Origin of the sequence: Mesorhizobium sp. M00.F.Ca.ET.216.01.1.1 (assembly GCF_004010325.2) — a bacterium.
Classification (GTDB): domain Bacteria; phylum Pseudomonadota; class Alphaproteobacteria; order Rhizobiales; family Rhizobiaceae; genus Mesorhizobium.
Window position 1 is genome coordinate 1 of sequence record NZ_SADR02000024.1, and the last position, 56910, is coordinate 56910.

General features: G+C 63.4%; 48 protein-coding genes, 1 tRNA gene and 1 pseudogene (1 of these 50 only partly in view). 28 read left to right on the forward strand and 22 right to left on the reverse strand.

Annotated features, from left to right (window positions below; all coding sequences use genetic code 11):
* Nucleotides 1–238, forward strand: a 238-nt coding sequence (locus tag EN859_RS26420; RefSeq protein ID WP_135913551.1) for an ISAs1 family transposase, incomplete at its 5' end; no start/stop codon positions are given.
* A gap of 119 nt (nucleotides 239–357) precedes the next feature.
* On the forward strand, nucleotides 358–1074 hold the full coding sequence (locus EN859_RS26425) for an HAD family hydrolase (protein ID WP_127855764.1): 717 nt from the start codon (nucleotides 358–360) through the stop codon (nucleotides 1072–1074).
* Between the two features lie 50 nt (nucleotides 1075–1124).
* Here the strand turns inward: EN859_RS26425 and EN859_RS26430 are convergent, their stop codons facing one another.
* From EN859_RS26430 to aceA, 3 genes are all read right to left on the reverse strand, one after another.
* Nucleotides 1125–1514 (reverse strand): response regulator, encoded by a 390-nt coding sequence (locus tag EN859_RS26430; protein WP_245525708.1) that lies wholly within the window; start codon nucleotides 1512–1514, stop codon nucleotides 1125–1127.
* 294 nt (nucleotides 1515–1808) lie between these two features.
* On the reverse strand, nucleotides 1809–2051 hold the full coding sequence (locus tag EN859_RS26435) for a hypothetical protein (protein ID WP_127855762.1): 243 nt from the start codon (nucleotides 2049–2051) through the stop codon (nucleotides 1809–1811).
* A gap of 68 nt (nucleotides 2052–2119) precedes the next feature.
* A complete protein-coding gene (gene aceA, locus EN859_RS26440; RefSeq protein ID WP_127855761.1) occupies nucleotides 2120–3409 on the reverse strand; it encodes an isocitrate lyase in 1290 nt (429 codons plus the stop codon).
* 247 nt (nucleotides 3410–3656) lie between these two features.
* Between aceA and EN859_RS26445 the strand changes: the two genes are divergently transcribed.
* From EN859_RS26445 to EN859_RS26470, 6 genes and pseudogenes are all read left to right on the forward strand, one after another.
* Nucleotides 3657–5105 (forward strand): helix-turn-helix domain-containing protein, encoded by a 1449-nt coding sequence (locus tag EN859_RS26445; protein WP_127855760.1) that lies wholly within the window; start codon nucleotides 3657–3659, stop codon nucleotides 5103–5105.
* Nucleotides 5106–5296: 191 nt separating this feature from the next.
* Nucleotides 5297–6249, forward strand: a pseudogene (locus EN859_RS26450) (DMT family transporter).
* A gap of 374 nt (nucleotides 6250–6623) precedes the next feature.
* The gene (locus tag EN859_RS26455) at nucleotides 6624–7721 is read left to right on the forward strand and encodes a polyamine ABC transporter substrate-binding protein (protein ID WP_127855759.1); all 1098 of its coding nucleotides are present in this window, start codon (nucleotides 6624–6626) and stop codon (nucleotides 7719–7721) included.
* Between the two features lie 73 nt (nucleotides 7722–7794).
* Complete coding sequence (locus tag EN859_RS26460; RefSeq protein ID WP_127855758.1) at nucleotides 7795–8934, forward strand: ABC transporter ATP-binding protein; 1140 nt, start codon at nucleotides 7795–7797, stop codon at nucleotides 8932–8934.
* Between the two features lie 9 nt (nucleotides 8935–8943).
* A complete protein-coding gene (locus EN859_RS26465) occupies nucleotides 8944–9918 on the forward strand; it encodes an ABC transporter permease subunit (RefSeq protein WP_127855757.1) in 975 nt (324 codons plus the stop codon).
* The gene (locus EN859_RS26470) at nucleotides 9915–10733 is read left to right on the forward strand and encodes an ABC transporter permease subunit (protein ID WP_127855756.1); all 819 of its coding nucleotides are present in this window, start codon (nucleotides 9915–9917) and stop codon (nucleotides 10731–10733) included. The genes EN859_RS26465 and EN859_RS26470 overlap by 4 nt, the downstream gene beginning before the upstream one ends.
* A gap of 27 nt (nucleotides 10734–10760) precedes the next feature.
* On the opposite strand, the gene EN859_RS26475 is transcribed toward EN859_RS26470, so the two are convergent.
* Nucleotides 10761–12611 carry an AsmA family protein gene (locus EN859_RS26475; protein ID WP_127855755.1) on the reverse strand — a complete coding sequence of 617 codons (1851 nt, stop codon included), beginning with the start codon at nucleotides 12609–12611 and terminating at the stop codon, nucleotides 10761–10763.
* Nucleotides 12612–12794: 183 nt separating this feature from the next.
* On the opposite strand from EN859_RS26475, the gene EN859_RS26480 reads away from it, so the two are divergent.
* A complete protein-coding gene (locus EN859_RS26480; RefSeq protein ID WP_127855754.1) occupies nucleotides 12795–14765 on the forward strand; it encodes an acetoacetate--CoA ligase in 1971 nt (656 codons plus the stop codon).
* A 250-nt stretch (nucleotides 14766–15015) separates the two neighbouring features.
* Here EN859_RS26480 and EN859_RS26485 read toward each other — a convergent pair whose 3' ends face one another.
* Nucleotides 15016–18684 carry a PAS domain S-box protein gene (locus EN859_RS26485; RefSeq protein WP_127855753.1) on the reverse strand — a complete coding sequence of 1223 codons (3669 nt, stop codon included), beginning with the start codon at nucleotides 18682–18684 and terminating at the stop codon, nucleotides 15016–15018.
* 257 nt (nucleotides 18685–18941) lie between these two features.
* Here EN859_RS26485 and EN859_RS26490 point away from each other — a divergent pair, with 257 nt between their 5' ends.
* From EN859_RS26490 to EN859_RS26500, 3 genes are all read left to right on the forward strand, one after another.
* Nucleotides 18942–19400: a phasin gene (locus EN859_RS26490; RefSeq protein WP_127855752.1), complete on the forward strand. Its 459-nt coding sequence runs from the start codon at nucleotides 18942–18944 to the stop codon at nucleotides 19398–19400.
* Nucleotides 19401–19848: 448 nt separating this feature from the next.
* A tRNA-His gene (locus EN859_RS26495) sits at nucleotides 19849–19925 on the forward strand.
* A gap of 172 nt (nucleotides 19926–20097) precedes the next feature.
* Complete coding sequence (locus EN859_RS26500; protein WP_127855751.1) at nucleotides 20098–20352, forward strand: DUF768 domain-containing protein; 255 nt, start codon at nucleotides 20098–20100, stop codon at nucleotides 20350–20352.
* A gap of 81 nt (nucleotides 20353–20433) precedes the next feature.
* Here EN859_RS26500 and EN859_RS26505 read toward each other — a convergent pair whose 3' ends face one another.
* From EN859_RS26505 to EN859_RS26515, 3 genes are all read right to left on the reverse strand, one after another.
* Entirely contained in the window at nucleotides 20434–21552 is a 1119-nt protein-coding gene (locus tag EN859_RS26505) for a P1 family peptidase (RefSeq protein WP_127855750.1), read from the reverse strand.
* 7 nt (nucleotides 21553–21559) lie between these two features.
* Nucleotides 21560–23122: an exodeoxyribonuclease VII large subunit gene (gene xseA, locus EN859_RS26510; protein WP_127855749.1), complete on the reverse strand. Its 1563-nt coding sequence runs from the start codon at nucleotides 23120–23122 to the stop codon at nucleotides 21560–21562.
* Between the two features lie 87 nt (nucleotides 23123–23209).
* Nucleotides 23210–24166, reverse strand: coding sequence for a LysR substrate-binding domain-containing protein (locus EN859_RS26515; RefSeq protein ID WP_127855748.1), 957 nt, complete (start codon nucleotides 24164–24166; stop codon nucleotides 23210–23212).
* A 178-nt stretch (nucleotides 24167–24344) separates the two neighbouring features.
* On the opposite strand from EN859_RS26515, the gene EN859_RS26520 reads away from it, so the two are divergent.
* Entirely contained in the window at nucleotides 24345–24635 is a 291-nt protein-coding gene (locus EN859_RS26520) for a DUF1127 domain-containing protein (protein ID WP_127855747.1), read from the forward strand.
* A 182-nt stretch (nucleotides 24636–24817) separates the two neighbouring features.
* Here EN859_RS26520 and EN859_RS26525 read toward each other — a convergent pair whose 3' ends face one another.
* The 4 genes from EN859_RS26525 to EN859_RS26540 form a co-directional block, all read right to left on the reverse strand.
* On the reverse strand, nucleotides 24818–25702 hold the full coding sequence (locus tag EN859_RS26525) for a DUF937 domain-containing protein (protein ID WP_127855746.1): 885 nt from the start codon (nucleotides 25700–25702) through the stop codon (nucleotides 24818–24820).
* 112 nt (nucleotides 25703–25814) lie between these two features.
* Nucleotides 25815–27188, reverse strand: a complete 1374-nt coding sequence (locus EN859_RS26530; RefSeq protein ID WP_127855745.1) for a glutamate--cysteine ligase — start codon at nucleotides 27186–27188, stop codon at nucleotides 25815–25817.
* 153 nt (nucleotides 27189–27341) lie between these two features.
* Entirely contained in the window at nucleotides 27342–28076 is a 735-nt protein-coding gene (locus EN859_RS26535) for a 16S rRNA (uracil(1498)-N(3))-methyltransferase (protein WP_127855744.1), read from the reverse strand.
* 88 nt (nucleotides 28077–28164) lie between these two features.
* A complete protein-coding gene (locus tag EN859_RS26540) occupies nucleotides 28165–28827 on the reverse strand; it encodes a hypothetical protein (protein ID WP_127855743.1) in 663 nt (220 codons plus the stop codon).
* Nucleotides 28828–28902: 75 nt separating this feature from the next.
* Here EN859_RS26540 and EN859_RS26545 point away from each other — a divergent pair, with 75 nt between their 5' ends.
* Nucleotides 28903–29601, forward strand: coding sequence for a type 1 glutamine amidotransferase (locus EN859_RS26545; RefSeq protein WP_127855742.1), 699 nt, complete (start codon nucleotides 28903–28905; stop codon nucleotides 29599–29601).
* 406 nt (nucleotides 29602–30007) lie between these two features.
* On the forward strand, nucleotides 30008–30148 hold the full coding sequence (locus tag EN859_RS26550; RefSeq protein ID WP_189502247.1) for a hypothetical protein: 141 nt from the start codon (nucleotides 30008–30010) through the stop codon (nucleotides 30146–30148).
* Between the two features lie 5 nt (nucleotides 30149–30153).
* Here the strand turns inward: EN859_RS26550 and EN859_RS26555 are convergent, their stop codons facing one another.
* The 3 genes from EN859_RS26555 to EN859_RS26565 are packed head-to-tail and all read right to left on the reverse strand — an operon-like array spanning nucleotide 30154 to nucleotide 32953.
* The gene (locus tag EN859_RS26555; RefSeq protein ID WP_127855740.1) at nucleotides 30154–30924 is read right to left on the reverse strand and encodes a metallophosphoesterase; all 771 of its coding nucleotides are present in this window, start codon (nucleotides 30922–30924) and stop codon (nucleotides 30154–30156) included.
* Nucleotides 30925–30962: 38 nt separating this feature from the next.
* Nucleotides 30963–32099, reverse strand: a complete 1137-nt coding sequence (locus EN859_RS26560; protein WP_127855739.1) for an alpha-hydroxy acid oxidase — start codon at nucleotides 32097–32099, stop codon at nucleotides 30963–30965.
* Nucleotides 32100–32122: 23 nt separating this feature from the next.
* Nucleotides 32123–32953, reverse strand: coding sequence for an FCD domain-containing protein (locus EN859_RS26565; RefSeq protein ID WP_127855738.1), 831 nt, complete (start codon nucleotides 32951–32953; stop codon nucleotides 32123–32125).
* 265 nt (nucleotides 32954–33218) lie between these two features.
* On the opposite strand from EN859_RS26565, the gene EN859_RS26570 reads away from it, so the two are divergent.
* The 5 genes from EN859_RS26570 (at nucleotide 33219) to glcF (ending at nucleotide 39348) form a co-directional block, all read left to right on the forward strand.
* The gene (locus EN859_RS26570) at nucleotides 33219–34487 is read left to right on the forward strand and encodes a DUF3422 family protein (RefSeq protein WP_127855770.1); all 1269 of its coding nucleotides are present in this window, start codon (nucleotides 33219–33221) and stop codon (nucleotides 34485–34487) included.
* A gap of 210 nt (nucleotides 34488–34697) precedes the next feature.
* Nucleotides 34698–36194 (forward strand): FAD-linked oxidase C-terminal domain-containing protein, encoded by a 1497-nt coding sequence (locus tag EN859_RS26575; RefSeq protein WP_127855737.1) that lies wholly within the window; start codon nucleotides 34698–34700, stop codon nucleotides 36192–36194.
* A gap of 72 nt (nucleotides 36195–36266) precedes the next feature.
* Nucleotides 36267–37532 carry an FAD-binding protein gene (locus tag EN859_RS26580; protein WP_127855736.1) on the forward strand — a complete coding sequence of 422 codons (1266 nt, stop codon included), beginning with the start codon at nucleotides 36267–36269 and terminating at the stop codon, nucleotides 37530–37532.
* Nucleotides 37529–37930 carry a DUF4870 domain-containing protein gene (locus tag EN859_RS26585; RefSeq protein ID WP_127855735.1) on the forward strand — a complete coding sequence of 134 codons (402 nt, stop codon included), beginning with the start codon at nucleotides 37529–37531 and terminating at the stop codon, nucleotides 37928–37930. Before EN859_RS26580 ends, EN859_RS26585 begins: the two co-directional genes overlap by 4 nt.
* 89 nt (nucleotides 37931–38019) lie before the next feature.
* Nucleotides 38020–39348: a glycolate oxidase subunit GlcF gene (gene glcF, locus EN859_RS26590; protein ID WP_127855734.1), complete on the forward strand. Its 1329-nt coding sequence runs from the start codon at nucleotides 38020–38022 to the stop codon at nucleotides 39346–39348.
* 30 nt (nucleotides 39349–39378) lie between these two features.
* Here glcF and EN859_RS26595 read toward each other — a convergent pair whose 3' ends face one another.
* Both EN859_RS26595 and EN859_RS26600 read right to left on the reverse strand, forming a co-directional pair.
* Complete coding sequence (locus EN859_RS26595; RefSeq protein WP_127855733.1) at nucleotides 39379–40299, reverse strand: bifunctional 5,10-methylenetetrahydrofolate dehydrogenase/5,10-methenyltetrahydrofolate cyclohydrolase; 921 nt, start codon at nucleotides 40297–40299, stop codon at nucleotides 39379–39381.
* Between the two features lie 280 nt (nucleotides 40300–40579).
* Nucleotides 40580–41329 carry a L,D-transpeptidase gene (locus tag EN859_RS26600; protein WP_127855732.1) on the reverse strand — a complete coding sequence of 250 codons (750 nt, stop codon included), beginning with the start codon at nucleotides 41327–41329 and terminating at the stop codon, nucleotides 40580–40582.
* Between the two features lie 214 nt (nucleotides 41330–41543).
* Here EN859_RS26600 and EN859_RS26605 point away from each other — a divergent pair, with 214 nt between their 5' ends.
* A complete protein-coding gene (locus EN859_RS26605; RefSeq protein WP_127855731.1) occupies nucleotides 41544–42179 on the forward strand; it encodes a DNA-3-methyladenine glycosylase I in 636 nt (211 codons plus the stop codon).
* A gap of 15 nt (nucleotides 42180–42194) precedes the next feature.
* On the opposite strand, the gene EN859_RS26610 is transcribed toward EN859_RS26605, so the two are convergent.
* Complete coding sequence (locus tag EN859_RS26610) at nucleotides 42195–42446, reverse strand: hypothetical protein (protein WP_127855730.1); 252 nt, start codon at nucleotides 42444–42446, stop codon at nucleotides 42195–42197.
* 214 nt (nucleotides 42447–42660) lie between these two features.
* Here EN859_RS26610 and hisS point away from each other — a divergent pair, with 214 nt between their 5' ends.
* From hisS to EN859_RS26630, 4 genes are all read left to right on the forward strand, one after another.
* Complete coding sequence (gene hisS / locus EN859_RS26615) at nucleotides 42661–44229, forward strand: histidine--tRNA ligase (RefSeq protein WP_127855729.1); 1569 nt, start codon at nucleotides 42661–42663, stop codon at nucleotides 44227–44229.
* A 174-nt stretch (nucleotides 44230–44403) separates the two neighbouring features.
* On the forward strand, nucleotides 44404–45525 hold the full coding sequence (locus tag EN859_RS26620; protein WP_127855728.1) for an ATP phosphoribosyltransferase regulatory subunit: 1122 nt from the start codon (nucleotides 44404–44406) through the stop codon (nucleotides 45523–45525).
* Nucleotides 45522–46220 carry an ATP phosphoribosyltransferase gene (hisG, locus tag EN859_RS26625; protein WP_127855727.1) on the forward strand — a complete coding sequence of 233 codons (699 nt, stop codon included), beginning with the start codon at nucleotides 45522–45524 and terminating at the stop codon, nucleotides 46218–46220. Before EN859_RS26620 ends, hisG begins: the two co-directional genes overlap by 4 nt.
* A 75-nt stretch (nucleotides 46221–46295) precedes the next feature.
* Nucleotides 46296–48053 carry an AMP-binding protein gene (locus EN859_RS26630; RefSeq protein ID WP_127855726.1) on the forward strand — a complete coding sequence of 586 codons (1758 nt, stop codon included), beginning with the start codon at nucleotides 46296–46298 and terminating at the stop codon, nucleotides 48051–48053.
* Nucleotides 48054–48280: 227 nt separating this feature from the next.
* Here the strand turns inward: EN859_RS26630 and EN859_RS26635 are convergent, their stop codons facing one another.
* Complete coding sequence (locus EN859_RS26635) at nucleotides 48281–49018, reverse strand: class I SAM-dependent methyltransferase (RefSeq protein WP_127855725.1); 738 nt, start codon at nucleotides 49016–49018, stop codon at nucleotides 48281–48283.
* The gene (locus tag EN859_RS26640) at nucleotides 49015–49971 is read right to left on the reverse strand and encodes a 2-dehydropantoate 2-reductase (RefSeq protein ID WP_127855724.1); all 957 of its coding nucleotides are present in this window, start codon (nucleotides 49969–49971) and stop codon (nucleotides 49015–49017) included. The genes EN859_RS26635 and EN859_RS26640 overlap by 4 nt, the downstream gene beginning before the upstream one ends.
* 439 nt (nucleotides 49972–50410) lie before the next feature.
* On the opposite strand from EN859_RS26640, the gene EN859_RS26645 reads away from it, so the two are divergent.
* Nucleotides 50411–51343 (forward strand): PQQ-dependent sugar dehydrogenase, encoded by a 933-nt coding sequence (locus EN859_RS26645; RefSeq protein ID WP_127855723.1) that lies wholly within the window; start codon nucleotides 50411–50413, stop codon nucleotides 51341–51343.
* A gap of 91 nt (nucleotides 51344–51434) precedes the next feature.
* Here EN859_RS26645 and EN859_RS26650 read toward each other — a convergent pair whose 3' ends face one another.
* Entirely contained in the window at nucleotides 51435–52343 is a 909-nt protein-coding gene (locus tag EN859_RS26650) for a hydrogen peroxide-inducible genes activator (protein WP_127855722.1), read from the reverse strand.
* Nucleotides 52344–52473: 130 nt separating this feature from the next.
* Between EN859_RS26650 and katG the strand changes: the two genes are divergently transcribed.
* Nucleotides 52474–54669, forward strand: coding sequence for a catalase/peroxidase HPI (katG, locus tag EN859_RS26655; protein ID WP_127855721.1), 2196 nt, complete (start codon nucleotides 52474–52476; stop codon nucleotides 54667–54669).
* Nucleotides 54670–54740: 71 nt separating this feature from the next.
* Here katG and EN859_RS26660 read toward each other — a convergent pair whose 3' ends face one another.
* Complete coding sequence (locus EN859_RS26660) at nucleotides 54741–55418, reverse strand: MIP family channel protein (RefSeq protein ID WP_127855720.1); 678 nt, start codon at nucleotides 55416–55418, stop codon at nucleotides 54741–54743.
* A 346-nt stretch (nucleotides 55419–55764) separates the two neighbouring features.
* Between EN859_RS26660 and EN859_RS26665 the strand changes: the two genes are divergently transcribed.
* A protein-coding gene (locus EN859_RS26665) for an RsmB/NOP family class I SAM-dependent RNA methyltransferase (protein WP_127855719.1) crosses the window boundary here: on the forward strand, nucleotides 55765–56910 show its 5' portion. Its footprint extends 144 nt past the window's final position; 1146 of the gene's 1290 nt are visible here — the first part of the coding sequence; the start codon lies at nucleotides 55765–55767; the stop codon falls past the right edge of the window.

Genomic DNA, 56910 nt, shown 5'->3' on the forward strand with positions numbered 1-56910 from the left:
CATCCGAAGCCACTGGGCCATCGAGAACTCGCTGCACTGGGTCCTCGACGTCACCTTCAACGAGGACAAATGCCGAAGCCGCACCGGACACGGCCCCGCCAACATGGCCGTCGTCCGCCACTTCGCCTTGAACCTCGTGCGATCAATCGACGACAAGCGAAGCATCAAGCTGCGCCGAAAGCGCGCTGCAAGAAACAACAAATACCTCGAACAAATCCTCCAACCCTCAATCCGTTAACTCGGATTCAAAGCCGTGAAGGGGAGCCCGGTTTCGTTTGCCTCCCCGGTTGAAAATCGCTGCTGGCAGCTTAGGGTCGACCTCCCGCAAAACTCAGTTGCCTCGGTTGGGGACGTCGAATGCAGGACAGCCGCAAATTGACGACGATCGGTTTCGATGCCGATGACACGCTGTGGCAGAACGAGCAGTTCTTCCGCTTGACCGAGAAGCGCTTCGCCGCGCTGCTCGCCGACCACGGCGAGGAAGGACATATTTCGGCAAGATTGCTTGAGGCTGAGAGGCGCAACCTCGCCGTCTATGGCTTCGGCATCAAGGGATTTACCCTGTCGATGATCGAGACGGCGATCGAGATTACCGAAGGCCGAGTGTCGCCCGTGGTCATCGCCGAAATTCTTGCCGCCGGCCGCGAGATGCTCGGCCATCCGATCGAGCCGCTGCCGCACGCGCGCGAAACCGTGGAAAAGCTCGCCGCCGCTTATCGCCTGGTGCTGATCACCAAGGGCGACCTCTTCGATCAGGAACGCAAGCTGGCGGAGTCCGGCCTGGGCGACCTGTTCGACGCTGTCGAGATCGTCAGCGACAAGAGCGCTGCCACCTATGCCCGCATCTTCAGCCGCCATGGCGACGGGCCTGAGAAAAGCATGATGGTCGGCAACTCGCTGAAGTCCGACGTGGTACCGGCCATCGAGGCCGGCAGCTGGGGCATTCACGTTCCGCATGAACTGACCTGGGTGCTGGAACATGTCGAGCCGCCCATCGCCGAACCGCGTTTCTGCCGGATCTCCGATCTTGGCGAACTGCCAAGGCTGATCGAGAGAATCGCGAAAACCGGCTGATGGCGCGTTTCGCCGTTTGAACCGGCCCGATCTGGTCTCCGATTGGCTGCCTAGCCGCGACCAAGTCCAATCAGCCGGTCGATCACCGGTTGCAGCCTTTCGGTTGTGATCGGCTTGGCGACCACCGCGTCGACCACGCTGGACAGGCCGAGGCTCTCCGGCGTGCCGTTCTTGGTTGAAAGCAGGATCACCGAAGGCAGCGACCTGCCCGACGTTCGCCGCAGCGCGTCAATGCCGGACATCAGCGCGTCGCAATCCTTGTTGTCGGCTCCGCCGTCGAGGACTACCGCGCCCGGGATACGGCAGCGCAGCGCCCTTGCCGCCGTTTCAGGCGACTCCGAGATCGGCTTGAGCCCGGATTTCTCGACGATCTTCGACACCACAACCCGGTTGATCGGCGACTTTCCGACAACGAGCACGTGCGAGAAATCCGTCATCATCACGGCGTCCGCGTCGCGGCCCGCCAAATTCGGGTGTTTTGCAGTATCGGTGTCGCGATTCACTGGGCGCATGGGCGGGGCGGCTGCTCTTCTCTGTTTCAATGCAGGGTTGAAACTGGAGACAATTGGCGTGAGATCGCTGCCTGTGTCAAGCTAAAATGGAAGACATCGATAATATTGCAAGAAACGCTAAAAATTAAAGCAAGTTCTTTCTCCAGCCGCAGTGAACTGATCGCGGAAAAACGAAAGTCACCCGCACGGAAATCGCGCGGGTGACTTCGGTTTGGAGCTCGATCAGCCGTGGCTCTGCTGGGTGACGATCACCGGGATCAGCAGGTCGCCCCAATTCCCGTCGCCGCCATGGTGTCGTGCCGAGCGCACGAGCTCCACCGAGACGCCCGCTTCGACCGCCTTCATCACCGACTGGTTGAGCCTGTGCAGGTCGTTGGCCAGCATGCGGATGGTCGCCTGCTGGTCGACGCTCATCGTGGTGGCCTGTTCTTCGGCCCGTTCCTTGACGCGGCTTATCGATGCCATTGGTCTTCTCCTCGTGTCGTTATGCCCTTTTGGGGCGGTTCCTCTGTTGCTCGTATCTTAACATCCGGTCATTCCGCCGCCGGCTTGAACTGGGCGTGCTCGGTCGATTCATGCATCGCCGTGGTTGAAGACCGGCCGCCGGTAATCGCCATCGAAACGGCGTCGAAATAGCCTGTGCCAACCTCGCGCTGGTGCTTGGTCGCGGTGTAGCCGTGGGCTTCCGCCGCGAATTCAGCCTCCTGCAGTTCTGAATAAGCCGCCATCTGCCGCGCCTTGTAGCCGCGGGCGAGCTCGAACATGCCGAAATTGAGCTGGTGGAAACCGGCCAGCGTGATGAACTGGAACTTGTAGCCCATGGCACCAAGTTCCTTCTGGAACTTCGCGATCGTCGCGTCGTCGAGGTTCTTCTTCCAGTTGAACGATGGCGAGCAATTATAGGCGAGCAGCTTGCCCGGGTGATGCTTGTGCACGCCCTCGGCGAACTTCCTGGCTTGCGCCAGATCGGGTTTGGATGTCTCGCACCAGATCAGGTCGGCGTAGGGCGCATAGGCGACGGCCCTCGCGACGCAGGGCTCGATGCCGTTCCTGACCTGATAGAAGCCTTCCACGGTGCGGCCGGTGCCGTAGTCGACGAAGGGCTGGTCGCGCTCGTCGATGTCGGAGGTCAGCAGCTTTGCCGCTTCGGCATCGGTGCGCGCGACGACCAGCGTCGGCGTGCCCATCACATCCGCCGCCAGACGCGCGGCGTTGAGGTTGCGGATGTGTGCTGCGGTCGGGATCAGCACCTTGCCGCCGAGATGGCCGCACTTCTTTTCCGATGCCAACTGGTCCTCGTAGTGGACGCCGGCGGCTCCCGCCTCGATGAAGGCCTTCATGATCTCGAAGGCGTTGAGCGGTCCGCCGAAACCGGCTTCCGCATCGGCGACGATCGGCGCGAACCAGGTGTCGACCGACAGCCCGTTGCCTTCGGAGGTCTCGATCTGGTCGGCGCGCTGCAGCGTGCGGTTGATGCGCTTGACCAGTTCGGGCGCCGCATTGGCGGGATAGAGCGACTGATCCGGATACATGGCGGATGCGGTGTTGGCATCGGCGGCAACCTGCCATCCCGACAGATAAATCGCCTTCAGCCCGGCTCGGACCTGCTGCATGGCCTGGTTGCCCGACATGGCGCCGAGCGCGTTGACGAAATCCTCTTCGTGGATGAGCTTCCACAGCCGGTTCGCGCCCATTTCGGCGAGGCTGTACCGGATCTGGACCGAACCACGCAACCGCTTCACATCGTCCGGTGCATAGGGCCGCTCGATGCCGTCAAAACGGCCTTCCGGCGCCGATGGAACGAGATTGTAAAAATCAGTCATTGGTCACTCCAAATCGTTCGATGCTGGTTTCGAAAAGCCGCGTCGGGGGAGGTTTCGCGCCGCTTGTGTGTGACATCATTTACATCCCGTCGCGAAGGAAGCGAGAGAAACTGCGGGATCGGCTAGGAAATAAGGGAAAACCTGTGTTGTGTTTGACCGATAGCCGCTGTAAATTTGTCACGATTGTAAAAGCCCAACGCGCTGTCGTCGCGCAGGGATAATGTAAATTCTTGTCAAGGTAGCCGATTTGGCCGACCAGAAGATCTTCGCCGGACCACGCATCCGCCGCATTCGCAACGCCAAGGGCCTGACCCAGACGTCGATGGCGGAAGGGCTGGGCATCTCGCCGTCCTATCTCAACCTCATCGAGCGCAACCAGCGGCCGCTGACGGTCCAGCTGATCCTGAAGCTGGCATCCGTCTACAAGGTCGACCCGCACGAGCTGCAGGGCGAGGCAAGGGGGTCGGTCGCAGCCTTGAAGGAGGTGTTTGGCGACCCGCTGCTGGTTGGTGAATTGCCGGGCGACCAGGAGTTGATTGAGCTTGCCGAGGCGGCACCCAATGCTTCCGCAGCGGTGATAAAACTGTTCCGCGCCTATCGCGAGCAGGCAGAGCGGCTGTCCGATCTCAACGTGCTTCTGGCCCGCGAAGGCAAGGGCACGGCACTCTCCGGCGCCCGTTTGCCGATCGACGAAGTACACGAGATTTTCGAGCGCCGGCCGAACCATTTCGCGGCTCTCGAAGAGGAGGCCGAGGCATTTACCTCGGTGCTCGATCCCGGCGACGATCTGTTCGGCGCACTGAAGGCGTGGCTGAAGCGCGAATACGGCATCGTGGTCAAGGTGCTGCCCGTCGCCACCATGCCGAACTGGCGCCGCCGCTACGACCGCCACACGCAGCGCCTGTTCCTGTCCGAGCGGCTTTCGCCGTTCGACCATTTGCGCGAAGTGGCGATGGAGGCCTGCCTGATCCGCATGGCGGTCGCGGTGGCCGGCGAGATCCAGGCGCTGAAGCTGACCACGGACGAGGCTCGCCGGCTGGCCCGCTTCGAACTCGGCCGCTACGCCGCCCATGCGCTGATGATGCCCTATCAGGCCTTTCACGCGGCCGCCGTTCGCGCCCGCTACGACATCGACGTACTGCGCTCGCGCTTCGGCGTCTCCTTCGAGCAGGCGGCGAACCGGCTGACCATGCTGCAGCGGCCGGGCGCGCTGGGAGTGCCGTTCTTCATGCTCGAGGTCGACAATGCCGGCAACCGCTTCCGCAAGGCGGGCAGCCAAGGCTTCCCGCAAAGCCGCTTCGGCGGCGGCTGCCCGAAGCTTCCCGTCCATGCCGCCTTCGCCCAACCCGGCCAGATCCTTGTCGAGGCAGTGGAAATGCCCGATGGCGCCGAATTCCTCTGCATCGCCCGCACGCTAGAAGGGCCGCAAGGTTCATTTTCGGAGCGCCCGCGCCGCACGGCCTTGCTGCTGGGGTGCGACGTCGGCTTTCGTGACGAGATCGTCTATGGCGCAGCACTGCCGGCGCCGGCTGCAACCGGCAAGGCCGGACAGGCCGCGGCGCCGGCCACGCCGGTCGGCCCCGCCTGCCGGCTATGCGAGCGCATCGGCTGCCTCGCCCGCGCCGAGCCACCGGTGACACGCCCGCTCGGCCTCGACGAGATGGTGACGGGACTGAGCGCGTTCGACTTTCAGTGATGGGCAAAGACTGCAAACTACCCCTGGCAGCTCCACACGACCGTCTTTTCTCGTATGTGCACCAGTCAGTGCGCCAAACGGAACACGGTGCTGGACCACGCTCAACCTTCGTCTTTGCGTTACGCGAATGAGGCACGTTTCTGTCGTCCGCTGTGCATCGTGCTGCCCCGAAATCGCCGACAGTCGCACTCATGACCGATACCGCATCATCACCGATCGCCGTTTCGCAGATCGTTTCGCCGCGCGAGGAGCGTATCGGCTTCCTGCTGGTGTTCCTGTCGGCGCTGATGTGGAGCTTCGGCGGCACCATCGCCCGCTTCATCGACGCCGGTGACAGCTGGACGGTGGTGTTCTGGCGCTCGGTCTGGGCCGCGGCCTTCCTGCTCTGCTTCATGGTCTGGCGCGATGGTTGGCGCGGTACGCTAAAACTGTTCCGCGACATGGGCCTGCCCGGCCTTGCCGTGGCGTTCTGCTTCGCCACCGCATCGACTTGCTTTGTCGTCGCGCTGGCTACACCACCGTCGCCAACATCCTCCTGATGCAGGCCGGCGTGCCGCTGCTGGCGGCGCTGCTCGCCTGGGCGTTGTTTCGCGAACGGGTGGCCATGGCGACCTGGGCGGCGATTGCAGCCGTCATCGCCGGCGTTGCCATAATGGTGTCGGAATCGCTTGACGGCGCCGTATCTCCCATTGGCGACGGCCTGGCGCTGCTCATCGCCTTCATGTTCTCGATCGCCACCGTCATCGCCCGGCGCTTTGCTCATGTACGGATGACGCCGGCGACTTGCCTCGGCACGATGCTCGCTGCCGCATTCGCGGCGTCCCAGGCATCGGAATTCGCCGTTTCCGGCCATGACATGGGTTTTCTCTTTGCCTTCGGCGTGGTCAATCTCGGCCTCGGCCTTGCCTTCTTCGCCACCGGCGCCCGGCTTGTTCCGGCGGCGGTGGCAGCACTGCTCGGCACCTTCGAGCCGATCCTTGGCCCGATCTGGGTCTGGCTCATCCATTCCGAGGTGCCGTCGGCACGCACCATCGTCGGCGGCGCTGTTGTGGTCACGGCGCTGCTCGTCCATATCGGGCTCGAGTTCAAGCGCCAGACCCGGCCCGAGCGGCCCGGCGTCACCGGTGTGCCGTCCCCTAATTGATGCAGCGCATGCGTTTGCCATTGACAACGCCGCTGCCGCCCGGGCAGGCTGCGATTACGGCAACAACAAGACAGGCGTATCTTGCCAAGTCTCCCTGCCGGTCTGATCGAGGCCGGACAACATCGTCGTATCTCTGCCCGCGCCATGGCGAAAGCCTCTGACGGCGCCGGCACACCATCTAGGCCCGGCACACTTCCCTGGCAAGGACACAAAGCTCCCGACAGTCGCGCATCGAACCATTATGGTGCCGGCAGTTCACGCTTGTCGCTTCCCGGCAGGCCCAATAGTCTCAAACTCAATAGTCTGAAGCAAATGCACAGCCGCGCGGACACCGCGACGGACTGGCGATGGAACACTCATCAAAGGAGAATAGCATGACCCGCAAAGCGCTCTGGCTTTCGGCGACTTCGGCGTTTCTGGCGCTTTTCACCCTCGGCGCTCATGCTGAGGACCGCGTCGTCAACGTCTTCAACTGGTCGGACTATATCGACAGCTCGATCATCGACGACTTCACCAAGGAAACCGGCATCAAGGTGGTCTACGACACCTTCGATTCCAACGAGATCCTCGAAACGAAATTGCTTGCCGGCGGCAGCGGCTACGATGTCGTCGTGCCCAGCGGCAATTTCCTTGCACGCCAGATCCAGGCGGGTGTGTTCCAGAAGCTCGACAAGTCGAAGCTGCCGAATATTTCCAACATGTGGGACACTGTTCTGGAGCGCACCGCCAAATACGATCCCGGCAACGAGTATTCGATCAACTACATGTGGGGTACGGTCGGCATCGGCTACAACATTAAGAAGGTTGAGGCCGCGCTCGGCACCGAAAAGATCGACAGCTGGGATGTCTTCTTCAATCCGGAAACGCTGGCCAAGCTAAAAGACTGCGGCGTCTATGTGCTCGACTCGCCGGCCGACATCATCCCGGCGGCGCTGAAATATCTTGGCCTCGACCCGAACAGCACGTCGCCTGACGATATTGCCAAGGCCGAAGAGGCACTGCTGAAGATCCGGCCCTATATCAGAAAGTTCCATTCTTCCGAATACATCAATGCCCTGGCCAATGGCGACATCTGCCTGGCGGTCGGCTGGTCGGGTGACGTCTTCCAGGCGCGCAATCGCGCCGACGAGGCCAAGCAGGGCGTTGAAATCGGCTATTCGGTGCCGAAGGAGGGCGCCCAGATGTGGTTCGACCAGATGGCGATACCGGCCGATGCGCCGCACGTCGCCGAGGCGCTCGAATTCCTCGACTATATGATGAAGCCCGAAGTGATCGCCAAATCGTCCAACTACGTGCTTTATGCCAACGGCAACAAGGCCTCGCAGCAGTTCATCGACAAGGCGATCCTCGACGATCCATCGATCTATCCGGACGCAGCGACCGTGCAGAAGCTCTATACTGTCTTGCCTTACAATCCCAAGACCCAGCGCATCATCACGCGCACCTGGACCAAGATCGTCACCGGCCAATAAGCAACCTGACGCGACCCCGGCAGCCAGCTGCCGGGGTCGCTTTCTCCGGGGAAAAAGCAAGACGGAGTGGGACATGAAATCGCTTGGCAGCATCCGCAGGGATTTCGCGCCCTGGAATGATCCGAACGCCAAGCCGTATATTCAATTCGACAATGTCACCAAGAAGTTCGGTGACTTCACTGCCGTCAACAATTTGTCGCTGACCATCTTCGAGCGAGAGTTCTTTGCGCTGCTCGGCGCGTCCGGTTGTGGAAAGTCGACACTGCTGAGGATGCTTGCCGGCTTCGAGGAGCCGACCGCCGGCCGCATCCTGCTCGACGGCCAGGATTTGCGCGGCATTCCACCATATCGGCGTCCAGTCAACATGATGTTCCAGTCCTATGCGTTGTTCCCGCATATGACGGTCGAGAACAACATCGCCTTCGGCCTCAAGCAGGACGGCATGCCGAAGCCCGAGATTGCGGCGCGCGTTGCCGAGATGCTGAAGCTGGTCAAGCTCGAGCAGTTCGCCAAGCGCAAGCCGCACCAGTTGTCCGGCGGCCAACGCCAGCGCGTCGCGCTCGCCCGCTCGGTCGCCAAGCGGCCGAAAGTCTTGTTGCTCGACGAACCGCTCGGCGCGCTCGACAAGAAGCTGCGTGAGGAAACCCAGTTCGAGCTGATGGACCTACAGCAGTCACTAGGCCTCACCTTCGTCGTTGTCACCCACGACCAGGAAGAGGCCATGACCATGGCCGACCGTATCGCCATCATCGACAAGGGCGAGGTGATGCAGGTGGCGACGCCTGCGGAAGTCTATGAGGCGCCGGGCTCGCGCTTCGTCGCCGGCTTCGTCGGCAATGTGAACATGTTCGAAGGCAGGATCGCGCGCGGCGAGGCCGGCAGCGCAAGCATTGACGCCGGCAACGGCATCACCATCCGGACGGACAATGCCGGCAATGCCGCCGCCGGCACGGCCGTCACCTTCGCCATTAGGCCGGAGAAGATCAAGGTGTCGTCCGCCAAACCCGCCGGCGCCGTCAACGCCATCGAGGGCGAGGTATACGACATCGCCTATCTCGGCGACATGACCGTCTACCACGTCAGGCTGGACGACGGGCAGGTGGTGCGGGCGAGCACCATGAATGCGGCACGCATCACCGAGGATCCGCTGAGCTGGAACGACCGCGCCTGGGTGTCGTTCCGGCCCGACGCCGGCGTCGTGCTGACACGGTAGGGGGCGATCATGTCGAATGCCGCCGTCACCACCGCAACAAGCTCTCGGGCAACGGATGCCGGCAAATCCGCCTTGGCCAGGCTGGGAGCGGCCTTCGTCGGCCGTCTGGTCATCATCATCCCCTATCTCTGGCTGCTGTTCTTCTTCCTCATCCCGTTCGTCATCGTCTTCAAGATTTCGCTGTCGCAGACCGCGATCGCCATGCCGCCCTACACGCCGGCGCTCGACTTCCGCGACGGCATTTCCGGTTTTTTTGCCCAGCTGAGGCAGCTCAGCGTCGACAACTACACCTGGCTGACCCAAGATGCGCTTTACTTCAACGCCTATGTGACGAGCCTCATCATTGCCGCCATCTCGACGGTCCTGACCCTGCTCGTCGGCTATCCGATCGCCTATGGCATGGCCCGCGCCCCGGCGACGATCCGTCCGACCCTGCTGATGCTGGTGATCCTGCCGTTCTGGACCTCGTTCCTGATCCGGGTCTATGCCTGGATCGGCATTCTCAAGCCCGAGGGGCTGCTCAATCAGATGCTGCTCGCCACCGGCATCATCAGCCAACCGCTGATCATCCTCAACACCTACACTGCGATCTTCATCGGCATTGTCTATTCCTACCTGCCGTTCATGGTGCTGCCGCTCTATTCGTCCCTGGAAAAGATGGATTATTCGCTGATCGAGGCGGCCAAGGACCTCGGCTGCCCGCCGACCAGCGCCTTCTGGAAGATCACCTTCCCACTGTCGCTGCCCGGCGTCATCGCCGGCTGCCTGCTGGTGTTCATCCCGGCCGTCGGCGAGTTCGTCATTCCCGACCTGCTCGGCGGATCGCAGACGCTGATGATCGGCAAGACGCTGTGGAACGAGTTCTTCGCCAACCGCGACTGGCCGGTGTCGTCGGCCGTTGCCGTTATTCTGCTGCTGCTTCTGACCGTGCCGATCATGCTCTTCCAGCAGGCCCAGGCGCGCGCCCAGGAGCAGGACAAATGAACACGACCTGGAGCCGCTTCAACATCACCTCGATCGTGCTGGGCTTTGCCTTTCTTTACCTGCCGATCGTCCTGCTCATCGTGTTCTCCTTCAACGAATCGAAACTGGTCACCGTCTGGGGCGGCTTCTCGACCAAATGGTACGTCTCGCTGTTCCACAACCAGGGCCTGATGGACGCTACCTGGGTAACGGCGCGCGTCGGCGTCATCTCGGCCACCGTGGCGACCGTGCTCGGCACGCTGGCGGCACTGACCCTGACGCGCTATACCCGTTTCAAGGGCCGGATGCTGTTTTCCGGCATGGTCTTTGCGCCGCTGGTCATGCCGGAAGTCATCACCGGCCTGTCGCTGCTGCTGCTCTTTGTTGCCGTCGGTCTCGACCGCGGCTTCCTTACCGTCACGCTTGCCCACATCACATTCACCATGTGCTTCGTGGCCGTCGTCGTGCAGTCGCGCCTGATCTCCTTCGACCGCTCGCTGGAAGAGGCGGCGATGGACCTGGGTGCGCCGCCGGTGAAGACCTTCTTCCAGATCACGTTGCCGGTCATCATGCCGGCGATCATCTCCGGCTGGATGCTGGCCTTCACATTGTCGCTCGACGATCTGGTCATCGCCAGCTTCACCTCAGGACCCGGCGCCACCACGCTGCCGATGAAGATCTACAGCCAGGTCCGCCTCGGCGTGACGCCGGAGATCAACGCCGCCTGCACGATACTGATCGCGGTCGTTGCGGTCGGCGTCATCGTCGCGTCGCTTGCCAACAAGCGGCGTGAGGTGCAGCGCCAGCGTGACGAACGGGCTGCGCAACGCGGGTGATAGAGCTGCGAAATCGGAGGGCGCCGCTTACTCGCCCGAAACGCCGCGGCTGATCGGCGAGATGAACGGCGTTCGCCACGTGCCGCCGACGAAGAACGACGACTGGTTGGGGCCTTGGCCGTTTGCCTGCGTAGCTGCCTGGTCCAACTGGGTGACGCCGCCGGACAGCGCCAACCCGCGTCCGGTATAGGATGCGATGCCGGAAAGCCAGATCTTGTACTTCGCCGAATTGGCCTCGGCCTTGTCGAGCCTCGCCACGCCCTTCGAGATGGTCGCCTTGATCTCGGCCCCGTCGATCGGCAGCGTTCCGTCAGAGACATCGTCGAGCGCAAAGAATCCACCCTGTTCCGTGTGTTTGAGGAAGGCCGACAGGTTCAGGCCGCTCAGCGCGCCCGGCCCGAATGTCGCCGTGACTGAACCGTCGGCGTTTTCGAAGATGGAGTCCCAGGCTTTGCCTGGCCCTTTGAGGATGACCGAGACGGTTCCCGTCCCAACCGGCACCAGCCGCGTCATCCCCGCCGCGGTGGCAAAAGCGCCGCCGTCGACATCGGAGGCGAGAAGCCGGAGCTCAACCTGCGTGCCTTCGGGCTTGCGGTCGAAGCGAAGGCTGCTCTGGATGTTGCCGCCGAAAGCCGACGCATCGGAAATATCGAAGACCGCAAGCCCGTTCTTGACCTGGGCGGTGGCGGCGACGTCGGCAAGCTGGATGGCGCCCGCCGTGGCATGCGCCGCCGACAGCCGGAGATCGAGATTGATCCTGTCGGCGAAGCTGGTGTCGATCTCGCCAGGACCCGCTGCGCCCGCAGGCGCCAGCGGCGTGAAGGCGGAGAGAAACGATCTGAGGTCCAGCGTGTCGAAGGCGAGCGTGCCGGAGATCATCGGCAGCGCCTCGCCGAAGGAGAAATCCAACGCCCCCATTCCCGGATTGTTGTCCAGCGCTACCGTGGTGTTTTCGAATTTCACCCGGCCAGCCCCCGCCGTGACCTTGCTCGAAACCGAGACGGCGCCGATAGCGGCGCCCGGGGCGATGCCGGCCTGTGACCATTCGAGCACGCGCCTGAGCGAGGGTGCGGCAAACTTTGCCTGGCCGTCGAAATAAGCATTTTCCGACACGCTGGCCACGCCGTCGAATGAAAAAGTGGCAGGTGCCGCCTTGAAGGACAGCGTGACGGGTGCGGCGCCGCCGGCAAACAGCACCAGCGGCTTTGGCGATGCGAAATCGATGGCGACGCTTTCGCCGCGCCAGATTCCGGTCGCGCTCAGCGTCGCATTGCTGTTCATAGCGGCCCAGTTCGCCTGACCCGTCAGGCTGCTCAGGATTTCGGTGTCCTTGCCGCCGACGGTCGTCACTACGCGGCCGTCCCTTAACTCCACGGTGCCGAACGGATCCGCCGGCAGCTTGCTCAGGTCCGGCTTGGCCGGGTCGGCGCTGACCACGCCGCGGGCGGTGTCGATCGAGCGCGTGATGCGTCCGCCGGACGGTATGGCGGGAAGGAAGAAACCGCTTGCAGTACGATGGACCCTGATCGTCGGTCGCACCAACCGCGCCGTCGAAAACACCACGTCGCCGCGAAGCGCTGCCATGGCGGACAGGTCGACCTCGACCCGTTCGGCCTCCACCACCGGCGGCGCGTCGGTCTCGGTCCATTGCGAAAGCGTCACATCGCTCAGGATGGCGCGGAAACTCGGCCAGACCTCGATGCGCGGCGAGCCATCGATGGTGACCCGGAAACCGCTCCACGCACTCATCTCCCAGGCGATGCGGTCGCGTACGATGCGGGTCGAGGCAATGAGCGGCAGGGCGGCGACGACCAGCGCACTGACGAGCACGGCAACGCCGATCGCCCATATTCCGCGCCGGATCAAAGATGATGGCATATCGCCCCGTATGCTTCCGTTCCGACAAAATCGCCCGACGGGTGTAACCCACGGCTGACGCATTTCAAGTCTTTATGGTCCGGCGATGGAATTTGCACACACCTCGACGCCGGTCGTTCCAACAAAATCTTGCTCTGCTGCGCTGCGATATGCATAAGCGATGCTGCCCGTGGAGGAACGATCATGGCTGCCGACGCACCACTTTGGATACCGACGCAAGACCAGATCGACGCGGCACCGATGACCGCCTTTATGAAGGCTGCGGCGGCGAAAACCGGCATCTCTTTCGCTTCGTACTCCGATCTTCACCGCTGGTCGATCGACGATCGCGAGGCATTCTGGACCCTGGTCTGGGACTTTTGCGGCATCGTCGGCGACAAGGGGACTGGTGGAAGCGAACGCGTGCTGATCGATGACGAAAAGATGCCTGGGGCAGCCTTCTTCCCCGACGCGAAGCTGAACTTCGCCGAGAACCTTTTGAAGAAGACCGGGCCTAGTGACGCTATCGTCTTTCGCGGCGAGGACAAGGTCGAGCGGCGGCTGTCCTGGAACGAACTGCATGCGCTGACCTCGCGCCTGCAGCAGCTCCTCCTGTCGCTCAAGGTGAAGAAGGGCGACCGCATCGCTGCGATGATGGCCAACATGCCCGAGACCGTCGCCGCCATGCTGGCTGCTGCATCGATTGGCGCCGTCTGGTCGTCCTGCTCTCCCGATTTCGGCGAGCAGGGCGTGCTCGACCGTTTCGGCCAGATCGAACCTGTCGTCTTCATCGCGCCGGACGGTTACTGGTACAATGGCAAGGCGATCGAGGTCGCCGACAAGATCGCAGCGGTGGCAGCAAAGCTCGTCACCGTCCGCAAGATCCTGATCGTCGATTATCTCGGCACGTCGGCCGATGTCGCGGCGACCATCGACAAGGCGGCTGCGCTGGAAGAGGCGCTGTCGTCCTTTGCCGCCAAGCCCGTCAGCTACGAAAGGCTGCCGTTTTCGCATCCGCTCTACATCCTGTTTTCCTCAGGTACGACCGGCATCCCGAAATGCATCGTCCATTCGGCGGGCGGAACGCTGATCCAGCACGTCAAGGAGGAGCGGCTGCATGCCGGCCTGCTCGACGGCGACCGCTTCTTCTACTTCACCACCTGCGGCTGGATGATGTGGAACTGGCTGGTGTCCGGCCTGGCGTCAGGCGCGACCCTTCTGCTTTACGACGGCTCGCCCTTCTATCCCGATGGCAACGTGCTGTTCGACTTCGCCGATGCCGAGAAGATGACCTATTTCGGCACTTCGGCGAAGTTCATCGATTCGGTGCGCAAGGCCGGCCTCAAGCCGATCCGCACGCACGATCTTTCCACCGTGCGCACCATCTCCTCGACCGGCTCGCCGCTGTCGCCGGAGGATTTCCGCTTCGTCTATGACGGCATCAAGAAGGACGTGCATCTGGCCTCGATCTCCGGCGGCACCGACATCGTCTCCTGCTTCGTGCTCGGCGTGCCGACCGAACCGGTGTGGACCGGCGAGATCCAGGGGCCGGGCCTTGGCCTCGCCGTCGATGTCTGGGACGACGACGGCAAGCCGGTCCGGCAGGAGAAGGGCGAGCTCGTCTGCACCAGGGCATTTCCGGCGATGCCGATCGGCTTCTGGAACGATCCCGAGGGCAAGAAGTACAAGGCGGCCTATTTCGAGCGCTTCGACAATGTCTGGTGCCACGGTGACTTCGCCGAATGGACCGTCCATGGCGGCCTGATCATCCATGGCCGCTCCGACGCGACGCTCAATCCGGGTGGTGTCAGGATCGGCACGGCGGAGATCTACAACCAGGTCGAGCAGATGCCGGAAATCCTTGAGGCGCTTTGCATCGGCCAGGATTTCGACAATGACGTGCGCGTCGTGCTGTTCGTGCGGCTGGCAGCCGGCATTGAGCTGGACGCCGATCTGGAAAAGCGCATCCGCACCAAAATCCGAAGCGGCGCGAGCCCCCGTCACGTGCCGGCCAGGATTGTCGCCGTCACCGACATTCCACGCACCAAATCGGGCAAGATCACCGAGCTTGCGGTACGCGACGTGGTGCATGGCCGCGCCATCAAGAACAAGGAAGCCCTCGCCAATCCCGAAGCGCTGGAGCTGTTCCGCAACCTGCCGCAGCTTGCCGATTGAACCGTGTCAGCATGGTTAACGAAATATGTCGGCCGAATTTACCTAGATTTCACGAGTGGTACACATTCGTAAATTTTCCGCCGCGCCGGTAAGGATTTGTTAAGGGCCGGCGTCGATAGTCGCACGTAACTTGAGGGAGAAATCCCGTTCCTCGTCCCCTGAGGATCAGATTCGCTCAAGCCCCATTGTGACAGCAATCTCATTACCTAAGGCGTCCCTGTTGGACGCCTTTTCTTTTTGCCCTTTGGTTCTATTCCGCGAGCACTCGGGTCGAGGGGAAGGCGATCTCGACAAGGGTTCCTTCACCGGGCGTCGAGTTGATGGTGAAGCGGGCCCTGTTCGCTTCCACCATCGCCTTGGTCAGCGGCAATCCAAGACCGGTGCCGTCACCGCGCCCACGCTTGAGCGCGTTGATCTGCTTGAACGGCTTCAGAGCCTGCTCGATCTCGGCCTGGCTCATGCCGATGCCGGTGTCGCGCACGCGCATGACGACGTCGCCCGAGGTCTCATAGGCAGTCGAGACGATCACTTGGCCGCCGGCCTGCGTGTAGCGGATGGCGTTCGACAGGATATTGAGCGCGATCTGGCGCACGCTGCGCAGATCTGCCACCACCTCCGGCAGCCGCGACGCGAAGCTGGAACGGATGATGACGCGTTCGCGATTGGCCTGCGGCTGCATCATCGCCACCGTTTCGGCCAGCGTATCGTTGAGCGACACCGCCTCGTAGGCCATCTCCTGCTGGCCGGCCTCGATTTTCGAGATGTCGAGCAGGTCGTTGACCAGGTCGAGCACATGATTGCCCGACCGGTTGATGTCGCGCAGATAGTCGCGGTAGCGATCATTGGCCACGGGGCCGAACTTCTCATCCACCATCAGCTCGGAAAAGCCGATGATGGCGTTCAACGGCGTGCGGATCTCGTGACTGATGCGCGCCAGGAAATCGGTCTTCTGCGATGAGGCGCGCTCGGCCACCGCACGCGCCTGGGTCAGATCCTCTTCGGCCCGTTTCCACTGCGTGATGTCGCGCACCACCGCGCAAAATCCGCTGTCGTTAGGCAGCCTGCCGATGGTCATGAACAGCGGGATGAAACGCCCCTGCGACTCGCGCCCGATCACCTCGCGACCATCATTGAGCACGCTCGCCACGCCGGGCTCGGAAAGCCCGTTAAGATAGTCGCGCGCCGCGCGCTGGCTTTCGATGGCGAACAGCGAGGCGAAGGGCTTGCCCGCCACCTCGTCGCTGTCGAAGCCGAACAGCGCCTCCGCCGGACGGCTGATCGAGCGGATCGCTCCGTCGCGGCCGATCAGCACGACGCCGTCGGTCGCGGTGTCGATGATGGTGCGCATTTCGGCAATGCGTGACTTGAGCTCCGATATGTCCGGCTGTGTCGGCTCGTCGGCCGAACCATGCAGGGTCGCTGTTGGCACCTCATCCTCGCCGGAACGGCGCACGACCAGCATCAGCGCCTTGCCGCCGCGCCATGGAACCGAACGCAGAATGGCTTCGATCGGGAATTCCTGCCCGTCACGCGTCTTCAGCCTGAGCGCGCGATCAGGTCCGTCGGATGCGCCGTCATCGGAATAAGGATCGGCAAACAGCGCGCCGAGACCGCCGGCATCGCTGAGGTCGTCGAGCGTGTCATAACCGGTCAGGCCGAGGAACTCTTCATTTGCATAGTAGAGCTCGTCGCCGGAATGGATGAGCAGCGGGACCGGCAGCTTGCCAAGGATCGACGTGTCCGGGGCCTTGGTTTCGTCTCCGGTTGAAAAGGCCGACGGCACGATCCCTTCGAGCTTGAATGGCGGCACCTTAAGGCGCAGCCCGGTAGGGGCCGCGCCCGCGGGTTCGACCTCATCCTGTGTCGTCGCCTCGCCTGGTTCTGAGGCCGGCGCCTCATCGCCGCTGTCGGCGACAGGAGTGGGTTCGTCCTTGCGGTCGGCATAATCGAGCAGGGAGCCCGAGACGCCGGACACGGTGGCCTGATCGGCGGGGCGCTCTTGAGCGGCTTCGTCCGGCTGCTCGCCGTCAAGCCGCGCCACATCCTTCTCGTCCTCGGCATCGCTCTCGGGCGGCTCAGCCGCACCCGTTTCGCTTTCGGGGGCGGTTGCCGGCGGTTCACCCGTATCAGCCGGAGCGGCTTCGCCCAGCGGCGGCTCGGCGGTCTTGGCAGCTGCTTCCGCTTGCTCCTTTGCTTCCGCGGCCGCTTCCGTCTGTTTCTCGCCAGCTGGCTGTTCAGGCGAGATGCTGTCCTTTTTCAGTCGCTCGCCGATCTCGCGAAATGCGCTGCGTTCCAGCGTCGACAACCCCTTGTCATTTGCAGGCTGCCGATGCTCGGCCAGCCGGATCACCTTGTCGGCGAAGCGCCGCTCTTGCTTCGGCACGATGGTCAGCGCCGGCACTTCGCCCTTGAACGGGTCGGCCGCCTTGGGTGTCTCCGCCGCAGTCTCGAGGGCCGCAGGCCCCGCTGGCCTCTCGCCATTGGGGACAAGCGCCAATCCGACCGCTTCCGGGTCGCCCACCGCATCGCCGCTGCGAGCAACGCCAAAACCGCGGAAGCCCTCGAAGGCACGGCTGCGGTCGTAGACGGGCAGCGCCGCCAGATCGACAGGTATCCTCAGATCGGTGCCGGCGACCGGCCACAGCACCGAGCGGCCGGACCAGGTGTCGCGCCGTTCGAGGAGGCCGGCGATCTCGCCCGAGGCATCAAGGCCGAAGGTTGTCGCCACGTCCTTGAAGCGCCGGCCGATCACGTCTGCGGCGGGCTTGCCGACGATCTCGGCAAATTCTGGCGACAGGGCACTGAACTTGCCCTCGGCGTCGGTGCGCCAGACGAACCGCAGCGGCGGCGCCAAACGGTCGATCGCCCGGGCGGCGGTGCGATCGGCCGCATCTGCGGTCGCGATGCGGTCCTGTTTCAAGCCCTCGGCCGAAACATCCGGTCCGGCCGGTGCTTTAGCCTGCTCCAGGGTTTCTTGCTGGCCTGCCCGCTGTGCGTCTTCATCGCCGGCATGGAAATACCAGTGGTCATGCTGCGCCGGCGTTCCGCCGGCCGGCCGGTCGTCGCCTGTTTCTTCTGCGCTCCGCGCGGCCGAATCGCCAGCGCGGTCGCTGGTTGGCGGCACGATGCCTTCGGCGAGTTTCGAGAAAGCTGCTTGACCTGCTGTCGCATCCGCGGCCGGGGTGTCGGTCGTCGGCCGGCTATCAGGTTGCGGTTGCGGCGGACCAACGGCATCCTCTGCCGCCGCGCTCTCTTCAAGCTGGTCTTCGTCGATGACCACCAGAAGGTGCCGTGTATCGGTCAGCCGGGCGAGGCCGGCAGGATAGGACGTGGTGCTGCCCGGAACGAGGCGCTTGACGATGCGGTCGCCCTCGTTTGCCACGTCGGCGACAAGTGCTGCCAGCGTCTCGGGCAGGATGCCGAGCGCCGAAAAGCCATCCGACGCAGCCTCGATGTTGCCCGCGGCGTCGACAAAGGCAATGAAATGACCATCTTCGGTAAAGCCGCTGATGGCGTGCTCAGCGATCTCGGTCACACTGCGCGAGCCCGTCTGCGCCGCCGGCACCGCCAGCAGGATCGCCCTTTCGCCATCCGGCATCGTCACCGCGCTGGCAAGGAAGCCGACGGCACGGCTGCTCATGCCAGTCGCCAGCCTGACCGTGATGGCACGGTCGCTGCCGATCTCCGGAAAACCGCTGGTCGCCATGATCTGGCGCCTGGCGATCAGCGGCAGCCGCGCAGAAGCGCCGATGATGGCCTCGATGTCCGGATAGCCGAACACCGCCGCTCCCGGCCCGTTGGCCCAGATCACCTGTTCGAGGTCTGCCGGCAGGATGACGATCGCGTCGCCGGCAGCGAAGCGCTGGCGGACCGCATCGAGCACGGCGACGTCGAGGAAGGAGTAGTTTTCAGGCGGCATGCGCTTGGCGAACCCTCTTAACCCTCATGGAGGGGGCAATTTGCAGTTAACACTTTGTTAATAAAAGCCGATGGGACGAAGGTCCACAAGCCACAGCGTGCAACGGCCGGAATCTCTGGGCGTTTGGTTAACGGCCCCAAAGAATTTGGTGCAGTGCAACAAAGATGTTGCAACGCACAAAAAAAGCCTCTATATTGCCATCATACATGAACGAGACGGCTTTCTGTCAAAGCCGCTGCCTCTGAAAAGGATGGAAAATGTCCAGGACCAAGACCGCCGAGACGATCGAAAACGTTGAATTCCCGAGCTTCGACGCTTCCAAGGCCACCGACCAGATCCGCGCTTTCGCTGAAAAGGGCGTCGAGCAGTCGAAGGAAGCCTATGCCAAGCTGAAGACCGGCGCCGAGGAGACCCAGAAGGCTCTGGAGACGACCTACGAGACCGCCAAGACGGTTTCCAGCGACCTGTCGCTCAAGACCATCGCCGCTCTGCGCGCCAATGCTGAAGCCGGCTTCTCGCATCTCGAAGCCCTGATCGGCGCCAAGTCGCTATCGGAAGTCGTCGAGCTGCAGACCGCATTCCTGCGCAAGCGTGTCGAGATGACCGTCGAGCAGGCCAAGGACTTCCAGACCGTTGCGTCCAAGGCGGCCGAGGACGTCTCCAAGCCGATCAAGACCGCCTTCGAGAAGGCCCTGAAGGAAATCAAATCCGCCTAATCCTTGGGCGTGAACCGAAGATGCATCAAAACGTCGCATTTTATCAGACAAATTGATGTGCAATAGGAACAGTTAAGTGAATACCCGGCGGGCGGAACCTCCTCCCTCTGCTCCCGGGATGACCAGCCAGCACCTCCTCCCGCTGGCTCGTAACAGGAAAAGGCCGGCACCTCCTCCCGCCGGCCTTTTCTTTGTCCGGCGAAAGCAGACGCCGATGCAGGGGAGCGATGTTTTGCTACAGCGCCGCGCGTCCTCTTGGACGCTCAAGGACGCTGTAGAAACGTTGGATTTGCGGATGATCGTTTCCGAAAATCGATTCTGATTTTCGGGGCCATGCGCTGCCAAAAGCCTTGAATTAAAATCCGATAGCCCGTATGGACGCATCGCCGAACGACAGAGTGGATCCCGGAGAATGAACTTTCCACCTCGATCCCGCTCAGGCAAACGTGCCGTTGTAGCTCAGCTGGTTAGAGCGCCGGATTGTGGATCCGGAGGTCGCTGGTTCGATCCCAGCCAACGGTACCAGTCTTCTCAAGAATCAGAATGTGCTCTTTGAACCTTCAATTTCCTCCGTCTGTGGACCTCGGGCAAGATTGGCTTGCCGTGCGAAGCCGACTCGGCTGGAATGCGAACATGCATCCCTTTGCGGGATGTCGACGTTTATACCAACCGGCCTAGCCGCTAGGGAAACAGCAGAATGAGTGAACATGCGATCGAGTTCTTGCGCGGGTGGATTGGCGAAAAGGTCCACTGCCAGCCATCACCGGCCAAGATCGAGAAGCAGGCCGAGACCCTCGCCAGGGAATGTGCGGCCAAGGCAGCTGAAGCCGGCATACCTCTGGAGGATATCCAGGAAGAAGTCGGCGACATTCAGGAGCTTATAGCCTCCAGGCTCGAAGAAGCGGCCGAGGCTGACGAGGGCGAAAAGAATTCGACCAAGCCTTCCGAGTGATAGGTCGAGCCCGGCGAGAAAGCCGGGCAAGGCAATCATTTGCGAGAGCGGCGCGGTCCTGTCTTCGGACCCGCGCCGAAACTATCCAAATCTCTCCCTGAGCCATTCCTTTGGCAGCGCCGGCACGAAGTTGCCGTCGCGCCCGGTCATGTCGTCATTGGCGACCAGCGCATTGAGGACCGCCTCCTCCACGCTCTGGACCACGGCGTCGAAGAACAGGTCGATATCGACATCCGGGATGTAGCCGGCGCTGGCCAATTTGCCCGGCACCCCACGGGCAGCGTCGGGATTGGCCGTGCTGAATGCAAGGAAGATATCGCCCGACGTGTTGTACCCATAGCCGCCGGTCAGCGCGACGCCGAGCGGCACGCGCTTCGCCAGCCGCTTCATCTGGTGCGGCATGAACGGCGCATCGGTGGCGACGACCGCGATGATCGAGCTCTTTTCGGCGCGTGGCGTGTTGTCCCGGATCGCTGGTTCGGCAAGCTCCGCGCCGGCCCTGATGCCACGGACGACGAGGTTTCGCCGTGCGCCGAAATTCGACTGCACGAAACAGCCGATCGTGAAACGCTCTCCATTCCATTCGACATAGCGCGAAGACGTGCCCGACCCCGCCTTGAAGCCGAAGCTGATCATGCCGGTGCCGCCGCCGATGCTGCCCTCTTCGATCGGCCCGCCTTTTGCCTCGTCGAGAGCCGAAAAGACGTGCTCGAAGCTCAGGTGATGGCCGTTGATGTCGTTGAGGAAACCGTCGTAGGTCTCACCAGCCACCGGCAGCGCCCAGGCGCTGTCGAGCGATTGCGGCAGGGTCTTCTGCATCCAGCGCAACGTTGCGTCGCGGCTGAGGCCGCAGGAATGGGTGTTGGTGATGGTGACGGGAAAGTTGAACGCCCCGAGTTCATCTATCAGGTGCGAGCCGGTCAGTTCACCGTCGCCATTGCCGCTGAACATGCCGGCGAAAACCGGAACTGCCAACTCGCCTTTCGGCCGCGGCAGGATCGTCGTCACTCCGGAGCGCACTGGACCCTTGCCGACGACGAGCGGCCCGTCGCCGGAGATCAGCGTGGTATAGCCGACCGTCACACCTGCCACATCGGTGATGGCGTTGAAGGGGCCTGGCATGCCGTCGAACGGAATCGCGAAAGCGCGGGCGCGCGGCTTGCCTGATGGCGTCCGAAGATGCGGGTCATGTCCGGTCATGCCGTCCTCAGAAAAGCGACCCCTGATTGCCCGGTTCCTTGGGCTTGGCGCTCGGTTTCGCAACCTTCGGTCGCGCTGTACCGCTGGTGGCAATTGCGTCCGCGGTGCCGTCGGCGAACTCCAGCAAAAGCGCCGCGCCCGACGCCACGTCCGCCGCACGTTTTATCACCACGCCGTCGGCGTCCTTGACCAGGGCAAAGCCGCGCGCCAGCACCGCCTTGTGCGACAGCGTCGCCAGCAGCCGGTCGGCCTGGGTCAGTTTTCCGCGCAGGTTGTCCAGCCGTCGCGAAATCGCCTGGTCCTGTCGCCGCGTCAGCCCGGCCAGGGCATCCGCCTGCAATTTCTGCCGTCTTGCGATCGGCGCTGGCGACAACCGCGTCGCCGTGCGCGCAAATCGCGCTCGCCGCTCGCGCACGATGGCGAAAAATGCCGCTTGCGCGCGGGCAAGGTCGCGGCCGGTCAGCGTGCGGGCCTCGTTCATGCGTCGCGACAGGGTGGCCGGCGTCAGCCGCTGCGATGCGAGTCGCGCCCGCTTGCGCTCGATGTTGACGATGAGTGCCCGGCCGAGCCGGCTCGTCGCCTCGTCGAAGCGCCGGCGTGGCAGCGCCAGCAACTGGTCGGGCGACGGCAGCGCGCGGGCGGCCGCGCGCGCCACCTGGCGCTTGCGTTCGAAATTGCGCGACACTGCCGCCTTGAGCCGTGCACCAAGGCCGGCAAGTGTCGCTTCGAGGTCCGCTTTCACGGGCACCGCAATCTCGGCAGCACCCGTCGGCGTCGGCGCCCGTACGTCCGCCGCCAGGTCAATCAGTGTCCAGTCCGTCTCATGGCCGACGGCGGAAATCACCGGAATGCGCGAGGCGGCAACGGCGCGGGCGAGCGCCTCGTCGTTGAATCCCCAAAGGTCCTCGAGGCTGCCGCCGCCGCGCGCCACGATCAACAGGTCAGGGTGTGGGACAGCGCCATCCCGTGCCAGTGCGTTGAAGCCGTTGACGGCGGCGGTCACTTCCGCGCCTGCCGTCTCGCCCTGCACCCGCACCGGCCAGACGAGCACATGCAGCGGGAACCGGTCCTTGATGCGGTGGATGATGTCGCGGATGACGGAACCTGTCGGCGAGGTGACGACGCCGATGATGCGTGGCATGAATGGCAGCAACCGCTTGCGGCCGGCATCGAACAGGCCTTCGGCCTGCAGACGGCGCTTGCGCTCGTCCATGAGCGCCATCAGCGCGCCGGCGCCCGCCGGCTCGAGATTGTCGATGACGATCTGGTAGTTGGACTTGCCGGGATAGGTGGTGAGCTTGCCGGTGGCGATCACTTCCATCCCCTCTTCGGGACGGAATTTCAGCCGGCTCATGGTGCCCTTCCACACCACGGCGTCGAGCCGCGCGCGATCGTCCTTCAGGCAGAAGTATGCATGGCCAGAAGAATGCGGCCCGCGATAGCCCGAGATCTCGCCGCGCACCCGCACATTGCCGAAGATGTCCTCGACCGTGCGCTTCAGCGCGCCGGAAATCTCGCTCACCGTGTATTCGGTGGCATTGGTGCGTGATTCGGGTGCTGCGTCGCTCATGGCCCGATTGGGGGACGGTTGTCAGCCCGCGTCAAGGCGGCTGTTCGGTGCCGCCCCAATTGCTGCGAGCAGGCAGCCGTTTCCCCTCTACCAGCCCGGCAGGATCTGGTTCGGCTTGGAGCGTTTCATCTTGGCGAAGGCGAGCGCGGCGAAATCGAATGTCCCCGTATCTTCGCCGAGCGGCACTGAGATGTTGTCGAGGCTTTCCGAAATGTGGCGGGCAAGCGCGTCGACGATCTCCGGTCGTGAGGTCTGGCCGCGCATGATGCCGATGCGGCAATCGGGCAGGGCGCCGAAGCCGTCGGCTTCACCCAGCACCCGCATGCCGGGCCGCAGCGCGCATTCCGGCAGCACCGAGATCGCCAGGCCGGAAAGCACCGCGGCGGTGATCACGGTCGCCGAGAAGCTGGTGAACAGGATGCGGTAGTCGCGATTCTGCCGGTCGAGCACGTCGACGGCGGCGCGCCGCCAGATGCAGTTCGGCCGGCCGAAGGCCATTGGCAGTATCTCCTGTTCATGCGTCGCGTGGTTGGCCGACGTCACCCACAGCAGCGGCTCGCGCCGCACCACTTCCGACTGGCCGCGCGTGTCGTTGTGCGTCACCAGCGCCAGGTCGAGATTGCCACGCTTGATATGCTCGACCAGCCCCGGCGTCGGCTCGCAGATGACGGTCAACTCGACCCGCGGATTGGACCGCGTGAACCGCGCCATGATCTCGGGCAGGAAGCGATCGGCATAGTCGTCCGGCGTGCCGATGCGGATCGTGCCTTCGAGCCGTTGGTCGTCGAAGGCGGCCAGCGTCTCGCGGTTGAGGAAAAGCAGCCGTCTTGCGTAGGAAAGCAGCCTGTCGCCTTCTTCGGTTAGCCGGTTGGTGCGCCCGTCCTTTTCGAACAGTGGCTTGCCGATCCGCTCCTCCAGCCGGCGCATCTGCATGGACACCGCCGATTGCGTCCGGTGCACCTCTTCCGCTGCGCGGGTGAAGCTGCCGGTATCGGCAATCGAGATGAATGTCTGCAACTGATCGAGATCGAGCGGCGCTTTCATCGGTCCAATCCATCATTGATGTTGATGCTAAAGATTAGAAACATTCGTTGGATTAATCAATCGCGCGATGGCAGATTCGGCATTGTCCACATGAAGGCATGTGAATCGAGACCGGAACGGCCGCTGCCGCCAGCGCCGATCGTCCGGCTCCGTCCGTTCGAATATGAGGGAGACCAACATGGCTACGTTTGATTTCGCCACCGAGAGCTCGCGCATCACGTCGCGTCCGGCCGTCGCGACGCGCGTGGCAAATGCCATCTCCAACGTCTACCGCGCCTGGAAAAACCGTCGCGCCTTCTATCGTCTTGGCGAGATGTCGGACGCCGAGCTCGCCGACATCGGCCTGACGCGTGCCGACCTTCACGTCGCCGTCGGCGTGCCGTTTGGCCGCGACCCGACGGAAAGGCTTCGCGCTATTGTGGTCGACCGCGCCGAGACGATCGAGGATTTCGCCCGCAAGGTGGCCTGATCGCGCCAGTTGTTGTCTCGGTCGCTTTGAACCCTTTTTGAGGCTCGGCACGACCAAGATCCATTGCAGGCTTCCCACTCCCTGCCGGATCCCCACCGGCTCGCCTGCACACTGCCCGGTCCTCCCAGGACCGGGCTTTTCTTTTTGGGCGGCGAGGAAGATCGGATGCCGGCCTTGTCGGTCTACCGCCGATCCATTCCCCGCTTGAACTGGTCGAAGATCGATTCCACGCCCTTCTGGTAGTCGTCGCGCTGCTGGGCACCGGTCTCGAACATCTTGCCGAACAGATCGTCGAACGGATTCCTCGGCCTGCCGCTCGGATTGGTCTGCGGCTGCGGTGCCTGGGGTTGCTGGGACGCACCACCGCCGAACATGTCCTGCAGCACCTTGCCGAGCGGATTGTCGCCATAGGGATTGGGCGCCTGCTGCGGCTGGCCTTGCGGCTGCTGCGCGCCGCCGCCGAACATGTCCTGCAGCACTTTGCCGAGCGGATTGTCCATCGGGTTCTGGGGTTGTGGTGCCTGGCCCGGCCGCGACGTCTGTGCGCCTCCGCCGGCCTGCCGCATCATCTGCTCGATGATTTCGCCGAGCGGATTGCCGCCGCTGCCGAAGCCGCCTGCTGCCTGCATCTGGCCCCCTGTCAGTTGATCAGTGGTCTGCTTGAACAGCCCACCCATCATCATCGAGGCGATTGCCGGCAGCATCTGCTGCAGGACCTGTTGGCTGACTCCGGTCGCCTGTGCAGCCTGGCCGGCAACGGCGCGCGACAAATCCTTCGAGCCGAACAGATGCCCGAGGATGCCGTTGCCCTCGTCAACGCCTTGCGGCGAGAAGGCCCTGGTTGCGTCCTCGAAATACTTGGCGTGCTGGCCGCTCGCCATCGCCGTCATGAAGGCGCCAAGCCCGTAAGGGTCGGAGATATTGCGCCTCAGCCCTTGCGAAAAGGCCGGCAGCAGCGCCTCCACCGCCGCCTGCGTTTGCTGCTGCGAAAGCCCGAACTGCTGGGCAAGCGCCTGCATGCCGTTGCCGTTCTGGGCCTGCGCCAGTATGTCGAACAAGGAAGGCATGGGCTTCTCCTCCGGAAATCCTCGCGGAAGAGAGCCTAATTCGTTTCGACCACTGATTGAAGCGACTTTTCCAAGGCCGTCGAGCGAGACGACGGCGAACGGTCAAGAACGATTAATAAGCATACTCCATGAACACCGGCTCGATCGAGCCGCCCCAGCGCGTGTGGTAGGCGGAGAGCATCTCCCAGGCGCTGGTCGTGCCGCGCGCGACGACTTCGTCCAGCGTGTTGAGGAACGAGGTCTCGTCGTAGCCGTCGCGGTTTTTGCGGGCGCGGTTCTTCAGCCCCATGCGCGCGATGACCAGCACCTCGCGGGCAATCTCGCGTAGGCTCGTATTGCGGAACAGCGCCGAAATGCCCTGCTCCGGCACGGCATTGCGCATCGCCAGCACCTCCTTGTAGGTCCAGCTCGAGGTCAGCGCCTCGGCTGCGTCGAGCGCCGCTTCGTCATAGAGCAGCCCGACCCAGAAGGCTGGCAGCGCGCAGATGCGTCGCCACGGCCCGCCGTCGGCACCGCGCATTTCGAGGAACCGCTTCAGCCGCACGTCGGGAAACAGCGTCGACAGATGGTTCGCCCAGTCGCCCATTGTCGGCAGCCCGTCCGGCACTTCATTTTTTGCAGCACCCGCCAAAAACTGCCGGAAGGTGACGTGCGTCATGTCGTGATAGTGGCCGTCACGGATGACGAAATACATCGGCACGTCGAGCGCCCATTCGACATAGTCGGCAAAGCCGAAATCGGGCGAGAAGCAGAATTCGAGCAGGCCCGAGCGCTGGTTGTCGGTGTCGCGCCAGATGTCGCCGCGCCAGCTCTGCAATCCGTTCGGCCGGCCTTCGGTGAAGGGCGAGTTGGCAAACAGCGCCGTCGACAGCGGCTGCAGCTTCAGCGACACCTGCATCTTGCGCCGCATGTCCACCTCGCTCTCGAAGTCGAGATTCACTTGGATGGTGCAGGTGCGGTACATCATATCGAGGCCCTTGGTGCCGACCTTGGGCATGTAGCGCGTCATGATCTCGTAGCGCGACTTCGGCATTTTGGGAGTCTCGGCCAGCGACCATTTCGGACTGCCGCCAAGACCGAGGAAGCGGATACCCATCGGCTCGGCGATCTCGCGCACCTGCGCCAGATGCGCATTGCCCTCGCGGCAGGTCTGGTGGATCGTTTCCAGCGGCGCCCCTGACAGCTCGAACTGGCCGCCCGGTTCCAGCGAGATTGCACCCTGGCCGGTCGGCTCAACCAGGCCGATGATGCGGCCGGCATCCACGATCGGATCCCAGCCGAGTTTCTCCTGCATGCCTTCGAGGATGGTGCGGATGCCGCGCTCGCCGCCATAGGGCACCGGCGCGTTGCCGTCGACATAGAACGGGAATTTCTCGTGCTCGGTACCGATGCGCCACTTGTCGCGCGGCTTGTTGCCTTCGGCCAGATGCTCGACAAGTTCGTCGACATCTTCGATGGGCCGGAAATCGGTTGTGTCGCGCGCCATGATAAGCCCTCCGCAGCGGCCGGGCGACCGCCGGCGCTAGATGGACGAAATGTCAGTAGACGATCAAGCGAAAAATCCTGAGCCACAGGTCAACTGGAATTGATCGGTGCGGCTTTCTTCCTTCTCTCGCAAGGGGAAGCGAAGCAGCTTACCTCACCAGTCGCCAACTGTCGCCTGGATCACCGCCAGTGCCGCCACGGCTGCCGTGTCGGCGCGCAGGATGCGCGGACCGAGCGGAATTGCGGTGACGAAGGGCAGCGCCCTCAGCATCTTGCGCTCGTCGTCAGAAAAGCCGCCCTCCGGCCCGACCAGAAGCCCGAGCTTCTTTTCCCGCACCGCCTGCAGCGCCGGCAGGGGATTATTGGTCGAGGCGTCTTCATCGCAGAAGATCAGCCGTCGTTCCTTGTCCCAGCCGGCCAGCAGGCGTTCGAATTTTTCCGCTTCGCGCACCGCCGGCACCGCCAGGACGCCGCACTGCTCGGCCGCTTCGACGACATTGGCGCGCAGGCGCTCGATGCCGGGTTTCGCCACCTGCGTGTGCTGGGTGATGACCGGCTGCAGAATGCCGGCGCCCATTTCCACCGCTTTCTGCACGAGGTAGTCCAGCCGGCCCTGTTTCAGTGGCGCGAAGCAGTAGACGAGGTCCGGCAGTGGCGGCTGCGGCCGCTGCAGCGTCAGCACCTTCAGGCGTACCGCTTTCTTCGATTTTGCAGCAATCGTCGCCGACCATTCGCCGTCGCGGCCATTGAACAGCAGGATTTCGGCACCCTCGCCAAGCCGCAGCACATGCATCAGATAATGGCTCTGCTGCTGGCCGGCATCGAACGCGATGTCTGGTCCGAGATCGTCCGGCACGAATAGCCGCTGCATCTTGTAATTGGCGCGCATCGCCGAGGAATGGGCGAGCCGGCCCTTGGCGTCAAGCCTGGAGCGACGCGTCCACCTGGACGCACAAAGTACGCTCTGGCACTTCAATCTACGCGGACGCGCTGGCGCGCCACACCGGTTCGTAGCCTTGCCGCAGCACGGAGATGGTGGTCGCAGGTGTGAGCAGGCGAAGCGGACGGCCGGCAAGGCCGTCGAACCCCGCCGGTTCGCCATAGCCTGCAAACGACCAGCGCAGCGCCCTGCCGTCACGCAAGGCAAAGGCGTTGCAGCCATCGGCAACCACGGTGCCATCCGGCAGTCCGGCAAGCTCCTCTGCTTTGACAGCCGGTGGCCGCCCACCCGACGCCAGCCGCTCCTTGTGCAGCCGTTTGTCGACCTGCGGCGCCCGCGGCTCGACGATGCCGAAGGCTTGGCCGAAGCGCAGGACGAAATCCTTCGCCCGCTCGCGCCGGCAGAAGAAGCAAGGGCGGTGCCCGGCAGCGAGTGCCGTCACCTCGTCCATGAAAAACAGCTCGGTCCAGCCGGGCTTGCCGCCCAACCGGTCGTCGCTTTGCCTGTTGCGGCCCATCGGCTCGCGCCGCACGTTGCGGAATTCGCAGACGCAGATGATCCAGGCGTGAAGGGCCCAACGCTTCTTCAGCAGCGTCTTCGTTTCGGGATCATGGATGATGCCGCGATTGCCCATGAACAGGCCGCGTTCGGGCACGGCATGGATGGCGCCGAACGGATCGACCCGGTTCTGTAGTGGCATGGGCGTTCCTTCTTGGCTGCAATGCTGGCGTCATGATATCGCTCGCTGCATCAATGTCATGTCAGCAGGCCTTCGATGCGGGTGTTGGTCGTCCAGAATTTCGACAATGAGGGCCTTGGCCAGATTGGCGCAGCGCTCGTCGAGGTCGGTGCCGATATCGATTTGCGCCGGCCCTATCGCGGGGACACGCTGCCGCAGGACAGTGGTGCGCACGACGCCATGGTGGTGCTGGGCGGCGCCCAGAACGCGCTGGATGACGAGATTTGTCCGTATTTTCCGAGCCTGCTCGGCCTGACACGTGATTTCGCCGACGAGGATCGCTCGGTGCTCGGCATCTGCCTTGGCAGCCAACTGATTGCTCGCGCCTTTGGCGGCGAGAACCGGATCGGTGGCGCCTCAGAGTTCGGCTGGCACAAGGTCTCGCTCACCCAGGCTGCCAAGGCAGATCCGGTGCTGGCTGCGCTGCCGGAAAATTTCCCCATCTTCGAATGGCATGACGATACCTTCGTGCTGCCTGAAAACGCCATGCGTCTGGCTCGAAACGATGTCGCCGAGAACCAGGCGTTCCGCATCGGCCGCGCCGTTTACGGCTTCCAGTTCCATTTCGAGGCGGATCGTCCGATGGTGCGCGACTGGAGCACATCGTTCGCTCCTCTCATCGCCGAAAAGCATCCAGACTGGAACGACCGGCTCGACGACGAAATGGCCCGCAACGGACCCGAAGCCGATGCCGCCGGCCTGGCTATCGCCCGTGCCTGGGTAGCGACGATCTAAACCGATGCGTGTCGGCAGAAAGCCGGCCCTCAGGGCTCGACCCGAGGGTGCGCAGCGATTTTGGGACAACGACAGGCACAAAAACAAACGCTTGAAGCGCGACGCGCTTTAAGGGTTCGCCGGCCGAGCAATCCCGACTTTCGCAGGGCGTTGCAAATTTGGCACGCGGCGGCGAATCCGCCGGGGAAAACGCGTTTCATCCTTGGCTTGTGTCCATGCGCCATCCTAGAAGGCGCGCGCTCTGCATCTGCCGTGCAACGTGATGAACCTCTTGTGTGACCCGCGCGACACATCGCCGATACAGAACATGTCTAGAAGCGCGAAATCGTCGAAATTTTGAGGCGAATTTTCCGTTTCAACGCATTGGTAACCGACTCGTGCACAGATGCAGGAAGCTCAACAAGAGATGACATCCGTGAAAGCAGTGCTTCTGTCCTTTGTCATGCTGTCCGCCATCGTGATGTGCGGCCTCGGCATCTATGCCGCCGACGCAGCCAACAACCACCAGGCTGTCGACGGCTACGGCGTCACCGCCGCACTTCGCTAGACCGTCTAGAACTCTCTGCCCGTCACTGTCAGGATACGCTTGTCTGCGCCGTCGACGGCGAGTGCGGTGAGGTCTCCCGACTGCCAGGCGAGCGTGTCGACATTGACGCGGTTGGCCATCACCTCGGCCTCGGGCACCGGCGTATGCCCATGCACCACGATCTTCGAATAGAGGCCAGGATAGTCGTGAAAGACATCACGGATCCAGATCAGGTCCTGCGGGCTCTGGTTTTCAAAAGGAATGCCGGGCCTGATGCCGGCATGGCAGAAGAAGAAGTCGCCGAACGTCGCTGAAAACTGCAACGACCGCAGGAAGTCGATATGGCTTTGCGGCACGGCCTCGACCAGTGCTGCATGTTCCTGCCGGAGTGCCGCCTCGGCCCTGCCGAACCATGAACCGCCTCCGGTGAGCGTCACGCCATAGGATTGCGCCGTCTGGATGCCGCCATAGTGCATGAAAAGCCCATCCGGATCGGGGGCGTCGAGAAAATCGAGGAAGCCGATATCGTGGTTGCCCGCCAGCATCAGCTGGCGCGTATCGCGCCCCTTTGCTTCAATCAGGAAATCGATGACGTCCTTGGAATCCGGCCCGCGGTCGACATAGTCGCCGAGATGAATGATGCGCCAGTCTGAAGACGGCTCCTGTTCAAGCTCAGCCATGATCCGGCGGTGCATTGCGGCCAGCAGGTCGAGCCGGCCATGCACGTCACCGATCGCGTAAAGCCGCACGCCATTCGGTCCGCGCGCGTCGAGAAAGTGGATGCCAGGCTCCGTCAATGCTTGCGTCGCCTCCGTGACCGGACCGTCACGGGTATCTAGCGCCGAAGCTGCTCCTTGCCCATGTCGGTCACCAGACGCTTTCCGCACAACGCCAGCGTTATGTCCATCTCCTTGCGGATAATTTCCAATGCCTTGGTGACTCCTTCCTTGCCAAGCGCACCCAGGCCGTAAAGGAAAGGCCGGCCGATATAGGTGCCCTTGGCGCCGAGGCACAGCGCCTTCAGCACGTCCTGGCCCGAGCGGATGCCGCCGTCCATATGCACCTCGATGGTGTCGCCGACCGCATCGGCGATCTCTTCCAGTGCCATGATCGACGACGACGCCCCGTCGAGTTGGCGTCCGCCATGATTGGAAACGATGATGGCGTCGGCGCCGGTCTTGGCCGCCATCAGCGCGTCTTCCTTGTCGAGGATGCCTTTCAGGATCAGCTTGCCGCCCCAACGCTCCTTGATCCAGGCTACGTCCTTCCACGACAGATGCGGGTCGAACTGCTCCGTCGTCCATGACGACAGCGAGGCGAGGTCGCCGACGCCCTTGGCGTGGCCGACGATGTTGCGGAAGGTCCGGCGCTTGGTGCCGGCCATATCGATGCACCAGCCGGGCCTGGTCGCCATCTGCCAGATGTGCTTCGGCGTCATTCGTGGCGGCGCCGACAGCCCGTTGCGGATATCCTTGTGGCGCTGGCCAAGGATCTGCAGGTCGAGCGTCAGCACCAATGCCGAGCACTTCGCTGCCTTCGCCCGGTCGATCAGGTTAATTACGAAATCCTTGTCGCGCAGCACATAGAGCTGGAACCAGAACGGCCTCTTGGTCACCGAGGCAACGTCCTCGATCGAGCAGATGCTCATCGTCGACAGCGTGAACGGCACGCCGAATTCTTCCGCCGCCTGCGCCGCCAGCATCTCACCGTCCGCATGCTGCATGCCGGTCATGCCGGTTGGCGCCAGGGCCACCGGCATCGCCACCTTCTCGCCGATCATGGTCGATTCCAGCGAACGGTTGTCCATGTCAACAAGCACGCGCTGGCGGAACTTGATCTTCTGGAAATCCTCTTCGTTTGCCCGGTAGGTGCTTTCGGTCCAGGCGCCGGAATCGGCATAGTCGAAGAACATTTTTGGCACCCGGCGGCGTGCGAGGTCCTTGAGATCGGCAATGGTCAGGATGGTGCTCATAAAGGTTCCCCGCTGGTGCTTCGCTAGTTCGTCGTCTGCCGCCCGGTTGTTCCCGAACGTTTCCTTGCCGGTTCGCTGTCGCCGAATTCCGAGCGCTGCTTGCGTCTCAGCCGCGACACGCGCTGCCAGTCGCCGCTGCGCTCGGCCTCGGCCATTGACCGCTCGACATAAGTGATGTGGTCCATCGCCGCTTGTCGCGCCGCGGCCGGATCGCCGGCCTTCACCGCCGCGTAAATAGCCCGGTGCTGGGAAAGCAGCGCCTCGCGAGCGCCCGGCACGCTGAACACCAGCAGCCGGTTCTGGAACACGCCTTCCGACAGCAGCCGGTAGCAGGAGCGCAGCGTGTGCAGCAGGATGATGTTATGCGCGCATTCGCAGATCGCGTGATGGAACTCGACGTCGATCTCCGCCTCGTTGTCGAAATTGCCGGTCCGGTGCGCCTCGTCCATGCGCGCCATGATGCGGTCGAGCAGCGCCAGATCGTCTTCGGTGGCGCGCCGCGCCGCGTACTCGGCCGCCACGGCCTCTATCTCGCGGCGGTATTCCAGATAGTCGGTTGCGGCCTTGCGATGCATGGAGATCAGGTCGGTCACCGGCTTGGTGAACAACTGGCCGATGACGTCGGCGACATGGGTGCCGCCGCCGGGCCGTGTCGTCAAAAGCCCGCGCCCTTCCAGCGCCTTCAGCGCGTCGCGCAGGATCGGCCGCGACACCTCGAACTGACGCGCCAGCTCGCGCTCGCCGGGCAGCCGGTCGCCGGTGCGCAGGACGCCTTCGAGGATCAGGCTCTCGATCTGCTGCACCACCTCGTCGGCGGTGCGGGAATGTTCGATCCTGGAGAAAATGTCGCTCAACGGGGCGCCTGGGAAATGAACCGGTGCCGCGCAAGATAAAGCCTGCATCGGTAACTGGTCAAATTATTTATCCAATTTGCCCTATCGGGTCGATTCCCACGCCGTTGCGGCATGGCGCTTGCGGCTAACTTGTTGTTTGCGTCCCCAGGCGATTGGCTCTAGAGGGACGCGATTGCCAAAGGGTTCAAAGAAGCCCGGGGAACCAGCCGTGCCAGACGACGACCCGTCCAGTCTCGAATTCAAGCCGCGCGCCAAGGGCAGCGTCATGGGTTTTCCGGCGCATGAAGGGCGGCCCGGCGCGCTCGGCGAGGTTCACGCCCGTCCGCATCCGCTGGTCGAGAAGCCGCGCGTGCTGGTGCAGCTTTCCTTCATGACCGAAGGCGGCTCCGGCGTTGATCAGGCCATGCTTTCCGAACTGTCGCGGCGCCTCGGCATCGCCGCGCCCGACCGTCACGCCCGCCATCACGCCATGAAATGGGGCAAGGGCTCGCTGCGCTGGGAACGGCATACGGAATTCTCGACCTATCTATGGGAAGGGCCGCTCGCCGAGAACGGCCAGCGTCAGGAAGATTTGCCTTTCGGCCATGGGTTTTCGCCGCCAGGAACAGTGATTTCCGGCATCAGGCTCGAGATCCGCAAATGGACGCAGGCGAGTGAAAAGCTGATCGCCAGCTTCGACCCGACCAGCCTGTGCTATTCGCTGGTCGAGCGCGGCAACGCTGCCATCGTCACCGATTTCCGCCAGGACGGCGACGGCATGACCCGCATGTTGATGCTCGACCGCGGCCTGACGCCGGCGCGCACCGGCGCGCTGGCGCAACGGCTGATCGATATCGAAACCTACCGCACGCTGGCCATGCTTGGCCTGCCGCTGGCGCTGACGCTGTCCGGCCGCGCCCGCCGCATCGAAGATAGGCTGGCGCATACCACGCTGGAGATGAAGGTCGCCGAGACCCGCGACAGCCAGACCTTGCTTGCCGACCTGACCGAGCTTGCCGCCGAGCTGGAAGCCGACGCTGCCTCCAGCCTCTATCGCTTCGGCGCCAGCCGCGCCTATGACGGCATCGTCCGCGAGCGGCTGGAGGCATTGGAGGAGGAGGCGGTGCCCGGATATGACACTTGGGGCGGGTTCCTGCAGCGGCGCGTCGCTCCTGCCATGCGCACCTGCCGTTCGGTGGAGGAGCGTCAGGCCAATCTGTCGACGAAGCTCACCCGCGCCACCACGCTGCTGCGCACCTGGGTCGACGTCGATGTCGAGAAGCAGAACCGCGATCTGCTGGCTTCGATGAACAACCGCGCCCGTCTGCAATTGCGCCTGCAGCAGACGGTGGAAGGTCTCTCCGTCGCCGCCGTCTCCTACTATGTCGTCGGCCTCATCGGCTACGTCGCCAAGGGCGTCTCGATTTTCGGCCATGCCTTTGCGCCGGAAGTCGTCACCGCCGCCTCGGTGCCGCTTGCCATCCTGCTGGTCTGGTGGGGTGTGCGTCGTGTGCGCCGGATGCACTCAGAACCGGCGAAGCATCCAGGCGAGTAGGGCGGGTTTACCCTCCCACCTCGTGAGACGGGGTCCCCGCCCACTTCGTTCGCGACCCTCCCCACAGGGGTACGGTGAATTCGCAGCGGCAGATTGCCGCTGAGGAAGGCTGCCCCGGTGTCGGCTGTCGGTTTTTCGCCAAGGCAGCATTTGCCACAGGCGACCGTCGCTGGTAAAAGATTTTTACCGGTCGATCGAAGGAGGCTGTTGATGTCCGGCCTTGCCATGCCGAAATCAGACGACGCCACGATGCGCCGGCGTGACGAGATCGTCGCCGATATGCGCATCATCGTGCCGGGCGAGGGCGTCGTCGACGCGGCAAACGCCATGCGCGCCTTCGAGAGCGACGGCCTCACCGCCTATCGGCAATTGCCGCTGGTCGTGGTGCTGCCCGAAACGGTGGCGCAGGTCTCCCGCGTGCTGAAATATTGCAATGACCGCAACATCCGCGTCGTGCCGCGCGGCTCCGGCACCTCGCTCTCCGGCGGCGCGTTGCCCCTCGAGGACGCCGTGCTGCTGGTCATGAGCCGCTTCAACCGCATCCTCGAGATCGACTTTCCCAACCGCGCCGTGGTCGCCCAGCCGGGCGTCACTAATCTCGGCATCACCACCGCCGTCGAGCAGGAGGGCTTCTACTACGCCCCCGATCCATCCTCCCAGATCGCCTGCTCGATCGGCGGCAACGTCGCCGAAAATTCCGGCGGCGTGCATTGCCTGAAATATGGCCTCACCGCCAACAATGTGCTCGGCATCGAGATGGTGCTGATGAACGGCGAGGTGGTACGGCTGGGCGGCAGCCACCTCGACTGCGAAGGATACGACCTGCTCGGGGTCATGACCGGTTCCGAAGGCCTGCTCGGCGTCGTAACCGAGGTCACCGTGCGAATCCTGAAGAAGCCGGAGACGGCGCGCGCGCTGCTGATCGGATTTCCGACCAGCGAGCAGGCCGGCCAATGTGTCGCCGACATCATCGGCGCCGGCATCATTCCCGGCGGCATGGAGATGATGGATCGTCCGGCGATCCACGCCGCCGAGGATTTCGTCCATGCCGGCTATCCGCTCGATGTCGAGGCGCTGCTGATCGTCGAGCTCGACGGACCAAGCGTCGAGGTCGATCACCTGATCGGTCTTGTCGAAGCTATCGCCTACAGGAACGGCTCGACCACCTGCCGCATTTCGCAGTCGGAGCAGGAGCGGTTGAGCTTCTGGGCTGGCCGAAAGGCGGCCTTCCCGGCGGTCGGCCGCATCTCGCCCGACTACTACTGCATGGACGGCACTATCCCACGCAAGGAACTGCCGCGCGTGCTCGCCGGCATGCGCGAGCTGTCGGAGAAATACGGGCTTGCCGTCGCCAATGTCTTTCACGCTGGCGACGGCAACCTGCATCCGCTGATCCTTTACGACGCCAATGTGCGCGGCGAACTCGACAAGGCGGAAAGCTTCGGCGCCGACATACTGCGGCTCTGCGTCCAGGTCGGCGGCGTGCTGACCGGCGAGCACGGGGTGGGGGTGGAGAAGCGCGACCTGATGCCGGAAATGTTCAACCAGATCGACCTCGACCAGCAGATGCGGGTCAAATGCGCTTTCGATCCCAACCATCTGCTCAACCCTGGAAAAGTGTTTCCGCAGCTGCGCCGCTGCGCCGAACTCGGACGCATGCATGTGCATCGCGGGCAGACGGCGTTTCCTGACATTCCGAGGTTTTGAGGTGACGGTGTCTCGCCTCTCCAGGTCGGCGTTCCTTCGCGCCCTATCCTTCTTCGACGTGGTCCTGCAGCCATGACCACATTCACCCCATCCACCGCAGCCGAAGTCCTCTTCACTGTCCAATGGGCGGCTGCAGAAGAATCGCCGCTCGAAATCCTTGGTCATGGCTCCAAGCGCGGCATCGGCCGTCCGCTGCAGACCGAGCACACGCTCGACCTGTCGAAGCTTACCGGCGTCACGCTCTACGAGCCGGCCGAACTGGTGCTGTCGGCCAAGGCCGGCACGCCGCTGGCTGAGATCGAAAGCCTGCTCGCCGAAAACGGCCAGCAGCTTGCCTTCGAGCCGTTGGACTACGGCCCGCTGCTCGGTGGCGAGCCAGGTCGAGGGGGCAAAGCCGGCACCATCGGCGGTGTGCTTGCCACGAACCTTTCCGGCCCGCGCCGGCTGAAGGCAGGTGCGGCCCGCGACCATATCCTCGGCATATCTGCGGTTTCCGGCCGTGGCGAGGCCTTCAAGTCCGGCGGCCGCGTGGTCAAGAACGTCACCGGTTACGACCTGTCCAAGCTGATGGCCAACAGTTGGGGCACGCTTGCCGTCTTCACCGATGTCACCTTCAAGGTGCTGCCATCGGCCGAGACCGAAGTCACGCTCGCTATCCGTGGTCTGCTCGATGATCGTGCCGCTGCCGCCATGGCGCTGGCGCTCGCCTCCAGCGCGGAAGTATCGAGCGCTGCCCATCTCCCCGAACGGATCGCCGCGCGAGTCAGCGGCGGCAGCCTCGGCAGCGATGCCGCGACGCTGCTGCGTGTCGAGGGTTTTGGCCCTTCGGTCGCCTACCGCATCGCCACGCTGAAAGACCTGCTCGGGAATGCCGGCCCTCTGGAGGAGATTTCGGGCGAGGCCTCGCATACCGTCTGGCGCGATGTCCGCGATTGCGCGCCGTTCGCCGACGGCAGCGAGAAGCCGGTATGGCGCGTCTCGATGGCACCAGCGCAAGGCCACCAGATGGTGCTGGCGCTGCGCATGCAGGCGGCGGTCGACGCCTTCTATGATTGGCAGGGCGGATTGATATGGCTGCGCATGCAGCAGGACGATCCCGAGGCCGGTTTGCTGCGCGGGTTGGTGAGACAATACGGCGGCCACGCGACACTGGTGCGCGCCGCCCCTTCGCATCGCGCCTCGGTGCCGGTGTTCGAGCCGCAGGCGCCGCAACTGGCAGCGCTGTCGGCGAGGCTCAAAGCCGAATTCGACCCGAAGAATATCCTCAATCCCGGCCGTATGACGCCGGCTGCAGGCTCTGCTACTCTCAGCCCGGAAAATGAGGGAGCAGCCAGATGAGCAATGTCAATCCAGGTCCGACCGATTCAGACAGGCCCGCGACGCGCCAGACCGACCGCTGGCTGGAGCCGGGCGCGACCAACGCACTGGTCATCTACATCCTCTATCTCGCCAGCCTCGTCGTCGGCGTCACCGGTATTGTCGGCATCGTTCTGGCCTATATCAACCGCGGCAAGGCCGGTGGCTTCGTCGAGAGCCACTATACCTTCCTGATCCGCACCTTCTGGATCGGCCTGCTCTACGCGCTGATCTCGGTGGTGCTGATGCTGGCGTTGGTCGGCATCGTGCTGATGTTTGCCGTCGCCGTCTGGTTCATCGCCCGCTGCATTCTCGGCCTGCAGGCGCTGCAGCGCGGCGAGCCGGTCAAAAACCCGGAAAGCTGGCTACTCGGACTTTAGAGCATGATCCCCAACCGAAAGGTCAGCGCAGCAAAAAGTGGGAACCGGTTTTCGGAAAAGATCATGCTCAAACAGTAGGGACTCTTTGCGTGCAGACCAATTTTTCGCTTGCCCAGCTTGCTGATCCGCATGTGGCGGAATCGGAAAAGATTCTGCGCAAATGCGTGCATTGCGGCTTCTGCACCGCCACCTGCCCGACCTATGTAACGCTCGGCAACGAGCTGGATTCGCCGCGCGGGCGGATCTACCTGATCAAGGACATGCTGGAGAATGGGCGCCCGGCCGACAAGGAGATCGTTACTCACATCGACCGCTGCCTGTCCTGCCTCGCCTGCATGACCACCTGCCCTTCGGGCGTCAACTACATGCATCTGGTCGACCATGCCCGCGCCCATATCGAGGAAACCTATAGACGCCCGCTGCTCGATCGCCTAACGCGCGCCATGCTGGCATTCGTGCTGCCTCACCCCGCGCGCTTTCGTGCCGCGCTCAGGCTGGCGAAGCTCGCGCAGCCATTCGCCGGCCAGTTCGAAAAAATCCCGGCATTGAAGCCGCTCGGCGCGATGCTCAAGCTCGCACCGGCATCGATCCCCAAGGCCTCGCCGATGGCTTCGCCGGGCATTCATGCCGGGCAGGGCACAAGAAGAGGCCGCGTCGCCATCCTCACCGGCTGCGCGCAATCGGTGCTCGATCCGGCCATCAACGACACGACGATCTCGCTGCTAACGCGGCTGGGCGTCGAGGTCGTGGTGCCCCAGGGCGAGGGCTGCTGCGGCGCGCTGGTGCATCATATGGGGCGGGAGGAAGCGGCACTCGCCTCGGCCAGGCAGAATGTCGATGCCTGGACGCGGGCCATCGAACAGGGCGACTTGGACGCCATAGTCATCACCGCCTCGGGCTGCGGCACCACCATCAAGGATTACGGCTTCATGCTGCGCCTCGATCCCGCCTATGCGGAAAAAGCGGCGCGCGTGTCGGCGCTGGCCAGGGACATCACCGAATATCTGGCAAGCATCGATTTGCCCGAGCCAGTGCACAAGCCGGGTACGATCGTTGCCTATCACTCAGCCTGTTCGATGCAGCACGGCCAGAAGATCACTCGTCAGCCGAAGGAGCTTCTGGCCAAGGCTGGCTTCGTGGTGCGCGAGCCGCGCGAAGGCCATCTGTGCTGCGGCTCGGCCGGCACCTACAACATCCTGCAATCCGGGATTTCGGCAAAGCTGCGCGACCGCAAGGTCAGGAATATCGAGGCGACGGGTGCGGAAATCGTCGCCACCGGCAATATCGGCTGCATCACCCAGATCGCCTCGGCGGCGAAGATGCCGGTGGTGCACACGGTAAAACTGCTCGACTGGGCCTATGGCGGGCCAAAGCCGGAAGGCATCCGCGAAGACCGGGCGGTCGTGGCAGCCGAGTGACGCGCAGACGCTCCCGAGCGCGGCCGCCTTTCACTCAGCGGCCAGCCTGTCCGCCGTCCCGTAGGTCGCCTGATAACGTGCGCGCTGCCGGCTGAGCGCCACCATCGTGTTGCGCAAAAGGATCGCCACGGTAATCGGGCCAACGCCGCCCGGCACAGGCGTGATCCAGGAGGCGACCTCCTTGACGCTTTCGGCGTCGACGTCGCCGACGATACGGCTTTCTCCGTCAGGCCCGGTTTCCGAATTGATGCCGATGTCGATGACGGCCGCGCCCGGCTTGACCATGTCGGCCTTGATCAGACGCGGCTTGCCGACGGCGACGAATAACGCGTCGGCGCGGCGTGCGTGCGCTGCCACCGAGCGTGTCATGTGATGGCAAACTGTCACCGTCGCGCCCTCGCTCATCAGCAGGAAGGCGATCGGCTTGCCGACGATCTCGGAATGGCCGACGACCACGACCTCCAGCCCTTTGAGATCGAGGCCGGTTTCCTTGAGCAGTTCGACCGAAGCGGCCGCCGTGCAAGGCGCCAGGTCGAGCTGATTGTAGACGATGTTGCCGATCGAGGCCGGATGCATGCCCTCGACATCCTTGAGCGGATGCACCGCCGCCTGCAGCGTCCTGATCGGGATATGCACCGGGACCGGCCGCTGGATGATGATGCCGGTGACGCGCGGATCGGCATTCAGGCCATGGATCGCCGCCTCCAGCTCGCCGGCGGTGATGTCGGCGGGGAACCGCCGTTCCTCGAAACCGATGCCGGCCAGCTCGGCCTTGGCGCGCTGGTTGCGCACATAGACGTCGACCGCCGCAGTGTCGCCGACAGTGATCGACACCAGTTTGGGCGGAAAACCTTCGGCGGTGGCGATCGCTGCATCCTCGCGCACCGAGGCAATGATGCGCTGGGCAACCGGGCCGCCTCTGAGATAGCGGCTGTCATCGGACAGGGACATGAAATGAACCTTCTGTCTGCGAGTGTTGCCGCCGACATAGCAAAAATGCTTGGGAAAGGGCAGCACGAAAAGCGAACCGCTATGCCTGTTGCGCGACGTACCGGCGAACCTGCGGCGATATGCGCGCGCCAACCGGATGTCGGCAGAAACAAAAAGGGCAGTGCGGCAAACCGCGCTGCCCTTTCGTGACTGGCCGCATCCCCACACGGCCCGTCCCCCGTTATCCCTCGATGATCCCGAAAGCCGCGCGCTCTCTAGACCAGATGATTCGCTGCCGCAACTATATCACCACCACGGTTGTACCGATATTGACCCGCTCGTAGAGATCGACCACGTCCTCGTTGCGCATGCGGATGCAGCCCGACGACACCGCGCCGCCGATCGTCCACGGCTGGTTGGTGCCATGGATGCGGTATTCCGTCGAGCCGAGATAGAGCGCCCGCGCGCCGAGCGGGTTTTCCATGCCGCCGGCCAGATAAGTCGGCAGATAACGGCCTTTGGCGGCCTCGCGGGCGATCATCGGCGCCGGCGGGCGCCAGTCCGGCCACACGCGCTTGTTGCTGATCTTGTGCGTGCCCGACCATTCGAAGCCCGGCTTGCCGGTGCCGACGCCGTAGCGCCGCGCCTTGCCGTTCTTCTCGACCAGATAGAGGAAGTTCTGCGTCGTATCGATGACGATCGTGCCCGGCTTCTGCGGGCCGTCAAAGGCGACTTCCTGCGGCAGGTAGATTGGGTCGATCTGCGCGCGCATCACCACGCGCTTGGCCGGCGCCTGCACGGTCGCGGTGCGAATCCGATCGGGTTGAGCTTGCTGGTAGCGCCGCTGCGGCTGCTGCGGCTGCTGCACCGCTTGCCGGCTCTGCCGCACGATACCCGGAGCCCGGCCGAGCTGCAGCACCCAGGGCGCTGAAAGGTCGGGGCTTACCATCACCGGCGGCCTGTCGGCATAGCGGTCGCCGGCATTGGAGGAGCTGGCGCCGGCGGCAAGAACGGCCGCGGCGCCGAGCAGGGAAAGCAACACTGTCTTCATCGGAACGCACCTTGATCGTCGAACTCTCAGGGGGCGGAAAGCGCCCCCTGGTTCCGCGAACATTGGCGCGAAGCGGCAACCGAACCATGAATCGGAATGCGTAAAATGCGCTCTTGTCAGTAAACCTTTCGGTGTGGTTACCGCCGGGTTCAGGAATCTGGTAAAGCCGGAGTAAAAAGCGGCGCTGAGGCGCGTTAACGAATGGAAGTCTGCCATGGATGAAAACACAGGCCTGCTCGCCGGACCCGATGGTATCGCTCGCTGCTTCTGGCACGGCAATTTGCCGGATTATCTGCATTACCACGATAACGAATGGGGCCGGCCGATCGCCGACGACCGCCGGCTGTTCGAGAAGATCTGCCTCGAAGGCTTTCAGTCTGGCCTGTCCTGGCTGACCATTTTGCGCAAGCGCGAGAATTTCCGCGAGGCTTTCGCCGGCTTCGATGTCGACAAGGTCGCCGCCTTCACCGACATGGATGTCGAGCGCCTGCTCGGCAATGCCGGCATCATCCGCCACCGCGGCAAGATCGTCTCGACCATCAACAACGCCAGGCGCGCCCGCGAAATGATCGACGAGGCCGGCTCGCTGGCCGCCTGGTTTTGGAAGTTCGAGCCCGGCCCGGACGAGCGGCCCGAAATCGTTGATCTCGCCCATCTGCGCGCCAATCCGACCACGGCGGTTTCGGTCCGCATTTCAAAGGAGCTGAAAAAACGCGGCTGGAGCTTTGTCGGCCCGACCACCGTCTACGCCTTCATGCAGGCCATGGGGCTGGTCAACGACCATCTCGAAGGCTGCGTCTGCCGCAAGCGGGTCGAGGCGGAACGGCTGGCGTTCAAACGGCCAAAGTGAGTTTCCTTCTACCTATCAAGCGCCGCTGGGGCCGGTAAGGAAAAGCCCGGCGACGATGGCTGCCAGTGCGGCGAAGGCCGGATAGATCACCAGCAGGCCGGTCATCAGCGCATCGCGCACGGTGGCGCCCTTGCGCTCGTCCGCGGCGACTTCGAACGGACCGGCGATCTGGCTTGCCGTCCTCGTTCCATGGCCGTCGGCCGGCCGCAGCAGGGCAGGCAGCTCGCCAGCGCTGTCGATGATGTCAAATTTCCGTGCCGTGGTCATGGCCAGAACCCCTTGTTTCGGCGCGCTTATCGGCTCCGATTGTGTCGGCACGATGCCGCGAGCGTGATGGAGTTGTTTCCTTTATGGCGCGGATTGTTTCACGAAAGGTGCAAACCCTTGCCGCTCCCGGCTGCATCGGTTAGGACACGCGCGCTGTGGAAATCGGTTATTTAACCGGTCCACGGAACGCCACGAAACACTGAGTATCCATCCCATGGCCGACAAATCGGAAAAGATGAAAGCGCGGCTGCCGCGCGGACTTGTCGACCGCGGCGCCGACGACATCCGCGCCGTCGAGAAGATGATGGCGACCATCCGTGGCGTCTATGAGCTTTACGGATTCGAGCCGGTCGACCAGCCGCTGATCGAATACACCGATGCGCTGGGCAAATTCCTGCCCGACCAGGATCGGCCGAACGAAGGCGTGTTCTCGTTCCAGGACGACGACGACCAGTGGCTGTCGCTGCGCTACGACCTGACCGCGCCGATGGCGCGCTTCGTCGCCGAGAACTTTGAGCGCCTGCCGAAACCCTATCGAAGCTACCGCTCCGGCTGGGTATTCCGCAACGAGAAGCCCGGCCCCGGCCGCTTCCGCCAGTTCATGCAGTTCGACGCCGACACGGTCGGTACGCCCAATGGGGTGGCAGGCGTCGCGGCGGATGCCGAGATGGCGATGATGATGGCCGACGTGATGGAAGCACTCGGCATCAAGCGCGGCGACTACGTGATCCGCGTCAATGATCGCAAGGTGCTCGACGGCGTGCTGGAGGCGATCGGCCTTGGCGGCGATGAGAACGCCGGGCGCCGGCTGACGGTGCTGCGCGCGATCGACAAGCTGGACAAGATCGGGCCAGAAGGCATTGCGCACTTGCTTGGTGCTGGACGAAAAGACGAAAGCGGCGACTTCACCAAGGGCGCCGGGCTCGACCAGCACGCCATCGGAACCGTGCTCTATTTCATGAACTATGAACCCGGCCCGGAAGCCGGTTCATGGCGAAAGCTGGAAACCGCCAAGGACATTTCGCCGAACGCCGCCCAGATCCGCTGGCTGAAGACGCTCGACTATTTCGCCGATACCGGTCGCGAAGGTGTCGACGAGCTCGCCACGATTGCTTCGATCGTGGACAGCGCCGGCTATGGCGACGGCCGGGTCATCATCGACACATCGATCGTGCGTGGCCTTGAATATTATACCGGCCCGGTCTTCGAGGCTGAGCTGCTGGCCGAGATTCCTAACGAGGACGGCCAGGTAGTGCGCTTCGGCTCGGTCGGCGGCGGCGGGCGCTATGACGGCCTCGTCTCGCGCTTCCGCGGCGAGCCGGTGCCGGCGACCGGCTTTTCCATCGGCGTCTCCAGGCTGATGACCGCGCTGAAGAACCTCGGCAAGCTCGATACGTCGGACGTAATTGCGCCGGTCGTTGTGCTGGTGATGGACAAGGACACCGAAAGCCTCGGCCGCTATCAGAAAATGGTAGCCGAACTGCGCGCCGCCGGCATCCGCTCCGAGATGTATCTTGGCGGTGCCGGCATGAAGGCACAGCTTAAATATGCCGACCGCCGCGGCAGCCCGGTCGCCATCATCCAGGGCGGCGACGAGCGCGCCAGAGGCGAGGTGCAGATCAAGGATCTGATCGAAGGCGCGCGCATGTCGGCGGAGATCGCCGACAACGCCGAATGGCGCGCCGCGCGGCCGGCGCAGGTGACGGTGGCGGAGGCGGATCTGGTCGCCGAGGTGAGGAAGATACTGGCGGCGCAGGCTGAGGAACGGGCACGTGGCAAGTAGGGCGCCAATCTTCCCTTCTCCCCTTGTGGGAGAAGGTGGCCGAGCGAAGCTCGGTCGGATGAGGGGTGTTGGAAGAAACTCGACGCCGCCGCTCCGTCCAGCACCCCTCATCCGTCTTGGCGCTTCGCGCCAATCCACCTTCTCCCACAAGGGGAGAAGGCAAGGTGGTGCCTCGTGACCTCCCGCTATCCCGCCATCGCCGCGGATATCGCCAAGCTCTTTGCCGCGCGCGGCACGCATGCGGTCGAGGTGGCGGTGCTGCAGCCGGCCGACCCTTTCCTCGACATGGCGGGCGAGGATCTGCGCCGCCGGATTTTTCTCACCGAAAGCGAGACGGGGCAGACGCTTTGCCTGCGGCCGGAATTCACGATTCCCGTCTGCCTCGACCACATTGCCAGCCAAGCCGGCACGCCGCATCGCTATTCCTATCTCGGCGAGGTGTTTCGCCAGCGCCGCGAAGGCGGCAACGAATTCTTCCAGGCCGGCATCGAGGACCTCGGCGATCGCGACACGGCTGCGGCCGATGCCCGTTCGCTGGCCGATGCGCATGCACTGCTTTCCCTGGTGCTGCCGGGCCAGGTACTGGCGATCACGCTCGGCGACCAGACCATATTCGAGGCGGTGCTTGCGGCACTCGGCCTGCCACGCGGCTGGCGCATGCGGCTGGCCCGTGCCTTCGGTTCTGCGGCGATGCTGGAGGCGGCACTGGCCGACCTCGCCAACCCGCCGCGCAACGGCCAGTTGTCCGGCCCGGTCGCAACCCTTGTCCTCGACGGCGACCTTGAAGCTCTTTCGGCGCATATTGCTGTCGGCATGGCGGAGGCGGGGCTGTCGGCGTCCGCCGGCCGCTCGCCGGCCGACATCGCCCGCCGCCTGATCGAGAAAGCCGAACTGCGCAGCGTGCGGCTGTCGAACGAGGCTTTTTCGGCATTGAAGGATTTCCTGGCGATCGACGTTCCGCTGGATGGTGCGAGCAGCGCGCTCGAGGCCTTCGCCACAGGTGCCGGGCTATCGCTGGGTGCGGCGCTGAAAAACTTCGCCGCCCGCGCCAAGGCGATCGCCGGCCACGGCCTGCCGACAGCAGAAATCCGTTACGATGCCGCCTTCGGCCGGCCGCTCGACTATTACACCGGCCTCGTCTTCGAGATCGCGGCGCAAAACGGCGACCGGCCGCTGGCCGGTGGCGGCCGCTACGACCGTTTGTTGACATTGCTCGGCGCTAGGACGCCAATCCCGGGCGTCGGCTTCTCGGTCTGGCTCGACCGTGTCGAAGCGTTGCGGGAGAGAGAGCGATGATCACGCTGGCTATTCCGTCGAAAGGCCGGCTCAAGGAGCAGGCGCTGGAAATGCTGGCGGGGGCCGGGCTTGCCGTCAGCCTGCCCAGCGACGAGCGCAAATACCGCGCCCGCATCCAAGGTGTGGAAAGCGTCGAGGTGGCGTTTCTGTCGGCGTCCGAGATCGCCGGCGAGATCGGGCAGGGATCGGTCGATCTCGGCATCACTGGCGAGGATCTGTTGCGTGAAAATCTTGCCGAATGGGAGACGCGCGCGGAGATTGTCGCCCGCCTCGGTTTCGGCAATGCCGATGTCGTGGTGGCGGTGCCCGATATCTGGCTCGACGTCGATTCGATGGCCGATCTCGACGATGTCGCCGCCGATTTCCGCCAGCGCCATGGCCGGCGGCTGCGGATCGCCACCAAATACTGGCGGCTGACCCAGCAATTCTTTTCGCAAAAACACGGCATCCAGGTCTATCGCATCGTCGAGAGCCTGGGCGCCACCGAGGGCGCGCCGGCGGCTGGATTGGCCGATGTCATCGTCGACATCACCACCACCGGCTCGACGCTGCGCGCCAACCATTTGAAGGTATTGGCCGACGGCGTCATCCTGCGCTCGCAGGCCTGCCTTGTCGCGTCGAGGAAGCAGCGTGCAGCCGCCGATGAAGCCGTCCTGTATGACATCGCGACCAGGATGTCATCGGTGGCGGGATAGGTCTCAATACCTTTGACGGGATTTTCACCGCCCCGGCGGGCTGATAGGCTCAGCCTGTCTGCGGAGGAGACGGCGATGGCGATCAAACTCGACGAGTTGAAGAATGCCACGAACCTGCGCGGTCGCGGGACATTCGTCGAGCCGATCGACGGCAGGGCGCATGTCTCGGGCGAGCGCTCGGTGCCGCTGCTCAACCTGACGATCCCGGAGCTGCTTTCCGATACGGTCTCCAGATATGGCACGCTCGATGCCGCCGTCTTCGTCGAACAGGACAAGCGCTTCACCTGGAGTGAGCTGTCCGAGGCCGTGGATGCTTTGGCCGCCGGGTTCCTGGCGCTCGATCTGGAAAAGGGCGACCGCGTCGGCATCTGGTCACCCAATCGCTGGGAATGGCTGGTGACGCAATTCGCCACCGCGCGCATCGGCCTGATCCTGGTCAACATCAATCCGGCCTACCGGCTGACCGAGCTGGAATATGCCCTGAACAAGGTCGGCTGCAAGGCGCTGGTGACAGCCGCAAAATTCAAGAGTTCCGACTATCTCGGCATGATCGAAACGCTGGCGCCGGAGATCGCGACAGCGACGCCCGGCAAACTCGAGGCGAATAAGCTGCCGGCGCTGAGGACCGTCATCCGCATGGGCGAGGAGAATTCGCCCGGCATGTTCAATTTCGCCGACGTTCTGGCGATGGCCGGACGCGACGAGCATGACAGCCTCGACCGCATCTCCGAGGGGCTGAAACCGGGCGATGCCATCAACATCCAGTTCACCTCCGGCACCACCGGCGCGCCCAAGGGCGCGACGCTGACCCACAACAACATCGTCAACAACGGCAATTTCGTAACCTTGGCGATCAAGCTTACCGTCGACGACCGACTGTGCATCCCGGTGCCGCTCTATCACTGTTTCGGCATGTCGATGGGCACGATAGGCTGTGTCACCAAGGGCGCGACCATGGTTTTCCCGGGCGAGGGGTTCGATGCCGGCGCCACGCTGAAGGCGGTGGCGGGTGAGCGCTGCACCGGCCTCTATGGCGTGCCGACCATGTTTGTCGGCCTGCTTGACCATCCGGATTTCCAATCCTTCGATCTTTCCAGCCTGCGCACCGGCATCATGGCGGGCTCGCCGTGCCCGATCGAGGTGATGAAGAAGGTGGTGTCGCTGATGCACATGGAAGAGGTGACCATTGCCTACGGCATGACCGAGACCAGCCCGGTCTCGTTCCAGAGCAGCGTCGACGACCCGCTGGAAAAGCGCGTCTCGACAGTCGGCCGCATCCATCCCCATGTCGAGGTCAAGGCCATCGATGCCGATGGTGCAACTGTTGCGGTGGGCGCGCCGGGCGAGCTCTGCACGCGCGGCTATTCGGTGATGAAGGGCTATTGGGACGACGAAGAAAAGACCCGCGAGGCGATCGACGCCGATGGCTGGATGCACACCGGCGACCTCGCCACCATCGACGCCGAGGGCTATTGCAACATCGTTGGCCGGGTCAAGGACATGGTCATCCGCGGCGGCGAGAACGTCTATCCGCGCGAGGTCGAGGAATTCCTCTATCGCCACCCCAAGGTGAAGGAAGTGCAGGTGTTCGGCATTCCCGATCCGAAATATGGCGAGGAGCTTTGCGCCTGGATCGTGCTCAAGCCGGGCCAGATCACGACCGAGCAGGAGATCAAGGCGTTTTGCGCCGACCAGATCGCGCATTACAAGATCCCGCGCTACATCCGTTTCCGCGCCGAACTGCCGATGACGGTGACCGGCAAGCCGCAGAAGTTCCTGATGCGCGAGGCCATGGTGGAGGAGCTCGGGCTGGTGACGCAGAAGACGGCTTGAGGAGCGGGCATGTGACCGTGTAATTGTGTGACTACAGGTCGCAAATTGTCAGCTTCGCGCCAACTCCGGGCATTCCAGATGGGTGTTTAACTGTCTGCTTGTGGCGAACCGGACTGTCGCGGACGCAAACTTTTTGACCGTTGGCGACCCTTATGGAGTAGCGACGCGGAGGGATCACGGCTTTCTCCTCCGGCGATCATCATCGCAGCCACTGCCAACGCCACGAACTAGTTCCAATACTTGAAAACTCTTCCGAGACGGTTTGGCATCATGAACAACTGCTTTGCATTGGCAAATCCAGCTTGATAGCCCATCGCCGTCCAAGTGTCGGCCAGCTCAGGGAAATCAGCCAGGCGCATGTGGCTTTCCATCGCGGCGAATTCGTCATCTGTCACCGCTGCAAACGCAACCCGACACGCTGAAAATCGATCGAGCCATTCAGCTCGGTTTTCTCCCTCAAGCAGTGTAGGCTCCCAAATCAGGAATATGCCACTTCGGTTCAGTGCATCGTGCACATCTCTCATCAATCGAGCCTTCCCTTCAGGCTGTAGATGATGGAGCGACATTCCAATCCACACCAGATCGACGGGCACGGTCCATTTGGACATTGCTTCAACGAAATCGCAACATCGTAGCTCGATAGGACACGCCAAAACCTTCAGTACTTCGCTCGCGAGTTCCAACGATTGTGCAGAAAGGTCGATGCCGTAGTAGTGCTCGACAGAGGTTCCTTTGAGCGCCGCCGCTGACGCAGTTGCGTCCCCACAAGCGATGTCGAGAAACTTAAAGGGTTTCAGCATCTGTTGGCAAACCACGTCGCGAAGGAGGCCATAGACCTCACGATGAAACATGAGGTTTTCGCCGACGATCTTCCGGTAAGCTGCCAACTGTCCGTTAAACAATGCTTGGGTGTCGTCGGCATCGAGCGAAGGCGCATCTCTACCTACATTTTGATCCCTTCTCATTTGTTCCCCTCCAAAGCGTCAAGCCGAGGTTGCCGTGAATATTCGGAGCCTTCCGCGTACAAATGCAGCGCGCGATATACGGCCGTATGTGCCGGCGTCGGCACGCCAAGCTCATTGCCGAGCGCGCGCAGGCGCCCCGACAGCCATGCGAGTTCGGTCGGCTTGCCTCGGGAGAAGTCGATGGCCATCGAGGCTTGGGTCTCGGGCGGGAAGGTTCGCCACAGGGACAATGTGTGCTCCGCGTATCCTTCTGCCATAGGGTGATCTGCTGCCGACGCAACGGCCATTGCTTCGTCCCGCAACTGCTCTATGAAGATACGCGATTCATGATCGGCCAAGATCGGACCAATACCGGCGCGCATCAGGCTGGTCGCGCCCGAAAAGGCGCACAGCGTAACGAACTTGGTCCAGAGCACCTGATTGATGTCCTCAACCGTCTGCAGATCGATGCCGACGGCCCGAAGACAAGCACCTCGAAACGCCTCCATCATCGCATCACGGCGTCCGCCGACTGTAAACCGGGGGATGCCGCCGCGATGGACGACAATACCCGGCGCTTGGAGATAAGCTGAAACGTAGGTAGCGCCCCCGACAACTTGCGAACGAGGCACAAATCGAGCAAGCGTATCGACGCTGTCTATGCCGTTCTGAAGCGTCAGAACCCTGGTCTCTGGTCCAACCAACGGGACAATCGCCGCAGCCGCTTTTTCGGCGTCGTAAAGTTTGACGGCGAATACAACTATATCGACAAAGCCAATATCCGCGGGTGTTTCGGTCGCCGTTACTTTGCGTAGCGAGATATTGCCGAGCGGGCTCTCCAACTGCAAACCCTGCCGTCGCATTGCTTCGAGGTGGGCGCCACGTGCAACAAACGTGACGTCTTCACCGGCCTGGGCAAGTCGCACACCGAGATACCCGCCGACTCCCCCTGCCCCCATCATCGCGATCAGCATGGTCGTCCCCTCGACGACAATATTAGCTACCGTTAAGATAGCATCTGTGCCGCCTTACGGCACGACCAAATTTCGGGCCACCCCGACAGGGCCTGCCGCCAAAGAAGTCGGATCGTACGAAGGTCCGCTTTTGGCGCTACTTGATCGTTCCCATCGACGAGACGAATGGCAACATTCCATGTGCGCCGGCCCTTTAACGTTCTAGGCGCGACGAGCAGCTTTGGAGCGCTTCGCCTCGACCGTTGCCGAGCCAGCCATGAAGCCAGGAGACCACTTCGCAATGTGGCCTGGGCTCCGGCTTGAAACGAGAATAAGCTGCCCCAATTCCCTCCAGCAAAGTCAGCTTGTATTCGGAGGGCGCCGATGGACGTCTTTTCCCCTAAGGCCGGGTCCCTTTCCGCTAGAATCGGATTTCTCGGTCGCGGCGGCCGCCTCTGGCATGACCCTCGCCCCTGGCGCGGCGCAGGCCGCGCTTCTCGCCCGCGTTCCCGCCGCGCGCGAAATGGCGGTCTGCGGCGACATACTGTTCGTCGGAACCAAAGGTTCCTCGGTCTATGCCGTGCCGCTGTCCGGCGGCCGCGCCCGGCGGGTCGCCTCCAGATTCTCCGCTCCGAATGGCGTCGCATGCTCCCGAGGCCGTTTGTTTGTAGCGTCGAGGAACAGCATCACCGCGTTCGATATCGGGCCGGGGGGCGCTCTCAGCGGCAGGCGCGACATTCGCCGCGGGCTGCCGAATTCGGGAGCCCATAGTCTTCGCTATATTGCCGTCGGCCCCGATTCCCGGCTCTATGTCTCGTTAGGCTCGCCCTGCAACATTTGCCAGCCGCGCGGACTGCAAGGCACGATCGTCAGCATGAACCAGGACGGGTCCGATCTTCAGCGCGTCGCTTGGGGCGTTCGCAATTCGGTCGGCTTCGACTGGCGCGGCGGCACCATGTTCTTCACTGACAACGGCGCCGACCGAATGGGCGACGATATTCCGCCTGACGAGCTGAACGAGCTTCGGCCAGGCGGCTTTTATGGCTTTCCCTACTTCGGGGGCCAAATTCGGCTTAAAGGGTTCCAGGACGCGCGGCCGCCCGCGCAGGAGATTCCGCCCGTCTTCGACTTTCAGGCGCATGTCGCAACCCTCGGAATGCATTTCTTCCTCAGCCTCGGCGGCGACGCTCTGGTCGCCGAGCACGGCAGTTGGAACAGGTCGGTTCCAGTCGGGCGTCAGGTCGTGCGCGTGCGCTTCCAGGGCGGCCGGCCGGTCTCGTCGACGACTTTCCTCAGAGGCGTCGGCCGGCCCGTCGATGTCAAGGAAGCGCCGGACGGTTCCGTCCTGGTGTCCGACGACGCCGGAGGCGCGATTTACGTCTTTAGGCGATGACACTTGAGGTTTCCTCAAGGGGAATCGCTTCAGGCTAAGGGCCTGGTTTGGCGGGCGAGCGCTTCGGGGTAGTCGGGTTTAAGGAAGCACCTCAAGCGGCCAGCACCGCCGCATCCAATCCGCGAATGATCTTCGCCAGTTCGACGCATTCGTCGTGCCGAACCTTGTTGCGCCGCCAGGCGAGGCAGATCGTGCGCTGCGGCATCGGCTCCTGGAACGGCACGATCTTCAGGTCGCGCATGGCGCTGGCCGGCCCTGCCGCCATCTCCGGGATCAGCGTCACGCCGAGCCCGTGCGCCACCATCTGCAGCAGGGTCGTCAGGCTGGTCGCGCCATAGCTTGCCATCGCGACCGGCCGCACGCTGCCGCAGACGGCGAGCGCCTGTTCGCGCAGGCAATGGCCTTCCTCCAGCAGCATCAGCCTTTCCAGTGCCGGGCTTTCGGGCGGAACAGGCGGCGAGGCGAAGGCGGGATCGCCGGCCGGCACGGCAAGGAAGAATCGGTCGGAGAAGAGCGTCTCGGTGACCAGGCCGGATTGTTCGAGCGGAAGTGCCGCGATGAAAGCGTCGAGCTTTCCCGAACTGGTGTCCTCGACCAGCGACGCGGTCACCGCTTCGCGCAATTCGAGCAGCAAGGCCGGGAAATGCCGCTTCAGCTCAGGCAGCACATGCGGCAAGAGGTATGGCGCCACGGTCGGGATGATGCCGAGCCGGAAGCGGCCTTCCATGGCGGGACGGCTGCGCCGGGCCGTGGTCTCGACCTCACGGATGTCCGAAAGAATGCGTTCGATGCGGGGCAGCAGGGCCAGCGCCTCGTCAGTCATTCGCACCGATTTGCCGCCGCGCTCGAACAGCCGGCAATTGAGCCGAAACTCCATCTCCGCGATCTGCGAGGACAGCGCCGGCTGGCTGACGCCGGCCAGCTTCGCCGCGCGGCCGAAATGCAGCGTCTGCGCCAGTGCCTCGAAATAATGCATTTGCCGGACGGTGAGACCTATCATAAGCAAAACCTATCGGAATAAACAGGAAAGGCAATTTGTTTTTATCGGCAATGCGGCCTAGTCTGGAGCCATTCCAGGATGGTGCGGCCGTTGGCTGCGTCGGAAACTTCGGCAAAAATTGGAGAGTTAGATGGACGCGAAAACCGACGACAACAGCGCAGGCAAATGCCCTGTCGCGCATGGATCCGCCGGCAGGACCATCCGAGACTGGTGGCCGAACCAGCTCGACCTCGGCGTTCTTCACCAGCAGTCGAGCCTCTCGGACCCGATGGGCGAGGGCTTCGACTACGCCAAGGAATTCAGGAGTCTCGATCTCGATGCGGTGATCAAGGACCTGCACCACGTGATGACGGATTCGCAGGATTGGTGGCCGGCCGACTTCGGCCATTACGGGCCGTTGTTCATCCGCATGGCCTGGCACAGTGCCGGCACCTATCGCATCGGCGACGGCCGCGGTGGCGCCGGAGCCGGCCAGCAGCGTTTCGCCCCGCTCAACAGCTGGCCGGACAACGCCAATCTCGACAAGGCGCGCCGGCTGATGTGGCCGGTCAAGCAGAAGTACGGTCGCAAGATTTCCTGGGCCGACCTGATGATCCTCGCCGGCAACGTCGCGCTGGAATCGATGGGCTTCAAGACGTTCGGCTTCGCCGGCGGCCGAGCCGATGTCTGGGACCCCGAGCAGGACGTGGACTGGGGTTCCGAAACCAAGTGGCTCGACGACGAGCGCTACTCCGGCGACCGCGAACTTCACGGCCATCTCGGCGCCGTGCAGATGGGCCTGATTTACGTCAATCCGGAAGGGCCGAACGGCAAGCCGGATCCGCTGGCCGCTGCGCGCGACATCCGCGAGACCTTCCGCCGCATGGCGATGAACGACGAGGAGACCGTGGCACTGATCGCCGGCGGCCACACTTTCGGTAAGACCCACGGCGCCGGCGATGCCTCGCTGGTGGGGGCTGATCCGGAAGGTGCGGCCATCGAGGCGCAGGGCCTCGGCTGGTCAAGCAAGCATGCCACCGGCATTGCGGGCGACGCGATCACCTCGGGCCTCGAGGTCACCTGGACCACGACGCCGACGAAGTGGAGCAACGACTTCTTCGATAACCTGTTCAACTACGACTGGGAGCTGACGAAGAGCCCGGCAGGCGCCTATCAGTGGACCCCGAAGGGCGGCGCCGGCGCCGGCACGGTGCCGGACGCGCATGATCCGTCGAAGCGTCGCGCGCCGGCGATGCTGACCACCGACCTCTCGCTGCGCTTCGATCCGGCCTACGAGAAGATCTCGCGGCGTTTCCACCAGAATCCGGATCAGTTCGCGGACGCCTTCGCCCGCGCCTGGTTCAAGCTCACCCACCGCGACATGGGTCCCGTCGTGCGCTATCTCGGCCCACTCGTGCCGAAGGAAGAGCTGATCTGGCAGGATCCGATCCCGGCGGTCGACCACGAACTGGTCAGCGAGCAGGATATTGCGTCGCTGAAGGCGAAGATCCTGGCGTCGGGCCTGTCCGTTTCCGAACTGGTTTCGACCGCCTGGGCGTCGGCCTCGACGTTTCGCGGTTCCGACAAGCGTGGCGGCGCCAACGGTGGGCGCATCCGCCTTGCGCCGCAGAAGGACTGGGTCGTCAACCAGCCGGCCGAACTGGCGAGGATGCTTTCGAAGCTCGAAGCAATCCAGCAGGAGTTCAACGCTGCGCAGAAGGGCGACAAGAAAGTCTCGCTTGCCGACGTGATCGTGCTTGCCGGCGTCGCCGCGGTCGAGAAGGCCGCGAAGGACGGTGGCCAGGAGGTGAAGGTGCCGTTCACGCCGGGCCGCATGGACGCTTCGCAAGAGCAGACGGACGTCGAGTCCTTCGCCGCGCTCGAGCCGACCGCCGATGGCTTCCGCAACTATGTCCGCGGCAAGCAGCCGATGTCGGTCGAAGCAATGCTGGTCGACCGAGCGCAGTTGCTGACGCTGACGGCGCCCGAGATGACGGTGCTTGTCGGCGGCTTAAGGGTGCTCGGCGCCAACACCGGCAAGTCGAAGCACGGCGTGTTCACCGACAGGCCGGGCACGCTGACCAACGACTTCTTCGTCAACCTACTCAGCATGAACACGGTCTGGGATCCGGCCGCGGGCTCTGATGAGGTGTACGAAGCGCGCGATCGCAAGACCAGGGAGGTCAAGTGGACCGGCACCCGTGCCGACCTGATCTTCGGCTCACACTCACAGTTGCGCGCCCTCGCCGAGGTCTATGCCTCGTCGGACTCGAAGGAGAAGTTTGCCAGAGACTTCGTGGCGGCGTGGAACAAGGTGATGAACCTCGACCGTTTCGAACTTGCCTGATCCAGGAAGAGATCTGTTCAAACAAAAAGGCGCGGGCCTGGCCCGCGCCTTTTTCGTCAGACCAAAGCCTGTCAGTATTTCTCGAAGATGCGAGCCTTGGCAACCACGCCGGCAATGGCGCCGCCGATTAGCGGTGCAACCATAAAGAGCCAAAGCTGGCTGATCGCAGCACTGCCCGAAAACAGCGCCGGACCGATGGAGCGGGCCGGGTTGAGCGATGTGCCGGTCACCGGGATCATGGCGAAGTGCAGCCCGGCCAGCGTCAGGCCGATGACCAAGCCGGCAAAAGCCGTCGTGTGGCTGGCGCTGGTGACGCCGAGGATCACCGTTACGAAAGTGAAGGTTCCGATCAGCTCCCACAGGAAGGCCGAACTGACGCCCCATTTAGCCACATCCCAGCCATTGGCGCCAAAGCCGCCGGTGTGGCCGCCGGTCTGGCCGGAGACGATGATCCACAATGCCAGCGAGGCAATGATGGCGCCGATGATCTGCGCGATCCAGTAGGGAACGACATCCTTGGCAGGCAATCTGCCGGCGAGGAACACGCCGAGCGTCACCGCCGGATTAAGATGCGCGCCCGAGATCGGACCGATTGCATAGGCCGCCGCAATGAGGCCGATGCCGAACGCCAGACCGATGCCTTCCTGGCCGAGCGGCAGCGCGCCGCCGAAGCCGCCCGTGACTACAGACGCCGTACCGATGAACACCAATAGAAATGTGCCTAGAACTTCCGCCAGATACGTCTTCATTTGCCCTCTCCTCGTATCGATCCGCGGCTTCGCCTTTTCTGCGATGCGAATCATGAAATGAAGAGTATTCGCAACGGGAAAACTTGAAAAGCAGAGCGTTGCTCCAGGTGGCATGCTTGTACGCGCCAGCTGCGCGCATTAGAGACCTGTCATGTATTGATTGAATTGTTGCGTTTTCCGCAGGCTGATGCTCACTTCGTCGGGCGGCGCACCGATGCACCATCGGGCATTCGCCACCCTCCGTATGGATCGTCTCGCCATCGGAGAAACAGAACTGTTTCAATCAGGGCATGAAAGGCTCTAAGAGCAGGGCCGGAATTAATTTGCTGAGTAATGAGAAGACGAAATGCGACTGGGCGGACGGCTGGCGGCGGCGATCGAAGTGCTGGAAGACATTGGCCGGCGCCATAGGCCGGTGGCAGATGCGCTCAAGGACTGGGGCCTGTCGCACCGCTTCGCCGGCGGCGGCGACCGCGCAGCGATCGGCAACATCGTCTATGACGCGCTGCGCCGCAAGCGCTCCGCCGGCTGGCTGCTCGGCGAAGACACGCCGCGCGCCATCGGCTTCGGTGCCTTGCTGCTCGAATGGAACCAGACGACGCAGTCGTTGAACGACGCGCTCGACGGCGACAAGTTCGCGCCGCCGCTGCTGAACGACAACGAGTTGAAGGCGATTGCCGGTCGCCGGCTTGCAGATGCGCCGCCGGCGGTGCAGGCAGATATTCCCGACTGGTGCGCGCCGCTTTTCGAGCAGGCCTTCGGCAAGTCATGGGTCGAAGAGGGTGCCGCCCTTGCGACCCGCCCGCCGCTCGACCTCAGGGTCAACACCTTGCAGGCCGATCGCGGCAAGGTGCTTGCTGAGCTGGAAGGGACCGGCGCCAAGGCCGCGCGGATCGCACCGAACGGCATTCGCATCCCGCCGATCGACGGCGACGGCAGGCACCCGAACGTGCAGGCGGAGCCGGCCTTCCAAAAAGGCTGGTTCGAAGTCCAGGACGAAGGCTCGCAGGTCGTGGCTACGCTGGCCGGCGCCGAGGCCGGAATGCAGGTGCTCGACTTTTGCGCCGGCGCCGGCGGCAAGACGCTGGCGCTGTCGGCGGCGATGGACAATCGCGGCCAGGTGTTTGCCCACGATGCCGAAAAGGCGCGGCTGGCGCCGATCTTCGACCGCATCCGGCGCTCGGAAAACCGCAACATCCAGATCGTCACCAAGCCGACGGAACTGGCGCCGCTCTCCGGCCACATGGATATCGTCCTGGTCGATGCGCCGTGCACCGGCAGCGGCACCTGGCGGCGCCGGCCGGACGCCAAATGGCGGCTGACGCAAAGGCAGCTCGACGCGCGCAAGGGCGAGCAGTCGGCAATCCTCGATGCCGCACAGGCCTTCGTCAAACCCGGTGGCCTGCTGGTCTACATCACCTGCTCGGTGTTCGACGAGGAGAACGGCGAGCAGATCGCCGCCTTCCGGGAACACCATGACAGCTTTGTTCCG

Bases quoted from the DNA above. Each gene is read 5' to 3' on its own strand.
- EN859_RS26485 (WP_127855753.1), bottom strand. From the start codon at position 18,684: ATGCCGCCTGAAAACTACTCCTTCCTCGACGTCGCCGTGCTCGATGCG.
- EN859_RS26520 (WP_127855747.1), top strand. From the start codon at position 24,345: ATGGCTACGTTTGATTTCGCCACCGAGAGCTCGCGCATCACGTCGCGT.
- EN859_RS26430 (WP_245525708.1), bottom strand. From the start codon at position 1,514: ATGATGACGGATTTCTCGCACGTGCTCGTTGTCGGAAAGTCGCCGATC.
- EN859_RS26455 (WP_127855759.1), top strand. From the start codon at position 6,624: ATGACCCGCAAAGCGCTCTGGCTTTCGGCGACTTCGGCGTTTCTGGCG.
- EN859_RS26425 (WP_127855764.1), top strand. From the start codon at position 358: ATGCAGGACAGCCGCAAATTGACGACGATCGGTTTCGATGCCGATGAC.
- EN859_RS26525 (WP_127855746.1), bottom strand. From the start codon at position 25,702: ATGCCTTCCTTGTTCGACATACTGGCGCAGGCCCAGAACGGCAACGGC.
- EN859_RS26560 (WP_127855739.1), bottom strand. From the start codon at position 32,099: ATGAGCACCATCCTGACCATTGCCGATCTCAAGGACCTCGCACGCCGC.
- EN859_RS26570 (WP_127855770.1), top strand. From the start codon at position 33,219: ATGGGTTTTCCGGCGCATGAAGGGCGGCCCGGCGCGCTCGGCGAGGTT.
- aceA (WP_127855761.1), bottom strand. From the start codon at position 3,409: ATGACTGATTTTTACAATCTCGTTCCATCGGCGCCGGAAGGCCGTTTT.
- EN859_RS26490 (WP_127855752.1), top strand. From the start codon at position 18,942: ATGTCCAGGACCAAGACCGCCGAGACGATCGAAAACGTTGAATTCCCG.
- EN859_RS26600 (WP_127855732.1), bottom strand. From the start codon at position 41,329: ATGAAGACAGTGTTGCTTTCCCTGCTCGGCGCCGCGGCCGTTCTTGCC.
- EN859_RS26660 (WP_127855720.1), bottom strand. From the start codon at position 55,418: ATGAAGACGTATCTGGCGGAAGTTCTAGGCACATTTCTATTGGTGTTC.
- EN859_RS26635 (WP_127855725.1), bottom strand. From the start codon at position 49,018: ATGAGAAGGGATCAAAATGTAGGTAGAGATGCGCCTTCGCTCGATGCC.
- xseA (WP_127855749.1), bottom strand. From the start codon at position 23,122: ATGAGCGACGCAGCACCCGAATCACGCACCAATGCCACCGAATACACG.
- hisS (WP_127855729.1), top strand. From the start codon at position 42,661: ATGGCCGACAAATCGGAAAAGATGAAAGCGCGGCTGCCGCGCGGACTT.
- EN859_RS26435 (WP_127855762.1), bottom strand. From the start codon at position 2,051: ATGGCATCGATAAGCCGCGTCAAGGAACGGGCCGAAGAACAGGCCACC.
- EN859_RS26550 (WP_189502247.1), top strand. From the start codon at position 30,008: ATGACATCCGTGAAAGCAGTGCTTCTGTCCTTTGTCATGCTGTCCGCC.
- EN859_RS26545 (WP_127855742.1), top strand. From the start codon at position 28,903: ATGCGGGTGTTGGTCGTCCAGAATTTCGACAATGAGGGCCTTGGCCAG.
- EN859_RS26595 (WP_127855733.1), bottom strand. From the start codon at position 40,299: ATGTCCCTGTCCGATGACAGCCGCTATCTCAGAGGCGGCCCGGTTGCC.
- EN859_RS26640 (WP_127855724.1), bottom strand. From the start codon at position 49,971: ATGCTGATCGCGATGATGGGGGCAGGGGGAGTCGGCGGGTATCTCGGT.
- EN859_RS26460 (WP_127855758.1), top strand. From the start codon at position 7,795: ATGAAATCGCTTGGCAGCATCCGCAGGGATTTCGCGCCCTGGAATGAT.
- EN859_RS26580 (WP_127855736.1), top strand. From the start codon at position 36,267: ATGACCACATTCACCCCATCCACCGCAGCCGAAGTCCTCTTCACTGTC.
- hisG (WP_127855727.1), top strand. From the start codon at position 45,522: ATGATCACGCTGGCTATTCCGTCGAAAGGCCGGCTCAAGGAGCAGGCG.
- EN859_RS26575 (WP_127855737.1), top strand. From the start codon at position 34,698: ATGTCCGGCCTTGCCATGCCGAAATCAGACGACGCCACGATGCGCCGG.
- EN859_RS26650 (WP_127855722.1), bottom strand. From the start codon at position 52,343: ATGATAGGTCTCACCGTCCGGCAAATGCATTATTTCGAGGCACTGGCG.
- EN859_RS26470 (WP_127855756.1), top strand. From the start codon at position 9,915: ATGAACACGACCTGGAGCCGCTTCAACATCACCTCGATCGTGCTGGGC.
- EN859_RS26535 (WP_127855744.1), bottom strand. From the start codon at position 28,076: ATGCGCGCCAATTACAAGATGCAGCGGCTATTCGTGCCGGACGATCTC.
- EN859_RS26475 (WP_127855755.1), bottom strand. From the start codon at position 12,611: ATGCCATCATCTTTGATCCGGCGCGGAATATGGGCGATCGGCGTTGCC.
- EN859_RS26585 (WP_127855735.1), top strand. From the start codon at position 37,529: ATGAGCAATGTCAATCCAGGTCCGACCGATTCAGACAGGCCCGCGACG.
- EN859_RS26645 (WP_127855723.1), top strand. From the start codon at position 50,411: ATGACCCTCGCCCCTGGCGCGGCGCAGGCCGCGCTTCTCGCCCGCGTT.
- EN859_RS26530 (WP_127855745.1), bottom strand. From the start codon at position 27,188: ATGGCGCGCGACACAACCGATTTCCGGCCCATCGAAGATGTCGACGAA.
- EN859_RS26480 (WP_127855754.1), top strand. From the start codon at position 12,795: ATGGCTGCCGACGCACCACTTTGGATACCGACGCAAGACCAGATCGAC.
- EN859_RS26540 (WP_127855743.1), bottom strand. From the start codon at position 28,827: ATGCCACTACAGAACCGGGTCGATCCGTTCGGCGCCATCCATGCCGTG.
- EN859_RS26500 (WP_127855751.1), top strand. From the start codon at position 20,098: ATGAGTGAACATGCGATCGAGTTCTTGCGCGGGTGGATTGGCGAAAAG.
- EN859_RS26610 (WP_127855730.1), bottom strand. From the start codon at position 42,446: ATGACCACGGCACGGAAATTTGACATCATCGACAGCGCTGGCGAGCTG.
- EN859_RS26465 (WP_127855757.1), top strand. From the start codon at position 8,944: ATGTCGAATGCCGCCGTCACCACCGCAACAAGCTCTCGGGCAACGGAT.
- EN859_RS26605 (WP_127855731.1), top strand. From the start codon at position 41,544: ATGGATGAAAACACAGGCCTGCTCGCCGGACCCGATGGTATCGCTCGC.
- katG (WP_127855721.1), top strand. From the start codon at position 52,474: ATGGACGCGAAAACCGACGACAACAGCGCAGGCAAATGCCCTGTCGCG.
- EN859_RS26515 (WP_127855748.1), bottom strand. From the start codon at position 24,166: ATGAAAGCGCCGCTCGATCTCGATCAGTTGCAGACATTCATCTCGATT.
- EN859_RS26505 (WP_127855750.1), bottom strand. From the start codon at position 21,552: ATGACCGGACATGACCCGCATCTTCGGACGCCATCAGGCAAGCCGCGC.
- EN859_RS26630 (WP_127855726.1), top strand. From the start codon at position 46,296: ATGGCGATCAAACTCGACGAGTTGAAGAATGCCACGAACCTGCGCGGT.